Below are 57671 nucleotides of genomic sequence, written 5' to 3'. Positions count from 1 at the left end.
TGAATGATATACCCATGCTGCAACCGGTGATTTAACTGCTTTATCAACGTTCACTAAACCTGCACCAATCAAACTAATCGGTGCCAATGGTGAATCAGGGTTAACCGATGTTGCTTCAACTGTTACGTTCAGATCAGCGGTGTTCATGATGGTTGCTTTAATTTCTGAAGCATTACGCTCTGGTAACGCTTCACGAACAAGTGCCACAGCACCTGCTGTCATTGGACCTGAGAACGAAGTACCCGTTGCGCCTGCCACTTTATCTTGCGTACCCGTTGCTGCAACTTGAATGTTCACACCTGGCGCTGTGATTTCTGGCTTTAATAGACCATTCACTGAAGGACCACGTGAAGAGAAGTCTGCCACTGCATCAGCAACATTCTTCATCACTACTTGGATTGCATACTCAGCCGTTTCACCCGCTGCTAGTTTATCCTTTATTACTTTACCCGCTTGGAAGTTCACACCTACAGAGAAGATAGTGACTTCTGTAGAGCTGCCACCCATTGGTGCTGGAGTACCATTGTCGGTGTTATTAGCAATCAGTACAAATGCCGCGCCTTTAGCTTGTGCATTTAATACTTTAGTGTCGAATGCACATGCACCACGGTCAATCAATACCGCCTTACCTGTGAAGTCCACATCGTCAGCAAATGCATCACAACCATTTTGGTTTGCATCAGGATATACAAGCTCTGTATTCGTGTTGCTGAACGTGAACGCGCCTTGTGGACCAAAGCTTGCAGCTTGAATAACCGTCTCAGCACCTGCAACAGTACCGGATGCAATACCTTCTTCTAACGTTGGGTGTGTCATTGCACCCACAGATAGTGCATTTGGTGTTGTACTTGGACCACCAATACGAAATGGGTGGTCACCATCGTTACCAGCTGAAACGACCACATTCACGCCTAAGCCAACCGCACGTTGAATAAGGTATTGTACACCGCTACCTGTGTATGTATTACCGAATTCACCACCGAGAGACATGTTGATCACATCGACTCGGTCTGAAATATCGCCATCCCAATTAGGATCCATTGCTGACTCAAGTGCCGCAGCTTGTGCTGCACTAGGACAACCACCGCCACAGACAGAATAAACATACAATTCAACGTCTGGTGCAATGCCTGTCACCGAGTGAGATACCGATGTACCGTGACTTGTTGGTTCATCCTCTTCAGAAGGTACCGCTGGATCATGCTCAATTGGATCGGCATCGTTACGCATATAATCGTAACCGCCTTTGACTTGACCTTGAGGCCATGCAACCGTTGTTGGATCGGCTTGAGCAGCGTCATACGCTTCAACAGTACCGGCAGCTTCATTGAAGATTTTGTGAGTATAATCAATACCCGTATCTAGTACAGCGACCTTTTGGCCCATACCTGTAGCCAAACCTTCAGTACGTACTGGCGTTGCTTTAATGTAGTCAGATGATTCTGCAATGTGCAATTCAGAATCAAACATAGGTAACACACGTTCTACGCGTGCGTCTTTTTCAATCGCTGCTAGCGCTTCTTTTGACGCTTCAACAATGAGTGTAGGGGCTAAAACACGTGTTTGACCAATAACTTTTGCATTGAAGTCTAAACTGTTTAGTTCAAGCGTTAACGCTTCTTGAAGTTGTGAAATTTGCGCCATTGTTGCACGTGTATCACCTGACTGGTATGTACCCTGAGCATATAAATTTGCTGCGGACGTTGCTTTTAGCACAATTAAATAGGATGTTGGCGCATTCTTTTTCGTATCTTGAGCTGCAAATTTTACAGCCTCGAAATTGGTAAAATTACTGACCATATTGGCAGTATTAGCAGAGACACCCGCTGTGAGTAATACACTACCTACTGCAGCTGCAATTGTTGATTTTTTTATAAGCTTAGACATACATTCCCTAGGAGTCATTGGTAACTGATTCTAACGATCGTTACTTTTATTGTTAACAAATATGCAGGTATTTGTTTTTTTTGTTCCTAGTGTTATACATGCGAAAATGGACATAAATATAGTGTAAAAATATCAATAAAGTTATTTTATATTTAATTCATACTTAACTAGTTTGAGTTTTAACCAATGTTGCCTCCTCACCCGTTTTATTATAACGGAATATTAAAGCAACTCTTAAACTAAAAAGTCAAAGCTTGCATAGCTATGCGAAATAATATGGCATGATTAATTTGTCCAATATAGCCAACAATAACAATAAGGAAAGTTCATGGAATTTGAAGTAGCAAGAGATACATCAAAAGCGTTGTGTGATATGCCACAGAAAACATTTTTACCCAGTGGAACCATTATTAGCTTGATTGCTGAGCAGGCGAAGCTTACACCAGAAAAAGTGGCGATCATAGAAGGTGATTTGTCGGTAAGTTATGAGCAGCTGCTAGCACGCTCAGATGCTTTTGCAGCGGCGCTAGCTCAACGAGGCGTGAAGTCGGGTTCCTTGGTCGGGGTATGTATGAGTCGCTCATGGGAGCTAATTGCTACTTTATTGGGGGTTTTAAGGGCGGGGTGTGCTTATGTGCCCCTTGACCCAACATACCCACAAGAACGAGTCCATTATATGTTGTCACATTCCAAAGCATCAGCAGCCATTGTTGAAAATGAGTATATGGCGCACCTATGCCAGATAGCACGGGAAGTCATTCATGTTGATACGATTAAAAATCAAGCCATTGATAATGTTCTGGGTCCAGAACCTACTGATTTAGCGTATGTGATCTATACCTCGGGGTCTACGGGGAAACCAAAAGGGGTTGCGGTTGAGCATCGCAATGTGGTGGCGATGAGTCATGCCATGGCAGAGCTGTTTAGCACTGAGGAGTTATCTGGGGTATTGGCTGCCGCTTCGGTGTGCTTTGATACATCGGTGATGGAGACTTTCGGTACGTTGTCACTTGGTGGCACTATTCTGATGGCAGATAACGCATTGGCTCTACCTAAACTTCCTTATGCAGATAAAGTAAAAATGTGCGTTATGGTACCTTCATCGATGCAAACCTTATTGGGCACCGATACGCTTCCCGATAGTATTCGGTGTGTGGTGTTTGGAGGTGAAGCTTTGAAAGCGCCGCTAGTAAATCAAATTCATAACTTGGCATTTAAACCAAGGGTTATGAATGCGTATGGTCCGACCGAGGACACTGTTTTTTCTACAATTAATGAAATTCCTGAAGACACTACTCGTATTACAATTGGTCGCTCTGTCGTAAATTCAAGGGCATATATTCTAAATGATGCAATGCAGTGCACAGCGATTGGTGAACCCGGTGAATTATATTTAGCTGGCAGTAAACTCACTCGGGGTTATCTCAACGATGAGAATATGACAACGTCACGCTTTGTCACTCTGACGCCGACTGACCAGATACCTGAAACTCGCTTATATAAAACGGGAGATCTATGTCAGTGGAGTGAAAATGCAGAGATAGAGTTTTTAGGCCGTATTGATCAACAGGTTAAAATACGAGGTTTCAGGATAGAGCTAGGGGAAGTAGAGTCAGTACTTGAATCGATGAGTGAGATAGGTGTAGCAGCGGCGGCTGCGCTTGATAGTGGGACTGGTCAGCAAATTTTAGTAGCTTATGTGGTAAACCAAAAAGGTAGCGTAACGAGTCAGGCTGTGAAGGCGTTTTTGTCAGAGCGATTGCCAAAATATATGGTGCCTCAGTTTATTATGCAGATGAGAGCGTTACCTTTTTTACCAAATGATAAGTTGGATCGTAAAAGCCTCCCAGATCTTAATACTGTGCGTTTAGCTGCTCAGCATGAAGCAAGCGGTCAAGTGAGTAATAAACCGCAAGCGGGCTATGAGTACAGTTCAGTGTTACTAACGATTCAAACGGAAGTGGCGAGCTTGCTTAATATAGCAGAACCAGAGCAAGTGCTTTGCGACCTACCATTTGATAGTTTTGGTATTGACTCACTAAGCTCGCTAGAGTTACTCAGTAGATTACGAGCGGCATTAGAGTATAAGTTACCACAGAACAGCCTTGTTCTATACTCGACCCCTCGTGCTTTAACACACTTTTTTCTAGACCGAATGAATCAAAGTGTAAGTCAAGCATCCTCTGAATCTAGTTTAATGATAGATCATAACAATCCTAAACTTGAAACACTCTCCGGATTTCAGACGCTATTGCAATCTAGTCACCCGACTTTTCAATCAGCGAGCGCCCCATCTTGGAGTATCGCCGATAAAAGTGTATTGGTAGAGCAAGTCACTGACATGGTCAATAATAATCAACGCAACCCATATGGAAAAGTGCTCCGTACGGGGAGCTCTGCAACGGGGGTTATTGGTGATTCATATAATAAAGAACAAGATAGGAACGCTATTATATGGTCAACGAATTTATACTTCGGTTTAAACCGCGATCCAAAAGTAATCAATGAAGCCGTTCTTGCATTAGAACGCTTCGGTACTGGCATGGGAATTTCAGCCGCCGCGACTGGCATGACAGACCAACATGTTGAGTTTGAAAATGAGTTTGCAGAGCTTGTGGGTAAGCCTAGTGCATGCCTATTTCCGACAGGGTATACCGCTAACTTAGGGGCCATTTCGGGTATATTAGGAAAAAATGATACGGTCGTTATTGACCAGCTTTGTCATGCCTCTATTGTGGATGGTGCGCGCTTAAGTGGCGCTAAAATTAGAACATTTCAGCACAATAGTGCGAGTGACTTGGCGTCGGTGCTCGCCTCTGAAACATCACCTTATCATACAACTTTAGTGGTGTTAGAAAGTGTCTATAGTATGGGTGAAGGGACTGCGCCAGTTGCAGAGATAGTTCGAATCGCAAAACAATATGGTGCGTTGACTTTAGTGGATGAAGCGCACTCTTTTGGCTTCTATGGTCACTCTGGAGCAGGTGTTTGCTCACAGCAAGGTGCAACGGATGATGTTGATTTTATTATGACAACGCTGAGTAAAGCACTGGGAAGTATTGGTGGGGTAATAGCTGCGAGTAAAAAGCACATTGCACTGCTGAAGTCATCTTCACGGGCGTATATTTTTCAAGCGTCAATTAGCCCCGCTGATATTGCAGCTGCTCTGGCTTCTTTAAGATACTTACGTACTGATGATAGTTTGCGTGAACAATTATGGAACCGAACGCGTTATATGCGTAAGCGCTTTACAGAGGCTGGGTATGATTTAGGCACTGGCGATGGTCCAATAGTGACCCCTCACTTTGGTGATAAAGATAAGCTCTATGCGATCGTGCAAGGGCTATATGAGCGCGGTATTCAAACGCTGGCGGTCACGTATCCGATTGTTGAAATGGGGCGAGGACGATTAAGGTTTATTTGTTCAGCAGCACACACACATGCCGATATTGACCGCACACTTGAGGCACTTATTGAGACAGAGCAAGAGGTAAATCGAGCTTTTGCGGCATCAGAAGATACATTAATAGCAGCGTGTGAAAGTAATTTAGACCCTCTATCTATGAGTACAAATATTCAAAACTGGGTAAATGATTTTTCAGCTTATTTGAAGCTTGTTTGTAAAGCACCAATAGAAACTGCACCTGAGTTGGTGTTATCGATAGTTGCTCATGAAAGTCAGGCTCCAATCTCGATTATGCTTAGGGGCGGTAAAATAACCTTAGAAACAGAGTATTCTGTTGATTTGCCGTATTGTACTGTGTCTATTGCAGATCCTCAGATGATAAAAGGTTTATGTGAAACTAATGTGCAAGCCTTGCTAAATAGCATTTGTAATGGTGTATGCGTTGTAAAGGGGCAAACGGAAGTCTTTATTTGGTTTATAGCGCGTTTGTGTGAGTATCAGGAATATAAGTATGAAAAGCAAGATGTAAATTGCATTGAGTGATATTTATCAGCGAAATTTTTACTGTATGGTATCGGCTAAAGTTATATTCAAAAATCTAACATTAATGCGGGGCAGCTCGCATTACTTACAATAACTCATTTGGCTAATAGTTTAGTTGAATGACTAGTATCATAAATTGTCATATATCGGAGCTGTACTTTGCAGGACTATAATCTTAGTGTGCTTTATATTATTGATGGGCTCTGAATGTGCAACTTGAAGAAGAAATTAAAGCGTTATATAAAACCTTTAGATTTTGTATAACGTTTTATTAGACGAAGTATTGACGTAATTTCTTATCTACGAGACGATAGAAGATATAAAAAGTAACGATAACTAGGAATTATTTGACATGTTATTTTCAGCCAAAGATCTAAGGCTTGATTTTGAAGGTAGGGATACAGAGCTTGAAGATTACAATGAGGCTTTAACTAAATCACCAAGTAACAAGTCAGTAGTTCATTTTTTATGTGGGGAGTCCGGAGTAGGTAAAACTAGGCTCCTCAATGAAGCAGCTAAGTCTTTATCTAAAGAAAACCTTGATCATTCCGTGACGTATCATGATATATCTGATGACACTAGAACAAAGGGAAAGCTATTTTCCAATTTGTTGCTAACCTTATGGGTATCATCTACAAAAACAACAAGGACTAATAAGAAAAGCTTTTCGGCTTTTTTAAAACGGCGGAAAATAACAGAACCTGCAAAAAAGGCTTTATACAAAGGCATTTATAACGCTCTTCAATCGTTACCCTCTTTCGGCAAAGCGGCCGCCGCATTATTTGAAAAGGATTTTAAATACGAAGAAAAAACTAAACCCATCGAAATTGATATTTTTCAGTTGCTAAAGGACTTTTTTGAGTTTGCAGTAGCTCCTAGTAAACACACACTGCAGATTGATAACTTTCAGCGTTCAACTGATAGTGAAAAAAGGGAATTATCTGCTTTGATAGATAGCTTACCTAACGAATTTTCTGTTTCACTTGTTATCCGACAGGATAGTAAAAATACGTTATTTGACCCATATTATTTGGAACACTTTCACCAATTTCATGCCGTTATTCAAATTCTTCCAAATTTGGACCATACCTCAATCCAAAACATTCTCAATAATTCTTTTCCAAACATGAATGGTTACCAAAGAGATCAGTTGTTTTTAGAGTGCTTAGAGTCGACGAAAGAAAATACTCGAGAAATTGAGCAGTTTATTATTAATTTTAAGTTGGCTAACCGGCTAAAAGAACAAAATAAAGCTTCAAATAAAAACAATCCTATTGCAGAAACAATCAATCAATTAGGTGAAATAGAGAGAGCATTGTTAATCATTACATCTTTATTTCCAGAGGGAATAGATTTTGATTACATTCGGCTGTTTGTCGAAGAGGATGTTAATGCAACTAGAACTCTCAATTTGATGGAGGTTGTTCGATTTCTAGTCGAGTGTAAGCTTCTTTCTATTTTGCCTGAGCAAATACTTCGAAAAGCAGGGTTTTCTAGTATCGAAATTGAATCGATTAAAGCTAGCCACGACAAAGTTATTAGTGCGGCACGAGTTACCATGAGCGATGAGGAAATAACAGAAGTGCGCGCTCGACTAGTAGATGTTATTAGCAGGTTTGCGTTCACATGTATGGACGACAACAAGCATATAGAGGCCATGCTTCTTATAATGCAAATAGCTACATCTCAGGAGTTGGCTAAGCATGTTGAATCCATGGAGCGAACAGTATCTATTTTACATGAACGAAATGGTTACTTTGATTTGAGTTTACTTACTGAGCAAGTTCTAGAGATATTAGATTCATCTAATAATTCAGCAAGTATTTTTAGTTTAATTACCATTACAAGATTACTAGATGCTTGTGTTAAAGAGTCCAATTTTAACACCGCTAATAGATTACTCGATAAGCTGGGGGAAGCTAGAAGTCCAGAGGTGTATAACTTATATTCGGCAAAAGTTTCTGCTCAGTTATATTTCTATGATATCGCATTAAGCCATACAGCTAACTTGTTACACTCTTCAGAGGCATTGTCAGTTCACTTAAATATTTTACAGCATCAAAGACAAGAAAGTGAAGCAAAATCAATTATTCAAGATAGAATTTTAGCTAAATTGAATTACCCTCGAAATGACTTTGAAGCAATTATATTGAGAAATAGTGCTCACTTATTTCCCTATGAGAAATCAGTTGGTTTCCTCAACAAAGCTCTTGATTGGTTTGAAAACAAGGAAGATATTTTCACGATTGCAACATTGCATAATAATATTGGCTTGAATGAGCTATATAATAAAGAGCCAAATATTCAAGTAGCCCGAGAACATCTGCATAAAGCCAGAAATACCTTGTTGGATATCAACTCCATAGAAGCTTACCAAGCAACTTTTAATTTAGGTGTATGTGATGTTTTAGAAGGTAAATATGATACCTCACTAAAACGATTGATCACCGCATACAACATGGTTCCTAAACCATTAGAGTATGACCGTTTGAAGTTTTTAGCGACAATTTTAATTGTAAAAGCAATGCAAAACAGTGAAGAATTAAAAACGACCATATCTAAACTAGAAACTATGAGAATAGATGCAAATGAGATTAGCGATCCTTGGTTATCTTTTATGTTAAAGAAAAACCTATTGATTTTGAAACGTTCTAAATTGAAGGATTGTGAAACTAACCAAATAGACAAAGAAATAATGGAGTGCGACAACTTATACCCGGGAGATTCCTCACAATACTCTGTTTTTACTAGAGGTGAGGGGGCAATACCTTTATTACTGGCTCCATCCCCTCATTGGCGATTTTAATATTTTATGAATAGCTTTCCAATATTTTTTTAGTATCATTTGCTAGGTTATTATATCCCTTTAAGGAGCGTAATATAATTGATGCTAAGTCCCGCACATGATTTTCAGAGAAGCCTAAGGTTACCATCATTAAAACACCAATTCTCAGTCCAGATGTAACTGAAGCAGGTCTAGGGTCATTTGGAATCAAATTTCTATTAGCTAAAATACCATTAATTTGAAGGTTCTCTTCAGCTTCTTTCCCTGAGATCCCTGATTTCGATAAATCTATTACAACTAAATGTGTATCTGTACCATCAGTATATAGCTTGAATCCAGCATCCTTTAGCTCAGTGGCAATGATTTTTGCAAAATGAATCGCTTTATTAGCATATTCTTTTACATCCATATTATTTAACTCTTCCAACATTATTGCTTTACCAATGATTTCAACAAACATCGGAGCACCTTGGGAAATAGGAAAAATGGAGCGTTTAGTTTGTTTTTCAAAATCTTGAGCCACGAACATCATTCCCCCTCTTACGCCCCTAGTTGTTTTGTGAGTTGTCATGGTAACGAAGTGAGCGTGGGAAAATGGCGATATGTGCAGGCCGGAAATTACGTAAGAAGCCGTATGAGATAAGTCCGCTAATAATAAAGAATTTACCTGTTTCGCTATATTTCCTAGTATTGCATAATCTATTTCTCTAGGGTAGGAACTCGCACCAGCAATTATTAAGTTAGGTTTCACTTCCTCTGCTAGGACTTTCAGTTCTTGGTAGTCGATTCTTCCATTTTTCACATTGTAATGCTCCACATTAAAATAACGATTAGTGAAACTCCAATGTGAAACATGTCCCCCAGAAGCTAAATCCAAACAAAGAATTGTATCCCCAGGTTTTAAAACTGCGTTGTAAACTATTTGATTGGCTTGTGTTCCAGAGTATGGTTGAGTAGTAAACCAGTATTTTTCACTGCCTTTAAAAAGAGCCTTTGCTAATTCTTCAGCATAGTTTTCGATTTCATCGAGGTTATCACAACCTGGAAAATATCGGCTGCCAGGGAATCCTTCGCCAGGGTTTGCATGAAAGGGTAACGTCCTAGAGTCGAGTACTGATTGAAAGGGCCTATTTGCACTCCCTATTAGGTTCAACACTTCAATTTGACTATTCTCTTCTGACTCAATTATTTTTTTAATTCTAGGGAATCTATCTCCCAAAAAGTTGGCTAATGCTTTCATTGATAATTCCTAGTTATCGTTACTTTTTATGTAATTGAACTCCTAGTGTTGGCTTTGGCTATTTTACGTTGTAGGACATTGTCATTTACGTGGGTATAAAGTTGAGTTGTTAGTATACTCTGATGCCCTAAAAGTCTCTGAACATACCTTATGTCTACTCCTGACTCTAAAAGCTGACAAGCGGCAGAGTGTCTGTACATATGAGGGGTGACTTTATCAACTTTTGCGGCATCAGACTCTTGCCTAAGTAATTTCCGTATGAAATGTGATGACGCAGGCTTTCCTCTGCTATTCACTAGTAAATAATCATGGTTTGGGTTGGTTATACTTCTAACTATAATATAGGCATTGACTAAGTCTGCTATTTCTTTGTTGGTTAAAAAGACAAACCTTTCACGCTGGCCTTTTCCGAGGATTAGGATCTTTTTTTCGACAATAGATATGTGAAGTAAGTTAATATTAACTAATTCACTCACTCTGATCCCAGTAGAAAATAAGAGCTCAACGACCAGTAAGCTTGTTAATTTGTTTAGCTGCTTAGGCTTAACTATTAGCTCTTTAAGTTTAGAAGCTGTGTAGCTATCTTCTTTTTCTAGGTTTAAAGCTGCTCTGGCTGATTTTAATATTTTACGTAGATTACTCTTGGGAATATTTCTTGGTAGTTGCTTTGGTATTTTGAGTGATATGTCAGCTTTGTGGAACGGGTTAACTATAATGATATCTTCTAGCTCCAACCACTTAAACATTGATTTTAAGCAAGCAACTCTTCGTTTGACTGTTCTAGCACCTAGTCCCATTTGGTGTAACTGAGAGACGTAATATTTTAGCTGGTTCTTGTCAAAGTTTTGAACCTCTTGAACTTTTGTTAATTTATTGAAGCACGCCAAATCTTGCTTATATGCTCTTATGGTATGTATAGAGAGTTGCTTATTGTATTGGCAGTGAGATAAAAATAGGTTACAAACTTCGTGAACTAACATGTGTTTTCCTGAATATAATAGCGACAAAAGGTTAAATAGCACCTTTTAGTGTGTAAGCGCAGAAATTTCGAAATGTTTAAGTCAATTGGCTTATTTAAAGAGAGAAATAACTCAATGTAACGAGCAGTGATTCTTGCTCAATGGCATTCTTATATGAGGTAAATCGGCCATTGTTAACCTGTATCAAACGGCTTTAACTGCGGGAAATCAGTATCACCAGTACATTCATCTAGTAACTTCTGTGCATTCTTAATACTTTATTGTTGTAATGTTCTGTAATTTAATAAATTTTTCATCCATGTAATAATCCCCCTATTATAAACATAATAAAATTTCACTATGGAACGTCGCACTTTCTTAAGAACAACCTCAGCACTATGCTCAGCTGGTTTATTTGGCCTTTCTATGCATACTAATGCTAATGAAAAGACTATTTCAGGGGATGATAAAACGGAACGTATGTCTATCGCGAAGTTAAGAGACCTTAATATCGCTTTTCCTACAATGATTGCTGTAACCCCAACTGGTGAAACCATAGAAGTGCAGCGCAAACCGCGGATTATTCGTCGGTATGCACAACATATTTATGTTTACTTTGAGCAATCGAAAGAAATAAGTGTATTTTCTTTGGCGGGTGAACGTACAGGCAAACTTCCTTTAACTGACAATCTGCAGGCAATAAAAGATTTTGCAATTGATACACAGCTGCAATCACTGTACGTTATTGAATATGGCCACCACCAAATTACAGTACTCGACTTTGATGGGCAAAAGGTGGGAGATATTGGTGAGTTCGGTATTGAGTTATTACAGGATTTAAATGGGCCAAAAAGTATCACCGTCGATGAGCGTGGTAAGGTGCATGTTTTAACGAGTAACGACAATATTATTAGAGTGTATTCAGCCAATGGCGCATATGTTTCGTCATACAATCATATTCGTCGTAGCAGCAGTAAGCTCAGGCAGTTAGATGGATGTAAGGTGATCACTGGAGTGGGCGGCAAGTTCAATGATAGTGTGACCGTGTTATCCGGTTATTAACCTGTAAAATGTATAAGCACCGCCTTTTTATTTTAAGCGGTGCATGATTGATGGGGTCTAGGAGTTTACTTAGGTCAGTCATCAGTCAGCAGTTTTCTCCAACCAACCACATTTGCAGGCCCTTTACGGCGCAAGATAAAGTTTCTGACTAAACGGCCTATAAAGCTTTCCCCAAGCCCTGCAAGTTTAATTATCTTATTTGATTCATTGACTGTCCAAGCTATTCTGGCACCGCGTGCTTTTTCGTAATTAGACAGAGCTTGTGGCAAATTATCTAAGTGATTGATCACTTGGTCAGCCAAGCAATTAACATCTTCCAGTGACATACCCGCACCTTGTTGTAAACTAGGCGGGCAGCCATGTAATGCATCCCCTATTAAAACGACACTTTGAAACACCGAGTCAGTTTTCATGACACTTTTTAGCTCCCCACGAATAATGTGTTCACTAGATGGCATGGTATTCAAGCAGTGCAAGACCGGCGCGGTATAGTTTGCAAAAAGGCTGTATAACGCTTCTTTCGTTGGCATGTCGTAATAGGTTTTTGCTGTGTCAGTTACATGCGCATAGCAGTACACCTCATCCTTACTGATTGGGTAAATCATGAATAGCGTGGTATTACCGACATAATACACGGGCTGAAAGTTGTCGGATGGTGCCGGTGCAATAAAGCGCCAATTAGTGACCTTATGCTTTAATAAAGACGTGTCAGGCTGCACCATTTGCCTAACCTGAGAGTTTATGCCGTCGGCAGCTACTACAAGGTCGTAGGTTTTTGAGGGCCCGTGATTCAATGTGACGAATACACCATTTTCAGTTTGTTGAATATCTGTTGGCCAAGTATGAAGTTGAATCTTATCAGCGATACCGGCCCTTAATATACGCATTAACTCATCACGTTTTAATGCGACAAAAGGGCCCTTGCTTAATGGCGCTTCCATGAGCGATGCTTTGGTCAATGTCTCGCCATTCGCTAAGGCATACTCAATGGAATTTACTTGATGGGCGCATTTGATAACTGTGTCTGACATACCTAATTTATCGAGCTCTATCATAGCGTTAGCAGGTAAACAAATTGCGGCGCCTTCATTGGTTAATACGGTCGATTTTTCGATAATATCAACATCAATAGTATGTGACTTTAAGCGGTGGAATAATGCGCATCCAGCAATTCCAGCGCCAACGATGAGTACCCGCATAGTGTTTGACCTTAATTTAGAGTGTTCTTTGCATTATATTATTTATTTTACAACGACATACTAACAGGAGTGTAGTGAAAAATATGATTTCTTATACTTGATGATAAGTTGGGGTTGTCGTAATGGGTTGTGATAGCACCATAACCAGGAAGCAATGGCACGTGTGCTAGCAACAACGTTTTTGTTACGTGCCATATATGCAAAATACAGAGAAAAAAGTGCGAATGGTGCTCAGTGATGTTCAATTATTTTAAGTACTGTGTTTTTGATTGGCGTTTTGTAATCACATTTTTTATATCTAACTGTGTGTTCTCTCGCGAGTCTTTAACATTTATGCCTTCATGTTTTAACAGCCATAACTTTCGTTCGATACCACCGGCATAACCAGTAAGCGCACCATTACTAGCAACAACACGATGGCAAGGCACGATGATACTGATCGGGTTTCTGCCATTAGCACCACCGACAGCTTGTGCGCCTTTTGGGCGATCCACTTGTTTGGCAATATCTAAATAGGAGCGAGTTTCACCAAATGGAATTACGCCAAGAGAGGCCCATACCTGCTGTTGAAATGCCGTGCCGATGGGGTCAAGTGGTACGGTAAAGGCATTGCGCATACCGCTAAAGTACTCTGTGAGCTGCTGTATACTTGTTTGTGTTATATGGTTTTTATTCTTAGGTTTAATTTCATCCCCACAAAATATGACATGTCTTAGCCCAAGGTTTGATGATGCACATTCAATCATACCTAGGGGGGAATTAACGTAATCGATGAACATAAATGTATCTCCTAACAGATATAATATATGCGTTGCTTAAAGTGCTTTTGTTGGCTTATGTATATCGTGGTTAACATCATACTGGTTTTTGGAAGAAATACTGGCTGGAACTAGAACTAATTAGGAAAAATTGAAAGTGGGTGTGTGCAAGTGGGGAAATAATCACAGGGAGTATGTATATGGGTAAAGCCTATTGAAGTTTTGTCTGATTTTCACTCTAAATGTAAATGAATGTGAAAATTAAACCGTTCCATGGTGTGTGTAATTTGTTTCTAGTGTTTATTTTTTGTATTAATTTTGTTTTTTTAATTGTTATTGATTTGTCTTTAATAGGTACTTAATCTTAGTTTTTCGTACTGTGTTAATTTTTGTATTTTAAATCAATTATTTGTGGTGGTTTGGTCGTAAGTTTTTTAACTCAACGTTCTGTGTTTTGTTAACAGGCTTGGGTTGTTTTTGTTGCTAAAAATAACTGAGTAATTAATTTAATTTTAATAATAATTTCATAATAGATTATTATATTCCCAGCCCATTTGTCAGATGGGCTTTTTTGTACAAAAAGTAGGCTAAAAGTCTCGGTTTAAATAATTTTAACAAAACCAAAGAGATAACACACACGGGAATATTATGTTTAACTACACACGGGCTCGCGGGCGACTGCGACATTTAAGGCGCTATATTATAGCGGGAGTTTGTTCCAGCATGACGGCAGGTCACGCTGCTGCCAATGTTATTTTCACTGAATATGTGGAGGGAGGCGGTAGTAATAAAGCGATAGAAATTACTAACGTTGGTACATCTAGTATTGATTTGAGTAAAGTGTCAATTGCGTTAACAACCAACGGTAAAGCGTTTGCTGATGTAACGCCAATTACCCTAACTGGTACTTTGGCAGCAGGAAGCAGTCATGTATTAACCAATGGGGGTGCCGTCGATGCTTTAAAAGCACTAAGTAATGCGACGAGCAATGCAACCAGCTTCAATGGTGATGATGCCTTAACTTTATTGTTAGATGGCAAAATTGTAGATAGTTTTGGTCAAGTTGGTACCGATCCGGGTAAAAACTGGGGGAGTGGTGACACAAGTACCAAGGATAGAACCTTGCGCCGTAAGGGCAGTATACTCGTTGGTGATTTGATATCTGATGATGCGTTTAACCCAGCCAATGAGTGGGTTGGCTTTGCCAAAGACACCTTTGATGGGCTCGGTTGTTCTGGCGTTGCTGCATGTGGTGGTGATGGCAATATACCATCGAAAATCAGCGGTATAGCAAAAACAATCATCAATGCAGATAGTCGTTATGATTTTACGCCAAATGTCACTAATCTCGATAATGATACGCTGACATTTAGTATTGAAAACAAGCCAAAATGGGCTGATTTTGATACGAGTACAGGCAGGCTGTCAGGAGAGGTTAAGGCGGGCGATATTGGCAATTATAACAATATTGTCATCACCGTGAACGACGGCACTGCATCTGATGCACTTGCATCTTTTTCTATACTTGTTAGGCCAGCAGGGACAAATGATGTACCAAAAATTACAGGTACACCGTTGTCGTCTATTCAAGCGACTCGGTCATATAGCTTTACACCGAATGCCACGGATATTGAAAATGATACACTGGTATTTGCGATTGAGAACAAGCCTATTTGGGCCTCGTTCGATACGCAATCAGGTAAACTAACCGGTGCACCGAATGAGTCGCACGTGGGCGTGTACGCTGATATTGTCATCTCGGTTGCTGATGGTCACAATACAGCGCAAAGTCTTCCCGCATTTTCTATTTCAGTAACTGATAAGCCGGGCAGTAACTATGATTACAATCAATATTATGCGACTGCAATAGGTAAATCGGGCCCTGATCTTGAAGCGGCGCTCGCTTTGATTGCACGTCAAGGGCAAAAACAAATGACCTATACACAAGTATGGGATGCGCTTAAGTATACTGATGAAGACCCTGCAAATATCAATAATGTGATTTTGTTTTATACCGGTCGCAGTCAAGCCAAAAACACCAATGGTGGTGGCACAACTGACTGGAACCGAGAGCATAGTTGGCCAAAGTCACATGGTTTTCCAGAACAAAACCAATTTGGGTATACTGATATTCATCATTTACGCCCGACCAATGTGAAAGTCAACTCAGCCCGCAGTAATAAAGACTACGATGATGGCGGCGCGCCTGTCAGTAATGCACCAGGTAACTTTACTGATGATGACTCTTTTGAGCCACGGGATGCCGTAAAGGGGGATGCTGCCAGAATGATGTTTTATATGGCGGTAAGGTATGATGGTACCGATGGCAATATGCCAGATCTAACGCTTGTAAATACCATTAGTGGCAGTAAATCTGCAACATTGGGGGTACTATGTAATTTAATGCAATGGCACCGTCAAGACCCTATTGATACGTTTGAGCGTGAACGCCATCAGCGTATTGTGGAACAACAAGGTAATCGTAACCCATTTGTAGATAATGCTGAATTTGCCGAAACATTGTTTGCGAAAACGTGCCCAACTTTAGGGAAAACGGCCCCGGTTATCAGTGGGTCCCCGACACTTGAGATTGGTGCGGGTAGTGCGTATCAATTTACGCCATCAGCATCAGATGCAAACCGAGATACATTAATATTTTCAGTCACTAACAAACCAAAGTGGGCCAACTTTAATAGTGTAACAGGTACGTTGACAGGCACACCTGGAATAGCTGATATTGCGACATACCAAAATATTCAAATCTCAGTGAGTGATGGTGCGTTAAGTGCAAACTTAGCTGCGTTTACCATTAATGTTGTTGATCCAAAGACCATTAAGCACCCTCCAACTATTTCGGGCATACCGAATACCGGCGTATTAATTAATCAAGTCTATCGCTTTCTTCCTACAGCAAATGACGTAGATGACGATACGTTAACGTTTAGTATTGTTAATAAACCAAGCTGGGCAACCTTCAATACAACGACAGGTGAGCTGACAGGCACACCGACAAAAAGTGATGAAGGCAACTATGGCGGGATTGTGATAAGTGTTACAGATGGCAATACAGCCGCGGTTGAACTTGGCGCTTTTGCAATTCTGGTGAGTAATGATACGCCAGCGACGAATGTAATTTTTACTGAATATATTGAAGGCAGTAGCAATAATAAAGCGATTGAAATCACAAACTTCACTGGTAGCACGCTTGATTTAAGCCGAGTTAAAATTGTACTAGCCGATAATGGTAAGCCTTTGTCAACAAGTAGCTTACGTACACAGAGCCTGTCAGGCTTGTTAGTTGATAAAGCAAGTCATGTGATTGCTAATAGTGGTGCGAATGAGGAAATAAAAAGCCGCCAAAATAGCACGAGCACAGTGACTTATTTCAATGGTGATGACACTTTAGTCCTTATGGTGGATGATAAAATAACGGATGTGTTTGGTCAGTTGGGCACAGATCCTGGCAGCAGCTGGGGAACTGGTGATACCTCGACAAAAGATAAAACACTGCGGCGTAAAGTGGGTATTGTTGCAGGTGACGTTAACGGATCTGATGCGTTTGATCCGAGTGTCCAATGGCAAGGTTTTGAAAAAAATGTGGCTGATGGCTTAGGGTGTAGTGGGGTAGCTGCATGTAGTGGCAGTGGTACATCACCAATTGAACTTGGTCAATGTGGCGATAGAGCGACGCTGATAAGTGAAATTCAAGGTGCTAAGAGTACCAGTCCACTAGTCAATAAAGGTGTGATTGTTGAAGGCATCGTGGTGGCAAGTTACCAAGGTGCAGGTCAACATGGTGGCTTCTTTTTACAAGAAGAAGATAAGCAAAAAGACAAAAGTGACGCAACATCTGAAGGTATATTTGTTGCGCATACCGCCACGCAAGTGACTCCTGGGCAGCAGATCAGGTTTACCGCTAAAGTGGCGGAAAAATATGATCTTACTCAATTAGCCGAGGTAGGAAATATTACGACTTGTGCTACCAATGCGCTAGCGATGGTAACGCCTACGGCCGTAAATTTACCGTTTGCAGAAAATTTTGATCAAGAGTCTCTAGAAGGCATGTGGGTGACGTTACCCCAGAAGCTCCATGTTACTTTGAGCCATAATTTCACCAGATATGGAGAGGTATTATTATCTAAAGGCCTGCGGATACAACCGACGAATAAGTTCCCAAAAAATGACCCTAAGCGTCAAGCGCTTGCCGATTTAAACGCCCGAAATGTACTCTTAGTTGATGATGATTCTACACAACAAAACCCGGAAAGTATCAGTTATTATCCAGAGTTTAGTGCAGATAAACCGCTTCGTTCAGGGGCAAATGTAGCCGGTATCAGCGGTGTTATCCATTATGGGTTCGGAAAATATAAACTATTGCCGAACAGCGTACCAAAATTTGACAATGTGAATGCACGACGGAGTAAACCGTTTGACCGTAAATCATCAGAGCATATTCGTGTCGCAAGTTTTAATGTTTTGAATTATTTCCTTGACTTTAAAGGTCGAGGTGCAAGTAATGAGAAAGAGTTTAAGCGCCAGCGAAGTAAGATTATTCGTGCTATTACAGCAATGGATGCCGATGTTGTCGGGTTAATGGAAATTGAAAACAGTGGGTATGGCAGCAGCAGTGCAATTCAAAATCTGATTGACGGATTAAATGAGCGAGATAAACAACACACATGGCGTTTCATTAACCCTAAATTAGAAAAGGTTGGCTCTGATGCGGTAACCGTTGGGCTTATTTACAGAAGTGATAGAGTCCTTCCTGTTGGTATACCAGAGGTCGTAACAGATGCCCCTTTTGATGAACAAACCAAAGCACATCGCCCACCTATGATGCAAAGTTTCAAACCGCTTAACGGTGGCAAAGAAATCAAAGTAATTGTGAATCATTTCCGCTCTAAAGGAGGATCTTGTGGTGCTGACATGGACGATGATGTGCAAGGGGCGTGCAATGGGCAACGAGTGTTGGCATCAAAAACACTATTGAAACGGCTTGGAAAAGAGGTAAAACCTAGTACACCAGACGCTTCTATCGCTATGGCGCAACGATTGGCAATACAGACTGTTGATGAGCCAATATACGCAATCTTAGGGGATTTTAATGCATACGCATATGAAGACCCAATGATGGCATTTTATGATGCAGGTTTTGCTAATTTAAGCGTTGAGAAAGAAACAGGCAATAATTATTCATATTATTATGGTGGTATTGCAGGCAGTTTAGATCACTTATTAACTGCAAATACAACACTTAATAGTGTGGCACAAGTGATGCACTGGCATATCAATGCTGATGAAGCGACCGCTCTTGATTATAACACTGAAAATAAAACGGATGCCCAGCAAACAAAGTGGTTTGCAGAAACACCTTATCGCTCATCGGATCATGATCCTGTTATTGCAGACTTTGATTTAGCCGCGGTTGTGTTACCGGTAAATCAAGCCCCGACAGCAAACGATGATAAAACATCTATAAAGCAAGGGGAAACAGCAAGTGTTAACGTACTCGAAAATGATATAGACCCGGATTCGGATGTATTAAGAGTGACTTCGGCAACGCTTGTATCGGGTTCTGGCAGTGTGAGTTTCTCTGGGTCGGTTGTTTCATTTATCCCGATTGATAACTTTCTAGGTGAAGCCGTTATTAACTATATTATTGATGATAGTAATGGCGCAATTTCAACGGCGACTCTAACAGTAACTGTTTTAGCAAAAAATGCACCGCCAGTTGCCAATGATGACAATGCAAGTACCTTAGAAGATCAGCATGTTATATTATCTGTTTTGGATAATGATCAGGACGAAGCGAAGGCGTTATTGCAAATTACCGGTGTCAATGTATTGTCAGGAAAAGGAGTCGCAACTCATTCAAAAACAGCAATTACCTTTACACCAGAAAATAATTTTAATGGTGAAGTACGACTTAGCTATGATGTACAGGATGTTGAAGGAGCCTCTGCGACGGGGAATGTGACGATAAATGTTGCGGCGGTGAATGATGCGCCGATTGCCAAAGATGATATCGCTAGCACGTTTGAAGATCAAAACCTGATACTCGCGGTATTAAGTAATGATATTGATGAAGTTAAATCGTCACTAAAAATTACAGGAGCAAAGGTGTTATCAGGTCGAGGCGTTGTGACCTACTCTCAAGCAACGATTACCTTTACACCATACAACAACTTCCATGGTGAAGTGCGACTTAGCTATGATGTACAGGATGTTGAAGGAGCCTCTGCGACGGGGAATGTGACGATAAATGTTGTGGCTGTGAATGATGCACCAACTGCAAATGATGATATTGCAACAGCATCAGCACGTAAGGAAACTGAAATTGATGTATTGGCAAATGATGTTGATGTGGATGGAGATGCGCTAACGATTACTTCAGTAATCGCTGATACCGGTACTGTGCGTATTGATGGCAGCAAGCTAATTTATCAAGCGAGCGCATTGAATACGGGATCCGCGACTATTCGTTATGATATTTCGGATGGGACCGAGTCAGCGTCTGCAAATGTTAAAGTGACTATTAGCACGGTCAATATAGCGCCGGTTGCTCACAACGACGTGGCGACGCTTAATTTGGGCGAACAGTCAATTTCTGTTTCTGTACTTGCTAATGATACCGATGCGGATGGTGATACGCTGACAATTGCAGAAGTGCGCACAGATGTGGGTACGGCTGTGATAGAGAATAACCACATCTTGTTTACTAAAACCGACTCGTTTAATGGTACCGCACAGGTAAGTTATGTTGTGTCTGATGGGTTTGGTGGTCAAGATAACGCCATTTTGGAAATCACGCTAGTTCAGGACTTAACGCCAACAATTATAGTCCCTGCCCCCATGACAGTGAATGCTGTAGGGCAATTTACAGAAGTTGACACTGGGGTTGCAACTGCAGTTAACTCAAGCGGTGAGGCAATAGGAGTGCAGCGCCTCGATAGTCACTTTTTACGTTCAGGTGCAAATCAAATAAAATGGCAAGCATGTGACGCTGACAATGTCTGTTCTGAGGCGGTACAACATGTGAATGTGAGGCCATTGTTGAGCTTTGCGTCACCAAGTCAGGTAACACTTGAGGGGACAAAGGCTGTGATCCCTGTGTTATTGAGTGGTACACATTTTGAGTATCCAGTCACGGTTAGCTACACATTGACAGGTACCGCTAACGAGGATGATTTTAATACAGTTGCGACTGAGGTCATTATTACTCAGGGCACGCAAGTTGATATTGAAATAGATGTATTACCAGACGAATTGGTTGATACTGATGAAACCATTGTTATTACACTCGATGCCGAAAATGCGAATCTAGGTGCGCAAATAGCACATACAATTTCAATTTCAGAGTCAAACCTTTCGCCTGTTGTGACTTTGAGTATGGTGCAAGCAACGCAATCGCGTACAGTGATGTCTCAGCAGGATGGTATTATTCGCGTTCAAGCACTTGTAAAAGATCAAAACCCTGACGATACCCATACTATTACTTGGAGTCTATCGGGCGGATTAGCGGGCGATACCTCTGTCCTTAATGAAGTCAGCATTGATCCAACATCAGTTCAGCCTGGTACCTATCAAGTAGATGCGATTGTAACGGATAATGGTGGATTGTCTGATACACAAAGTGTGTATTTTAAAGTTGTTGCTGCAGCGCCTACACTTGATGCGTCGAAAGACTCTGATGGTGATATGATCAATGATGCGCTGGAAGGGTTTGCAGATGATGACCGAGATGGCATTCCTAATTATCTAGATCCGATTAATGCTCCGTGTAATGTTTTACCAACGAACACAAGTGACTGGCAAGCGGGTTTAATTGAAGTGGAAGCTGGAGTATGTATCTCTTTGGGAAGCGCCAGTCTTGGTAGCGCCAGTGCCGCGTTAACGGATGAGCAAATTCAAAATAGTCCACAAATATCCATTGATGAAACGATGGTTAATCATGGCGGAATTTTCGACTTTGTTGCAAATATTGCTTCTGGCATGCAGCAAGTTAAAATCGTGCTACCTTTACAGTCGGCTATTCCGGCCAATGCGCTATATCGGAAATTCTTACCTGAACAAGAGTGGATTACCTTTGTATCTGAAGGGGGGAACGAGCTGCACTCGGCACAAGGTCAGCAAGGGTATTGTCCTGCAGTTAACGATGGCAGTTGGCAGCCTGGGTTAGTTGAAGGCGCTTGGTGTGTGCGTTTAACTTTGGTTGATGGCGGTCAATATGATGCTGATGGTGTTGTTAATGGTAAAGTTGTCGACCCAGGAGGTGTTGGGGTTGTATTGAACAACAACGTAGCTCCTGTCGCTATAGATGACAAGGCTGACGTAAAGGTTAACCAGCATACAAATATTATGGTACTGAGCAATGACACAGATATCGACAATGATGTATTAACTGTCATTAGTGCCAGTGCAAAACTTGGCACTGTTCATATTAATAGTGATTCAAGTCTTCAGTATCAAAGCGCGCCTGATTTTATCGGCAATGATACAATTTCTTATACGGTGAGTGATGGGCAAGGTGCGATTGCAAGTGCACAGGTGCTGGTAACCGTGATCGCTGAGACGCTTTCGCAGAATCATGCCCCAACGGCTGTGAACGATAGTATAACAGTGTTTAATGATGAAATTTCAACCATTGACGTACTGTTGAATGATACTGATGTGGATGGAGATCGGTTAGTGCTGCGCAGTGCTACGACGGGTACGGGCTATGTCTCTATTGTGGCCAATAAACTGCGCTATCAGCCCATTGCTGGTGGTGCGGGGCAAGTACTTATTAGTTACACTATTGCGGACTCCCATGGTGCGCAAAGTACAGGTAGTGTTGCTGTTTTGGTAAAAAGTAGACCAATTGAGTTACCTGTAACGGGACAAGTAAAATCAACAGCCAGCAGCGGATCTACACCACTGTTAATTTTGATATTACTGTTTCCTGCATTATTACGACGAAGAACCAAGTAACATCGTAATATAGGCAACTGCATAAATTAAAAAACCCTTGCTAGGTAACCCTAGCAAGGGTTTTTTTATCGCTAATTTATGATTGCAATTGGTTGTTGCATAGAGTAACGATGGAGATAACAAAATAAGGTTTCAGAATTAAATACTTAACCTCAGGTTTGGATAAGGGTTTTGGCATAGGAAATATTTTGTAAACAAACTTACGTTTAATCCAATGATGATATTTTGTTCAATATCAAGGCGCTTTTATGCAGTAATAGCGGGCTATTACAATGAAAGCAACGGCGAGCGTGAGAAAAATAGCTTTATTGGGCAAATTCGCTTATCCAGAGCTGAGGTTACTTAACACGGGTGTACCGTGCATTGATGGGATAAAGCAAAAAACTTGAAATGTTATAATGTAGCAATTAGTATGTCGCGATAATATAACATAGCAGTAATTATACAATGAAAAAACGGTTACCCTCTCTTATCGTAAGCATGCTTTTTTCTGGCGTGGCGTTTGCAGAAAATGAGACCCAGTCAATGGAGTTGATTGAAGTCATAAGTAAGAAACAAGCGTACCGTGGCAACGTGGCTATTGCGCAGTTACCTCAATCAGTGTCAGTGGTCACCTCTGAGCAATTAGACTCTCTCGGCATTAATAACTTTCAACATGCGCTTAATCAGGTGAGTGCTATTTCGACACAAAATAACTTTGGTGGCTTATGGGAAAGTTTCGCAATACGAGGCTTTGCTGGCGATGAAAATTTACCATCGGCTTATTTAATTAATGGTTTCAGTGCGGGTCGCGGCTATAGTGGTTTGCGTGATGTGTCAAACATACAAGCGATTGAGGTGTTAAAAGGCCCTGGCTCTGCGTTATACGGCAGAAGTGAGCCTGGAGGCACAATTAACGTGATCACAAAGAAGCCATTATTTGATCAAAGTGGCTATGTACAGTTGTCACTGGGTGAGCATGATTATCAACGTCTCGAAGGTGATTATACAAATGGGGTTAATGATAAAACGGCATTCAGAGTAAATGGTGCATTTGAAAAATCAGATAGCTACCGAGATACGATTACCACTGAGAAGGTGGCACTAACACCGTCTTTTTTAATTAAGGTCAGTGAAGGTACACAACTGACTTATGAACTGGAGTATGCAAATCAAGCCATTCCTTTTGACCGTGGTATACCTGTTCTACCCGATTTAGACCTCCCGTCGAGTCGGTTTTTGGGTGAGCCACATGATGGGGCAATGAATGTTGATGCCATTGGTCATCAATTAGAAATATCACACCAGGTTAATGCAGTTTGGGCAGCCAATGCCGGTGTAGGTATCAGAGAGTCGTCTTTAGAGGGGTACTCATCAGACACTGAGCTCTCGCCAGGAAGACAACTACTTTATATTGATGGCCAAACTGTGAACCGACAGCGCAGATATCGAGATTATGATGCGACTGACCTTTCAGCCCGTGCGGAGCTAAGCGGTGCGTTTTCTATGCTTGGATATACCCATAACCTAATGTTTGGTGCTGATATATATGACTATGAGCTCGAGACACACCAACAACGCTTTAGAGTAGCATGGGGTGCTGGGGAGACGACATATAGTGTGAATGTGTTTAATCCAGTCTATGGTCAAGTGGCGCCGGAGCTAGCTGCAACGGTCAATTATTTAGAGCAGCAAGATGCATGGGGGATATACTTTCAAGATCAAGTGAATATGACGGACAAACTTCAGGTATTACTGGGTGCTCGATTTGACCGATTTAAACAAACCGTTGAAAACCACTTAGCGAGTACGCACAGTGAACACACTGAATCTGAGTTTAGTCCAAGAGTTGGGGCCGTCTATAGCGCATTCAATAACCTCGATGTATATGCGAGTTACTCGTCAGGGTTTAGGCCTAACTCAGGCGCTGACTATTTAGGCAATACATTTGCACCAGAAAAAAGTCGATCTTTTGAAACAGGCATTAAGTGGCTAAAAAACGATAAAGATGTTGAGCTGACGCTGGCACTTTTTCGGGCGACAAAATCGAATATTCTAACGGCCGATCCGGTAAATTCGGGTTTTAGTGCCGCCTTAGGTGAAGCGCAAAGTCGTGGTGTCGAGTTAGATTTTATTTGGAAATTGACGAATAATACAGAACTCACGAGTAGTTACGCTTATGTTGATGCGCATACGGTAAACGATATGGTGAATACTGATTGGGGAGTGAGTATTCCAGCCGACAGTCAACTTATTAATGTGCCTCAGCATAGCTACAACATGATATTGCGTCACTACACGCAGTTTGCAGGTTATGGTGTTGATTTTGGTGTGAATGTACAGCATGTAGGAAAAAGGTTAGGAGAAACAATTAACCCAGACTATGAATTACCAGCTTACACATTAACCAATCTATTTGCGAATATAACGTTATCAAGTGCGTTTATGTTGCAGCTGAACATCGATAACGCACTGAATAAACACCATTATACCAATTCATATTCAGCGTTGTGGACTATGCCAGGTCAGCCTTCGCAGTTTCGGGCGAGTATAACCTACCAATTCTAAATTATTACAGGATCAGGGCGTACTAATACTGCGCCTTTACAGTTATGACAAACAATACATTAAATAAACGGTTAGTATCGATTGATATACTGCGTGGCTTAGTGATAGTAATTATGTTAATTGATCATGCTCGGGAGCGGTTCTTTTTGCATCACCAAGTGGCTGATCCGATGGATATTCAAAGCACGGATCCAACGTTATTTTTTACTCGATTACTCGCACACTTTTGTGCGCCCATTTTTATCTTTCTGACTGGTTTATCAGCATTTTTGTACCAAAACCCCTTAAATCAACCACAGCGAGCCGTGCAGAGCTTTTTGTTAAAGCGCGGTGCGCTATTGATACTACTTGAAATGACAATCATTAACTTTTCGTGGTTTGCTGCCTATAACACATTATATTTGCAGGTTATGTGGGCGATTGGCGTCAGTATGATATCTCTGGCCGTATTGAGTTACCTACCTAGAATATGGTTAATAGGGCTGGGAATCGCAATTGTGTTTGGGCATAACGCGCTCTCACCAGTGACATTTTTACCTGATGAAATGGGCTATACACTTTGGACCATACTCCATGATAGAGGTTATTTGCTAACTGATGGGTTTATAAAAATCAAAGCATCGTATCCAGTGTTGCCTTGGATTGGTGTGATTGTGCTTGGTTATGTGTCAGGCCCGTTATTTACTAAATCTGTTGATGTTGCAACGAGGCAAAAAACTTTAATTGCTGGAGGTATTGCGTGTTTGATTTGCCTATGTATTTTAAGGTCACTTAATGTGTATGGGGAAGCAATAGACTGGCAAATACAAGATACCTTGGTGATGTCGGTTATGTCATTTTTAAATTACACTAAGTACCCACCCTCATTACCTTTTTTACTCTTTACTCTGGGGGTGGGCGCGCTGTTACTTGCATACCTAGAAAATGCACAAAGTAAAGTAAGTGAGGTATTACGTACATTTGGATCTGTGCCATTATTCTTCTATATAGTGCATTTATATGTATTGTTATTGAGCTATTTTGTGCTGTTTCAAATTTTTGGTCCGACGTTACATTTTGGTGCCAATAATACCCCGTACTTGGCGTTTCCTAATATCGAACTGATATGGTTAACTGCCGCGGTCCTTACAGGGTTACTTTACAAGCCATGCAAAGCGTTTGCTAAATTCAAGCATCGCAGTGAATTGCGGTGGGTGAAGTATTTATAGACATATTTAAAGTAGAGAGGGCTTTATTGGTATGGTCCTCTTTTCCTTTAAGTTGGCAGATGAAGTTCAAACAAATACGTCTCATGCTCATAAGTTTTATTACACCACTGGTGCTTTTCGGTTATCGCTTTTGGGATCTGTTGGTTGGTGGTTAAATGGAAACCGAAACGTTGATAAAAGTCTGCCAAGTGAGAGAATGGCAAACAATAAATATGTTCGTACTGCTTCGTATGTTTCAATAGAAAACGCACTATACCCTCTGCGAGTTTACGCCCTCTGAAATGTTCATTCACATACATCCCACCAAGTTCGGCATTGCTACTATCGATACGCTGTAGCCGACCTAACGCTACTTTTTTTCCATCTAAGAGTGCAATCGCAATCACCTCATCATTAAATTGAGAGGGCCGAAACCCGATCCTCTCATATTGTTTATTGACCCACTCTAATTCATCTAGTTTGGCTCGTCGCACAGTAATATTCATAATGGTGTGCCTTTATATTGGGTTAGTAATGCATAAAAATCGTTTAAAATAAGCGGTGTTATCTGTTGTTGCGCATTGATGCCGCGACGCTGATTATTACATTGATAATTCAATGTGCTACGGTATGGTTTAGATTATCATTGACTCAGATGTAAAGCTAATATGGCCAGCGATAGTATGCAAGCGTATATTTTGTACGTGAAAAGTGCATTAATGCGACGCGCTACAGCGGAAAAAGCGCGCGCGAGTGAACGCTACTTTCCAAATGGCGCTGTATGCTTAGGCGTAAATGCTGCAGACATAAAGTATACGATTAATGAGTTTCATCAAGCTTATGTCGATCTTACTGCGAATGACATGTTAGCCATAGTTGAAGCGCTTTTAGCGGATGCAAAGTACAATGAAGAAGTGCTTTGCGCGTTCGGATTGCTCAATAAATTTGTAAAGCGTCACTATGATGACCGTCTGTTAGATAGGTTTAAATATTGGTTAGAGCATTACGCGAGTAACTGGGCTATGGTCGATGATTTATGCATTAAAACCATTTATTTATTTTTGTTGTCTCGGCCTCATTTGATAGAACAAACACAGCATTGGGCGCGTTCAGAGGTCTGTTGGTGTCGTCGCGCGAGTAATGTGGTTTGGGTAAAGTTCATCGAAAGAAAAATTGGTAAAGAGGTATATCGATTAGACAAAGGGCTAGTGTTTAAAAATTGCGATATCTTGTTAAGTGATCCGGATGAATTCGTGCAAAAAAGTATTGGGTGGTTACTGAAAGTAACGGCAAAATATCACCAAAATGAGGTAGTTGGTTATATACAGCGTAATATTACCCAATTCCCTCGTGCAACACTGCGTTATGCAATCGAAAAAATGGACATCAATGTTCGTCAACGACTTTTGTCATGTTAGCGGAGGGCTCACTTTGTACAGAGACTATGAAAGAGTCGAATTGTGTAAAGTGAGACATTTAATCAGGCGTAATTATAGGTCTAAATAGAGCATCAGCATGTCTTTATGTTGGATCCCATTTTCAAAAATGGCTTCTTGATAATGTGTGAGAAAATGGTTTTTTACGACACTGTCGACACGAAACCCCAGTTGCTGGTAGTAACTTAATTGATAACCGAAACTACCAGTACCTAACTCAATGCGCGTCACGTTTTTCGTACGTATCTGTTGCAATGCAAAAGAAAGTAACTCAGAGCCAATCCCTTGTTTTTGATAGTCGGGCTCGACAGATATATTGAACACTTGAGCGGTGCTTTGTGATGTCAGCTTTGCTAAGCAAGCTGCTACCACTTGGCCGCGTTCCTCATAAACAAAGCACCATGAATCATCGCGGTATTTGCGAATGCTTTGTTCACATGGATCAGCTTCTAATAAAAGTGATATAGGTACATCATAGCCAGAAACTTCGCTAAATTTCATGGGATATTTCCTTTGATCAAATCTCACTAAAAATAGTATTGTTAAATTCAGCACTTAAAGCGATGAGTGCTGTGTGTCGTTTTACGCCGTACGTAAATTACATTACCTCAAGCTATGACACATGTACAATAATAGATACCTCATAATGAACTATCATTCCAGCTAGTTAGTAGGTAACCTCAGCCCTGGATAAGCGAATTTGCCCAATAAAGCTATTTTTTTCACTCTCGGCGTTGCTTTCATTTGTAATAGCCCGCTATTACTGCATAAAAGTGCCTTGATATTGAACAAAATATCATCCTTGGATTGTACGTAAGTTTGTTTTCAAAATATTTTCTATTCCAAAACCCTTATCCAAACCTGAGGTTAGATAGTTATAATTTATCCGTTTTGTTTATTGTATCGATCCTTATTGCGACCGTCACTTATGGCAAATGGTGAGTACTCATCATTGATATTCTGGGGACTCGGTTAACTGGAAGAGAAATAACTCATAAAAATGACAACGGCTTTTTGACATACTGGAGCGTTTTATCTAGCTTACCACGGAGTTAAATTTATGTTTAATTGGACTTGCTTAAACGCCTGCGAATGAAGATTACCAACAATACTCATTACTCAAGAAAATGTCAGCATTAAAGCGGCTTCACTCTTTAAATAAGGCTGCCGTTTAACATGAAATAAATGTTTAGAGAAATTGGGCACAATTGGTCATGGATATTCAAGTTCTACGTTAATAATATCTCGGTAGTGTGTGAAGCATACTACTATGCGTATTTATTGGGTCAGTGCGGAAAATTAAAATGTTATCTGCTGTTACAAATACAGCTGATTTGTAATATCAGGTAGTGCATCGCGTTGATGCACTACCTATAAATCGTGAGTGGTTAATATACAGTAAAGTAGCCTACTGTGACGTCACCTTCATGGTACAGCGCGTTACCTTGATGGTAGTAGACTTTCATGGACAGCTTGGCATAGTCGGTTTGCAAAGACATGCCGCCAGTATCTCTAGGTATAGAATACATGCAGTGGGTTTCACTATAAAAATAGTATGGATCACTTGGTTGAACAAAATAGTTGACTTGATTTTCGGAGCAATTTTGCAATACGTAGCCAGCATTGGCCAGCTGTTGTTGGACTGCCCGTACTTGCCGACCATATTCAAGTACCTCGGAGGTACTATTATAGCCTGATGCTAAATCTACATTTGTTGCCATAGACGATAAACTAAACACACAAGCTAAGCTTGTCAACGCTGCAGTAACTAAGTTTTTCACAAAAATATCCTTCTAATTTTCATTGCGTGAAGGCCAGTTAACATTGAAATAATGTTAACTATGGCGCTAAGTATTAGACGATTTAAATATTAAAGTTTTCTTAAATCAGTGCCTAAAGTTAAAACTCTAAAATTTGACTTTTGTAATTTTAATTTTGCAAGTGTAAATATTATGATGCTTTTTCACTGTGAACGACTTATGAGCATAAGCTTGTATTTGTCATTATTTATCTGTAGATTCCTTCGCTTTTTTTGGTAATTGGCTACCATAATTTATCTAATAAGGAGTATATGTGCTGGATGTTTCGGTGTTGCCTATGTTTTTAGGGGCTTGTCTGTTATTGGCAGTATCGCCAGGACCTGATTTGTTATTATTAATGAGTTATTCATCAATTAAGGGGTTTAAAGCGGGCACTGCCATTGCCGGTGGTATATTTTTTAGCAGGGTTGCTGCAAAGTGTTTTAGTTGCGGTCGGGTTAGCTAAGCTGTTGCAGTTTGTTCCTGTTTTAGCTGTTATGATTAAGCTTGTTGGCGCGTTGTATTTATTATGGTTAGGGATAAAACTCATTAAAAATTGGCATAATGCTGGAATATCGTGCACAAACGTATCAAAGCATGCTGATAAAAGTATGAGGCAGCTATTTTTATTGGGCATGTTAAATAATCTATTGAACCCTAAAGCTCTGTTATTTTTTGCCTTATTTTTACCTCAATTCATCAATACTCAAGCACCGATATTGACGCAAATTATGTTATTAGGTGTATTACTTAGTATGGTTACGTTAATGATTAACGTAATGGTGAGCTGGATGGTGAGTATAGCCACTAGTCAATTTACAGCGAAGATAAAGCCAGGGCGTTATGTCGATGGTATTTTGGGTATATTGTTTGTTGGTTTGGCTGCTCGACTTGCTTTGAGTAAATAAATAATGGCAGTGTGCTACAACTGGCAAGGGGCTTTACAGTATGGTTACTAGTTTGGGGAATCAAAATCTCATTGATAACCAACTATGGCAGGTTTATTGTGATATTTACTTTTCTGGCTATTTGAGAAAGCAGCCTTTATTACATTCACTCAATAATAAAAAAGGGGCTGTTATCAGTATTTGGAATCCATTGGGTGGGTATTTTGGCCAACTAAAAAACAATCAATTAGGACGGGCTAAACGAGCGTTATTGAGACATGTTAATCACACACATTTTTTGCTGTGGGGTTGCTCTAAAGATTTCACTTATAGAGAGTTAAGTGTGTTTATAGAGGTTAATCAAAACGAAGCTCAACGGTTTGCAAAGTTAGCGCAACAATTGGCGTACTATTATATTGAAGATGGTATGCTGGTACTAAAAAGTACTTATCAAGTAAATACCCAGCAGGAGTTGGGGAGATTATTGAAACACATAATAACAAGACCGAATTCATTAGGTTTATCTAATTTAACCTCAGGTTTGGATAAGGGGTTTGGAATAGAAAATGAGGCTTAAAGGGAATAGTTGATGATAAGAATCATGACCAAGTCAGATTTTGTTGAGTTTTGGCCTACGTTTGAGGCCATCATTTTAGCGCAAGAAACTTACGCATTTTCACCGAACATGAATTGCGATGAGGCATTTTCGTTGTGGTGTGAAAGCGCATTAGTGGCCTTTGTTTTTGAAGAAAAAGGGAAAATATTAGGGACGTATTATTTGAAAGCCAATGGGATGGGCCCAAGCAGTCATATCAGTAATTGTGGTTATATGGTTAGTGCAGATGCTAGAGGTAAAGGGATCGCTAGACAAATGTGTATACACTCACAAGAGGTTGCGGTTGAAAAAGGCTTTAGTGCAATGCAATACAACTCAGTAGTGTCGTCAAATCAAGTGGCAATTACACTGTGGCAAAAGCTGGGGTATAACATTATTGGCACAATTCCAAATGGATATTGTCATGGTCAATTGGGGTATATCGACAGTTATATTATGTACAAACAATTATCAGCTGTATAAAGCGCAGTTCTTTATATAGATGACATAAAGGCCCCTAAGAGGCCTTTATGTCATTGCGTAAAGTATAGACCATTCTAGCGCTAACCGACTTATGTAAAGTAACGACATAGCGAGTTTTTTGCCTTGTTATTACACCACTTACTTTAAAATCGAGCTAAGAATTTATTCACTGACTCTAATTCCCTACGTTTCAGGGCGATACAGGTATGCACACTTTCACTCACTTTCTCTAAGCTACGTTGGTAACCAGGTACAGCAGACACTTTCTCTTTAAAAAATGCTTGGGTTGTTTTCAAATCATGTATTTCACACCCATTTCCGGTATAGCTAGGCAGTGTTGGTAACATGAAAGGTGGCATTTTTTTACTAAGGGCCGCATAGTTTTCATATATCCAAGTTCTGAAGTGCTTTTTCCGAGATTCAGTATAACCTTGGCCTGAAAATATAATCCTTAAATCTGACGGAGTGACTTTGTCAGTTAATGCATAATCAAGTACTTTGCTTTGCAGTGTTTTACTACCAAAATAACTGAGTGCAGCCAATAAGTGTGTGCGTGTTTGTGGCTCTTTAGTTGTCTCAAAAGCATTTTGGTATGCTTTGAGTAAATCGACATCGCCATGATAGGCCGCCAATTTTAAGAATGTACCCGCAAGATATGGATCCACTTTTGTCGAGTCTGTTAAATACAGCGCGGTTTGTTGTTGAGCTGTTGTGATTATGCTTTGATCTTTTCCATCAAATCCTTGTAGAGCGATAACAATGGCACGCAAACTTGAAATGGCGGGTATTTCTTGCGGTTTCGAGGTCAAGCCATATTGCGCAATGGCAGGCTGAATACTCCGGCGAATGAAACCAGGCCAAAACTCTTCATTTTGTTTCGTTTTAAAGGTACTTTTTTGCGCACGAAGTAGTCGAATCGCATTGCTTGCAACACGGGGGTGTTGGTCACTGGCAAATTGTTCTAATGCAGCCATAAGCTGCCCTGCATTAATTTTACCTGCATCAAGCAGCGCATCAGCTGCAGAAAGCAAGGCGAGCCTTTCTCTGTCCGATAAGGCACTTTTAGCATGTTTCAATAAAGTATTAAATTGTTGCTCTTCTAACATCCAGCGATAATAGCCTAATGCACCTTTATCTGGATAAATCCATTGTGGTTCGAAGTCTAATTGTACTCTTTGTGATTCTTTATTGAGCAATATTTGTGTAGAAGCCACTTTATCACCTTTACCATATTTGATGGTGACAGGGACATTCCATAGCTGCTTGGGCGCCTCTACGCCAGCATTGGCGAATCGTTGTTGTGATAATGTGAGCATTTTCCCGCTTTTAGTCACAGAAATGAGTGGGAATGACGACTGTTCTACAAATGAACTTAAAACACTTGCAACATCTTTGTTAGATGCGAGGCTTAGCTCTCGCCATAAGTCAGCAGCTTCAGCATTTTTGAAGGCATACTTTTTCATATAAGCACGCATTCCTTTTTGGAAAGCGTCGGCGCCAATCCAGTTTTCGATCATAGATAAGACGGCGCTCCCTTTACTGTACGCAAGGCCAAGCCCATCCATAATATCTGCTTCGGTTTTAATGGGTTTCCTGATCGGTTTAGTTGATAATTGTGCATCGAGTGCCATAACGTAATTTTGTGGCAAGTCTAAATGGCTGTTAAACTCAGGGTTGAGCTGTTGGGTCACTTTAGCAGCCATCCAACTCGCAAAAGCCTCATTAAGCCACAAGTCATTCCACCATTTCATGGTGACGAGATTGCCATACCATTGGTGTGCCAATTCATGCGCAATTACAGATACATTGGTTTGCTTTTGGCGACTCGTTGCGTTGTTAGGATCAACCAGCAGTATATCTTCACGGTATGTGACTAAACCTGAGTTTTCCATAGCACCAAAGGGGAATTCAGGTACCGCCACCGAATCTAATTTCTTATAAACGTAGGGAATACCAAAATAGTCTTCTAGTACCTTTAAGACTTTGGGCATATTGTCGATGGCGTAATCTGCGAGCGCGAGTTTACCTTGTGGCGTGATCACTTTCCCTGGAATTGGCATACCTGTGATGGCTTTTTCTTCAAAGGGTCCCACCGCCATAGCGACTAGGTAGCTAGGGATAGGGGGGGTTACGTCGAAAAAGTGTGTGGTATTGGTTTTGTTTTTCTGTGCTTCTATCAGCGGTGTATTGGCGTATACCTTTTGATCATTCGGCGCTGTGATGGTTAATTGAAACGGAATCTTATATTGCGGTTCATCAAACACAGGGAATGCACGGCGCGCATCACTCATTTCAAATTGTGTAAATAGATAGGCTTTACCTTGATCTATGGTTTTATATAAGCCAACGCTTTGCTGATTATATGGGGCATCAAAATTGATAGTGAGCGTGTATTTACCCGGTTGTAACTGTTGGTCACAGTGCAGTCTTACCTTGCCTGTTTTCAGCATGGTATTGGATAAATCACACTCTGTATTACCAATCATTTTTGCAAGTTTAATAGCATAATCTAGCCCATTAATTTCAATATAATGAGTTGCTTCTAGCACGCTTAGCTCTATGCGGCTGATACCACTAAAGGTATCTTTATTTGGGTCTAATGTGAGGTGTACTGATTGTGAGCTTGGCTTAGCGAGTGGTTCAATAATGTAATCATTGTCTTCACTGGCGTGTGCAGTCTGCATTGCTAAGCTAATAGCGAGGGCTAACAAGCGTTTATAAAACATGGTTGGGGGTCCTCAATTATTCATGTTATTCGGTTACCTGAATACAGGTCTAAATATAAAATTGTTATTACTACAGACTATCAGTTCACTCATAGACATGGAAGCGTATGGGTAATAGTCAGAGAGCTGTTTTTACTGACAGGCATGAAGTTAAGTAACCTCAGGCTTGGATAAGGGTTTTGGAATAGAAAATGTTTTGTAAGTAAACTTACGTCCAATTCAATGATGATATTTTGTTCAATATCAAGGCGCTTTTATGCAGTAATAGCGGGCTATTACAAATGAAAGCAACGCCGAGAGTGAGAAAAATAGCTTTATTGGGCAAATTCGCTTATTCAGAGCTGAGGTTAAGTAGTTGAAAGAACCATAGGTTAGTGATATTCGATAAGCTCGTCTAAATTAATGACATATCTCTTTAACAGGGTGGGTTAGTATGCGCTTGAAAGTGCGTTTGATTGCGGTGTTACTGTTTACTTCTTTACTGCCGTTATTAGTTGTATTTGTATTGAGCATTACGCAGAGCTCCGAACAAGCGCGTCGCTTAAGCATCCAAGGGGCGTTGGCGCAAGTAGGAAATGCCGCGGCGCTGTTTGAGCGATACTTTATTCAGCGTAAGTCAGAAATTGCGCTAATGGCGCGAGACCCTCGTATACAAAGCATGGATTTTGTCGCCATGCGACCTTTTTTGATTGAAGAAAAAAGTTTGCAAAACAATGTATATGAGAAGTTTATCGTCGGTACCAAAGACGGTAGTTTTCATAATACGGAGGGAGGAAACCCTCATCAAAATATGAAACGGACGTTTGATGATAGTCAACCCTATTCGATGCAAAAAACCATTAAGAAACGGGATTATTGGAAAACAACGGTAGGTGAGAACGTTGATAACAAAGCAATAACGTTCGTTTCAGATCCGATGATTTCTTACACCACCGGCGTTCGGCAAATTGTGGTGAGTGCGAGTATTTTAAATAAAGAGCAAAAGGTAGTTGGATTGCTAGGTGGCAGTATCCCATGGCGAGAAGTTGACCGATTGGTTTCATTGGTCCAATCACAAGTAATGACGCAGTTCGATAAAGAAGCACGTTTCATGTTGGTCTCGAATTATGGGTACTATATGTACCATTGGGATCCAAGTAAGGTGATACAACTTAAGCGTCATAATGATACTTGGGTATTAAATGAAATTGGAGAAAAAGTATCGGTAAGATTAAAAATAAATGAGGAGTCGAATGAAGCGATTAGGGCTTTGGGCCTAAAAATGCTCGCAGGTCACACTGGGGTTATTGAGCTTAATGATCCGGATAGTCATGAGCCACAACATGCATTTTTTGCCCAGATCCCAGCCGCTGGTTATAGCATAGCCGTGGCTGTACCCAATTCGGTTTTTTTCGGGCCTGTTCAAGAGTTGAAAGAGCTTCTATGTGGCACCTTCATTGTGGTGCTTGTCATAATAATAGGCTTGGCGATAAAGTTATCAGCACAGATTTATGCACCAATACATAACTTGATTATGGCGTCTAAAGCACTTTCTGGAGGAGACTTTACTTACAAGTTGTCGAACTATAGAGAGGATGAATTAGGAGAGCTGAGTCGTGCATTTATGAAAATGCGTGATCAAGTGCACATGCGCGAAAATGAGTTAGAAAAGCATGTGAAAGAACGTACCCTTGCATTTGAGCAGGCAACAGAAGAAGCACAGCATGCGGTACTGATTAAAAGTCGTTTTTTAGCCAATATGAGCCATGAAATTCGAACACCATTGAATGGCCTACTGGGTATGCTTGAGTTATTACAAATGCAATCGACGCTGAGTGCAGAACAAATAAAATTATTAAATATGGGGACTACCTCGGGGCAGCATTTGTTATCTTTAGTGAATGATATATTGGATATTTCTAAGTTAGAAGAGGGCCAAGTAGAACTCGTCATTGAAGATTTTTTTTTTTCAGACATGTTAGATGAAATTTTAGTCATGTTAGCACCTTCTGCAGATCAGAAGTCACTTGAATTGGTCGTTAATTGTGATGCAAGCGTACCAAGCGAGATAAAAACAGACAAAGTTCGATTAAAGCAAGTCTTGGTAAACGTGATCAACAATGGGATTAAATTTACATCACAGGGGAGCGTGGAAGTACAGATATCTGCCAGCCAAGAAGCGACTCAGTGGCGCTTGCAATTCCGTGTGATAGATACAGGGATAGGGATTAAACCAGAGCAATTAGAACGGATCTTCCAACCATTTCAACAAGCTGATGACAGCACAACTCGAAAGTTTGGTGGCACAGGACTTGGGCTGAGTATTTGTCGAGAATTGGTCACATTGTTGGGGGGCGAAATCGCTATTCAGTCACAATATAACAGTGGCACGCAAGTGACGTTTGACATTTCAGTGTTAGAAGGTGAAACGCGCATTAATAATGGCGTTTTATCCATTGCAGAGCAGCCTTTAGTAGGCAAAGTATTGGTTGCTGAGGACAACCCAATCAATCAGATGGTCATTAATGCAATGTTAAGTAAATTAGGGTTGGAGGTGTGTCTTGTTGAAGATGGAGGATTAGCGGTTGAACAACTGGAATTGGAAGCTTTTGATTTGATTTTGATGGATATGCATATGCCTAATTTAGATGGTATTGAGGCAACAAAACAGATCCGTCGAAGTCAAAAATGGCGAGGTCTCCCGATAATAGCCACCACAGCAAACGTTTTACCGCAAGATATAGCACTATGCTATAGCGCAGGAATGGATGATCATTTAGGTAAGCCATTACAAATCAATGAACTACGGAAGACGCTGGTCCGTTGGCTTCCTAAGTAGTAAAAACCTTTATATATTAATTGCTTTTAACCTAGAACAGCGTATGTGGGTTGAGTGGTTGTAATTAACCTCAGCTCTGGATAAGCGCATTTGCCCAATAAAGCTATTTTTCTCACTCTCGGCGTTGCTTTCATTTGTAATAGCCCGCTATTACTGCATAAAAGCGCCTTGATATTGAACAAAATATTATCATTGGATTGTACGTAAGTTTGTTTTCAAAATGTTTCCTATTCCAAAACAGTTATCCAAACCTGAGGTTAATTAGGTTGCTTTAGGGGTGATCCCTTTTTCTTCATTATGCATAATTTTTGCACATTTACTTTCTAAATTCCCCATTATGGTTGTGGCAATTGCGGTACTTTTTGCCAACACTTACTTGATAGATATGACAGAGAGCACATTATGACAAAGCAAACCCTTCTAAGTTTGATATTTTTCTGTGCGAGCGTATTAGGTGGCTGTGGTGGGGGAAGTGACGGCTCCGGATCAACGCCAGTTCCAGGTGATACGGGAAGTGTGGTTAATAATACGGCCCCTGCTGCGGGGGCGGACCAGTTTGTGTCCGTAGGTGAGCAAGTAACACTTAATGGTTCACAGAGTTCTGATGTTGATGGTGATACTTTGTCATTTAACTGGAGAATTATGAGCCAGCCTAGTACTAGCCAAGCGAGTTTGGACAGTTCGGCACAAAGCTTGGTTACTTTTTCCCCCGATGTTGCGGGTACTTACATACTGGGTCTTATTGTGAATGATGGCTCGGTTGACTCTGCGCAAGACACGGTGACTGTGAGTGCGGAACTGGTAAACCAAGCCCCAGTGGCGAATGCGGGGAGTGATCAAGAAGTCACATTGGGCCAGTTGGTGATGTTGTCGGGTTCTGCAAGTGTAGACCCTGACGGGACAGAGCTACGCTATCAATGGACATTTTTATCTAGGCCAACAGGAAGTTCTGTCACCTTGGTTAATGCTGAAACAATTCGCAGCGAGTTTACAGCCGATGTTGCTGGTAGCTATTTAGTTGGGCTGATTGTTAATGATGGCCTTATTGATTCGGCGCAAGATAGTGTCTCGATTACAGTGATGCCTGCGGTCATAAATCAACCACCAATTGCGAATGCGGGCGTTGACCAACAAGTTCCGTTGGGTCAGTTAGTTTCTTTATCAGACATTGCGAGTCAAGACCCTGATGGGGATCAATTAACGTATAACTGGGTGTTTGTGACTAAACCCGATGGCAGTAATGCCGTGCTTTCTGACGCTCAGACGGTCAATGCACAATTTAATACAGATGTAGCGGGGAGTTATCAAGTTGGCTTAATTGTGAATGACGGTCAAGTTGACTCGATGCAAGATATTGCGGTTATTACGGTGTCGGCAGGAGATACCAATCAAGCTCCGGTAGCAAACGCGGGTAATGATCAATCAATTACGGTTTCAGAGGTTGTCATGCTTTCAGGGTCACTGAGTAGCGATCCTGACAACGATACGCTGAGTTATCTGTGGAACATTGTTAGTAAACCAGCACAAAGTAGCACGGTGCTCTCTAATACGACTTCTCAATCAGTCCAAATTACGCCAGATTTGGCGGGCACATAGCAAGTTTCTCTCGTTGTGAATGATGGAAAGTTAAACTCTATCGCGGATATAGTCGTTATTACTGCACAGGCTCAACTCCCAGTTGCTCATGCCGGTGCAGATCAGGACGTCACTGTGGGGGATTTTGTAACGTTGGATGGCGCTCAGAGTACGGGAACTGATTTGACGTACCAGTGGCAGATTGTGAATAAGCCGGATAATAGTATGGTTGAGTTAAATAGCGCGGATCAGGTCAGTATCGAGTTCAATGCTGATATTAGTGGGACCTTTGAACTGAGCTTAACGGTCGTTGCAGGGGGGAGCGTATCAACGGCGGATATTGTGAAAGTAACGGCCAGCAATACGAACGTTAATATTACGGACAAAATTTTTACCAATGAAGCGGTAAGTTGCCGGAACTATGAGGGCAGTTACTTTTCGAATGTGACGGATATAAAAAGGTCGGCAGATTTCACTGGTGATGTGGTAATGAGTGTGGGTAATACAACATGCACCATCACAATGAATGCCATTCCTAATCATGACTTTAATGATAATACTGCGTCTTTTGCGACAGACACATCCGCACAAAATCTAGTGTACACTTTACCAATTACGGCGAGTCCAGCTGCGACGATTACACCGCAAGGGATTGGGATCACGGAGGGCATATTACTTAATGGTGTGACCTTGGATTTGTTGCCGGCTGCTTGTTATGGCGTAGGCAATGAGCCAATTGGTAGAGAAAAAATAGGTTGTGGTGCAGATCAAAATGATAATCCATGGCGTTATGACCCAATGTCACCCTTAAGTACCTTTGGGACTGATGTCCACAATGCGCATACTCAACCATCAGGAAAATATCACTATCATGGCAACCCTGTTGCGATGTTCATTCAAACATGTGGCAGCAGAGCATCAGCAGTAATTGGGTTTGCAGCCGATGGTTATCCGATATATGGTAGCTGTTTCAAAGACCCGGCTACCGGCAATATTCGAAAAGCAATGTCTAGTTATGTTTTAAAAAATAGTGGCGGGGTACGTCAAGCCGTGACTGGCTATACGACTCCTGTCGGTGGCACAGGTGCCGTCGCGAGTAATAATTACGATGGGCAATTTAGAGGTGATTGGGAGTATCAAGTAAATGCGGGTGATCTTGATGAGTGTAACGGTATGAGTATTGATGGGCAGTATGGTTACTATGTGACCAATGCATTCCCATGGGTGCTGGGTTGCTTCAAGGGCAGTTTAGACAGCAGTTTTACAAGGCCTCAAAATTTAGAGAGGCGCAGTCATAGCCATGATGACAGTGCTGAACATCACCATTAGATAATTGCGCTAAACAATGGAGCTGGTGCAACAGATATGCGCAGTTGCACCAGTCTATTTTCGTACCGTTTTTTATATATTGCACAAAATAGTGCCATGACTAGATCAATGACGCAATCACGTGGGTCATAGCACACTTTTCTCGCTACTTTCGCTTCGCTATGAATGTGTTACTGTAATGTAATTCAAATATTGTGCATATCATAGAGCACTATAATTTGTCATAAATCTGGCACCAATTTGCCACGATTTATTAGCCTAATTGTCTTTTTTTCCTTCTATAGTGGTGTCTCTAAAACCGATAAAAGAGAAGGGATTATGAAAACAAAACTACTGCAATTGGCTGTTTTATGCGGTACTTCTGTATTATTTACAGGGTGTTCAGGCTCAGATAATAACCATGAAATAAATGCACCAGTGCCAACCCCAGTACAAGGCACGCAAATAGAGCTGCGTTTATTAGAAACCACGGACTTACACGCGAATTTACTTAACTATAATTACTTTGCAGACAAGCAAGATGATAAAGTAGGTTTGGTAAAAACGGCTGCTTTAATTCATCAAGCCCGAGAGCAGGCGACCAACTCGGTATTGGTTGATAACGGCGATTTAATTCAGGGTAGTCCGCTTGGCGATTATATGGCGAAGGTTAAAAGCTTGCAGGCAGGTGATGTGCACCCTGTCTATAAAGCGATGAACACGTTAAATTATGACGTAGCTAATATTGGTAATCATGAATTCAATTTTGGCATCGACTTTTTAAAAGAAGCAATCAATGATGCTAATTTTCCCTATATTTCCGCCAATGTTTTCATCGATGACGGTGATGCTGACGAGCACAATGACGAGCCACTTTTCTCCCCTTATTTAATTCAAGAAAAAACATTTAAAGATACTGAGGGTAATAGTCACACTGTCAATGTTGGTTTTATTGGGTTTGTACCGCCACAGATCATGCAGTGGGATAAAGCAAATCTAGAAGGTAAAGTGATTGCCAAAGATATTGTTGCGATGGCCAATAAGTATGTACCTCAAATGAAGTTAGAGGGGGCAGATATTGTGATTGCCATTCCACATTCAGGTTTGGATATCGCCGAGCATAAAACCATGGAAGAAAATGCGAGTTATCACTTATCTAAGGTGGCAGGTATTGACGCGATATTATTTGGTCATGCACATGCCAATTTCCCAGGTAGCCGTTATGAGGGGATGAGTGACAAAGGCATAGATATAGAAAAAGGGACTGTAAATGGTGTTGCAGCGGTTATGCCTGGGTTTTGGGGTAATCACCTTGGCGTAATAGATTTGACGTTGCAATATGATGATGGTCAATGGCAAGTGAGTGATTCACAGTCATCACTTAAAGCGATTTATGAGACAGATGATAATCGTCAAACTATCGCATTGGTTGAGAATGATCCTGAAGTTGAAGCCGCAGTGACTCACGAACACGCCGAAACTCGAAGCTGGGTTAATGAACCATTTGCCAAAGTAACGGGACCTGTAAATAGTTTTTTTGCATTAGTAAACGATGATCCATCAATACAAATTGTAACGGATGCGCAGACTTGGTACACACAAAAAATAGTTCAGGGCACAGAGCTTGCCGAATTACCTATTTTATCCGCAGGAGCGCCGTTTCGAGCTGGGCGTGGTGGCGCAGATGACTATACATCCATTGCCCAAGGGGACATTGCATATCGCAATGTTGCAGACCTATATATTTATCCAAATGTGCTTAAGGTACTGAAGCTTAGTGGCCAAGAAGTTAAAGAATGGCTGGAAATGTCGGCCGGACAATTTAATCAAATTGATGTGCACAGTACCACGACACAAGTATTGATTAACCCAGCGTTTCCCTCGTATAACTTTGATGTGATCGATGGGGTAACTTATAAAATTGATGTTGCACAACCCGCTAGGTATAACAGCAAAGGAGTGAAAGTATCCGATGGTGAGCGTATTGTGTCGTTACAATATCAAGGCAAACCAGTAACCGCTACGCAGCAGTTTTTGGTCGCAACTAATAACTACAGAGCCTCTGGTGGCGGTAATTTCCCTAATATTGCGGCTGATAAAATTGTCATTGATTCACCCAATGAAAACCGTCAGGTTGTTGCTGATTATATTGCTTACCAGAGTCAGAAGAATGCTGGAAAAGGACTTGATCCATCGGCGGATATGAACTGGGAGTTTGCCCCAAACAGCCACAGTGACATTCAGTTTTTTAGTTCAAACAGTTTAGATGCAAAAGCTTATAGTAATCAATTTGGGCATATTCAAGCTTTGAATGAGACCAATGAAGACGGTTTTGCACTTTATAAACTTGATTTAACCCAACCTAATAATTAGCCCTTATTTTAAGAGCAGATTCAGTATCTGCTCTTATTTTAATCGTACCGGATGAAGTCGGTATGACAGGTATTTTCATTACATAACACACTCAACGGGAATTGAAGAATGATTAGTATGAATAAAACGACGTTGGCGATGATGTTGACTGTAGGTTTGTTTTCATCAATGAGCAGCGTACAGGCAGCAGCATATGACTGGAACAAAACAGCACCAGTAAAAACACCATCCGCGCATACCAATAATGGTAAAACCATATATTTCGATGTATCTCATGGCGGCGTTGAAGGCAACGCAGACTGGGTGATTGATGGGGCTTTTTCTGACTTTGCAGACGCATTAGTGCAACAAGGCTATACCGTTAAAGAGTATCGTGGCATCGATTTAAATAATGATGGTGTGATCCGCTTTCATGATGATAGAAGTAACAATAATACGCAAAATGAGGCGGTTATTACTTTTGACGCAATAAAAAATTCTGATGTGTTCGTTTTAGCAGAAACCAATAGACCATTTACTATGGCTGAGCAAGCAGCACTAGAGCAATATGTTGCTGCGGGTAAAGGTGTGTTTTTTGTTGCGGATCATTACGATGCAGATCGTAACCTTAATACATGGGATGCAACAGAGGTTTTCAATGGTTACAACCGCTCTGATTTAAGCAAATATAACTTGGGTGGAGAATATGGTGATTGGCGTAATCCTAAATCAGCAAATGCGGGTTGGTTAGTTGAAAACTTTGGGATCCGGTTTCGGTTTAATGGCGTCGACTACAAGCAAGGTGTCAGTGGTGTTGAGCCAAGTACACAAACAGAGGGGATCACACAAGGAGTGCAACCTATTCTAATGGCGGCTGGGGCTACATTGGCGGTTGTTGATCCACAAAAAGCGAAGGGGTTGGTGTATTTCTCAGAATCAGATAATCCAGTTAAATGGAGACATGCAAAGGATCAAGGGTTGTACTTTGGTGGTAAAGCGGAAGGTCCTTACGTCGCCATTGCGAAATCGGGGGCGGGTAAAGCAGCGTTCATTGGAGATTCGTCTCCTATCGAAGATGCAAGCCCGAAATACCGTCGCCAGGATACTGGCAATAGTAAAAAGACCTACCCAGGTTGGACGGATGCAGGTAATGCAGCAACACTTGCTGTGAATATTATTAATTGGTTAGCAACACCTGAAAGTTACCAATATTTTGATAATAATAATGGCCATAAAAGTGGCTTTGTAACACCAACCCCAATGGCACCGCAAGAAATGGCAGATCCAAATAATGGCCAGCCATGGGGGACGCCTGCTAGTGGGTTTAATCCTTGGAATACTGATACCTATAAATATAATTCGTTTAATGCGCCTAATGGTGATTCACAAACGAACCCAGACCCTGATCCAGACCCGACACCAACCCCAGGTGGCACCCTATCGGTAGTTGAAGCATTAGCCGCAACGCAAGGTGAAGCGTTGGTTGTGATGGGTAAAGTAACGGCAGCTGTAAACGGTATTTATGGGTTAGAGCTTAGTGATGTAAATTCACCTTCAAAACATATTTTTGTGAAGCTTGAAAGTAGCCAACGCGCTGATTTCAATCCTCAATTAAATCCTGCGATTTTGAATAAGAATATTATCGTTACGGGCAAACGCAATAGTTATATGGGTGAAGCGGGAGTTCGCTATGTCAGTGATATTCAAATTGCACCTACAGCTTTATCAATCGAACAAGCATTGAATACCGCGCAGGGGGAGTCTTTTGAAATAATAGGTCGTGTTAAGTCTGGCCTAAATGGTATTTATGCATTGGTGTTAGAGGACATTAATGATGCCAGCTTTACCATTAATGTGAAGTTAGAAAGTGATCAGCGAAACCAGTTTAGTCCACAATTAAATCCGGAATTGCTTAATGCAATTATGGTTGTTAACGGTGTGCGCGACAGTTATATGAGTCAAGCGGGTGTACGTCAAGTTTCTAAATTACGTATCACCGATGATGCGGGTAGTGACCCTGTAAGCGGTTCTGGTATGTCTGTGAGTGAGGTTTTAGCGTTGGCCAATGGTGAGCCTGTCACTGTGGAAGGTAAAATAACACGTGGCGTCAATGGCAAGTATGCACTTGAGCTGACAGATGACACTAACAATAGTGAATCGTTGTACATCAAACTAGAATCATCCCAACGCACTATGTATAGCCCATTACTCAATGTGGCTTTAATCGGAAAACGGTTACGTGTTGAGGGGATTAAGAACAACTACATGAGTCACCCTGGTGTTCGTAACGTAAGTCAGTTGATGCTCATTGACTAACGTTGCCTGTATTTAAAGGGTTTATTGTAAATCTTATTGTGAAACAAAAGACAGAACTGTAATTGGTTCTGTCTTTTTATTTAGCTAACGTATTGAAATGACCTATTTACGGCGACGTAATAGTCCCGCCCCGGCAAATAACAATGCAAACCAACCCATTGAACCTGAGGAGTTACTATTGCTATCAGGTAATTTAGGGGGAGTGACAACTGGTGGGGTGACAACTGGTGGGGTGACAACTGGTGGGGTGACAACCGGCGGTGTTTCATTTGTTACATTGACCGTAGTTGCTGTTTTCACGTGCTCCGAACCGTCACTGACCGTTAATTCAAACTTCAGTGCTGTGTCTTCAGTAATACTAGGTGGTGTAACTGTCAGTGTTGCAGAGTCGTTACCTGCAAGCGTTGCACTTGGGCCTTCAATTTGCGTCCATGTGTAGGTAAGCGAATCGTTATTTCGATCTGTTGCGCTTGCGGTAATCGTGGCAGTTGCAGATTCATTGACATCGATTGAGTCAGGCGCTGACAACATTGGTGCAACATTGTCACACGTATTCACATCACCGGCCACAGTTGAATGAAATTGCGATGACGCAACATTTTCAAATTTTACTTGGTCAATGAACCAACCAGTTTCGGCTGTGCCACCATCTGCGGAAATGCGGAATCTAAATTTTACCGTTTGGCCATTTAAGTGATCACCAAAACTCACTTTTTCCATATTCCCTGTGCTTTGTGATGTGAAATTTGAGCCTGTAAATGCAGGACGGTTTTGGAGTGCTTGTTGCGGATTTTCAATTAATGCGGTGGTGTTATAGCCTGTATCGAAAGTCCCACCTGCAATAGTTGAAGTCACATCCACCCAATTACCATTGTTAATACTGATTTCAAGTACACCACCATCCCAATTATCTTCTAATAGATATAAATGCCAGAAGCTGATGGAGAAATCATTACCAAAACCGACTTCAAAGTTTTTACTTTCAACGGTAACGTCCGATTCGAACCCATTGTTGCGTAAGAACATCGTTTGTTCGCCAAATTCAACGTCTGGGTTACCGGATGAGAAGAAAGCAGTATTGCTGGTGTTAAAGTTTTGTGTGCCTTTGGCTAAGTCGCCACCAGTCATCACATTCTCTTTAAAGTCAGCAAAGAGGTTATATCCTTCCATATCGACTAATGCTGAAGTGCCTTGGTGCGCTTTTACTTTGAAGTCATAGTTGACCGTTGATGACACTGCCATCTTAGTCTCGCCAACCACTTCTTCACCTTCAAAAGTGACTTCAAATGTTAGGTTCTCAGCGGTGCCAGCCTCATTGAGTGTCACCATCAATGGCACACTTGTGGCTGAGGTAAATGGTGCTAAAGCATCAAACGTGATCATACCGTCATTCTCAAGTGTCACGTTGTGACCACTGGTCACGACCACTTTAGCTGAAATACTATTTAATGTTGCATCACCTGCATTCTTAACTGACACGGATAGAGTCCCAGTTTCACCTTTATCCAGGATCTCGTCATTTGAACAGTAACCTAGTTCGACGCCATTATAGTTTGTATTCAAGGATACAGAGGTTGCTTGGAAAGCTGATAATGTTGTTTTGTTCGATTCAATAACACCTGAATTATCATCGCTATTACGCGGGGGCGCAATGGATCCTAAGCCAAGCCCTCGGTCTGCGAACGCTTTTAAGGCAATGGTGAAATCTTCCATATCTGTGGCATACACCGATGCTAAGATTGCATCACGTGCTTCAACATAAGTTGGAGAAATTGGGGTTGCCTTATAACCTGATATTAAATATGTCGCCATTCTGTCTTGTGCTTCTTGGAAGCCATGCTTGTTTATCAAGCCAACATATACGTTCCATAGCATGTTTGCCCATACTTCACCTGCTGCGTGAGGTGAGCCGCCATTCGTTGGTGGGAGGCCATCTACTTCAGCCCCACTGGTAATGTGCTTAAATGTAAGTGGGTTAACCGACATATCTGTAGAATACGGTGCACGACGAATACCGGTTGTGAAGTTCTCAACAAACGTGCCTGTCGCATAAGGTAATTGGAACTGATCGTTGCCTGCAATGGTTAAATCAGACTCTAGAGCAATGAACATTAAGGAATGGAAGTCCCCCCAGCCTTCACCCATCGCACGGCCTTGAAAGTTATTTAAACCAGCACCATTACCTACAAGACGATTCGAAATATAGTGACCCCATTCATGCGCAATAATACCATTATCAAACGTGGAGTCTTTTAACGGGAAGGTGCTCATTAAGTTTACGGTGACCATTTCACCGCTGTCCATTAGGTCGTAAATTTTCTTTCCGTCTTGGAAGCTTAAGCCCATAGATACAACGGTTACGCTGTCATCGGTGCCACCCATAGGTGCCGGTGTGCCGTCATCCACATTATTGATGATGATAACGCCTATTGCTCCAGCTTCTTGTGCGTGTTTAGCTTTCGCTGTAAATGCACATCCTCCTCGGTCTATTAAAGCGATTTTTCCAGCGAGTTCAGCACCATTGGTTGCAGGTTCACAGCCATCTGTTGCGGTATCAGTACTATCATTCAGTCTTACTGTCATACCTGACAAGTCATATTGTACAGGTCCAAATGAAGCAACTTTTGAAGATTGCAGTAGTCCTACTTGCGAGTGAGATGTGACAGTCACCGCAAAATCAGTACCGACAATAGCATCTTTGCTATTCCATAAATATTGTTGCATACGTGGGCTTCTGCCGTCAGCAGGGGTAGACATATTCGCGTTGTTTAAGCCGGAATAATCTTGTGCCTGTACATGCAAAGGGTCATTTTCTTCCCCGCCTCGTCCATAATTAGATAATTGCGCATTACCGGAAGCTTCATCAAACCCATAATCATAGAAAAAGTCGTGTAAGAAGTTATTCATGTAAAACAAATTGACGATCGCTGACTTGCGATTATTCAAGCTTGTTGGAGATTGGCTAACTTCATATGGGTAATCGAAGGTATTTGCAGATGTAAGCTCTGCACTGAAATCACCTTCGGTAAAACCATCCGGTGCAACAACATCAGCATAAGCAAATACATTGTTTCCTGATGTCATGGTTGCATCTTCAGCAAGCCATGGGTCTTGTGTGCTGATTTTTGAATAATGCGAAAGGGTAACGAGCGGCGCAGCTTCAATTTCAGTTTTGTCAGGGCCTGTATCTAGTTTTGGGAGCACATCGCCATGTGGACCTTCCATGGGATAGCCGTTTTGGTTTGCATACACGCGATATGTATAATCATTACTATGCGCGATTAAGTTGTTTTTGAATAATACCTTGCCGGAGTTTGATGCGATCACATACCCATAGGCCTCGGACTCAACACTATTTTTTGGCGCGACTTCTACCTCAACATAGTATGCAGCGACTAATTGTGTTCCATCGTCAAAGAATACTTTTTTAGCACGAGGCGAAAATGCATTGACAGTACCCGAGGCATCTTGCGCTGTAAATGACGTGAATTGACCTTCGAGCTTCTCGTTACTTAGTTGCAGGTCGTTGGTCTCTGCGCCAATATTTTTAGCGGCAATACCAATTGCTTTTGCAGCACTACCAAAATGAGTGAAAGCGGGGTTGGTTGAATTGGCAGCTTTAGCATGTGATACAAAACCTGATGAAGCGACAAGATTGTACTCTTTGTCTATCATCACGTTGTACTCACGGTTGAAGACTTCTATGCCCCCAACAAGCTGTTTATACTTTGCTATGGCAGGGCCGCGCTTTGATTCGTGTAAGTTTGTTAATTGCGCCCCATCTAAAATAGCTGACTTACTGGTTTTTAATCCTGTCAGCTGTTGTAAGTAATGATCAGCTACAAATTCATTTCGCTGTTCAACGGCAATGTTTGATAGGTTAGGCGTTGTATGTGCTTTGCTAGCCCACACAAAGGTGGCTTTACCGAGTTCTTTGTCATAGTGGCTAGTCATACCTGAAACAGTGGCCTGTGCTGCAAGAGCTTGTTGTTGCGCTTTTACCTGGTCAGCTTGACTGCTGGTATTGATTTGCGCTTGATCTATTAGCCCTGACTGTGCATTGTAAGTTAATGCTGAAGCCGTATTGGTACCTAAAATTGTAACCATCGAGGCTGCAATTAAAGTTATTTTTGGTATGTTATTCATTATTTACCCTGTTTTATTGTTATAAAGACGTTTATTAAAATGAATTCTTTTTAACGTTATTTCAAAGTTTTTTTTACTTTCAAGGTGGTTTTTTAGCTTATGAGCATTTATTCCAATACTTTATTACTTACTTTAATGTTTATGTTGATGCTTGTGTCGGGATGTTCAACGTTTGTTTATGATCAACCTGCGGAGGTAAAAGTCAGGCAAGAAAAGTCCAATGATTTGGCGAAGCAATCGCACATTGAAGGCGATGCTTACAGTGCAAAAATTAAAAATAGTGAGAGCACTTTGGTACGTCATGTCCAAGTTACGCCGTCAGATAGAATCAAGCTTAAAGGGCATACAATTAAAAAGGGCGATCGAGTTTACAATGTTACAACGGGTCAAATCGGTACTGTCACGGGGGAATTTTTGGTTGAGCTATACGGTTCACAACAAGCACCAGACATAAAGCAATTCGTTAAGCAGCCAGTGACAGGTGCTATCGTACGTTATAAAGTGATATCAACAGACGTTGATTTATTAAGTCGGCTTGAATCACTTCGAGGTTCTGAGGCGGTCAAAAGTGTTGAATTACAAATCTTTTACAATGGCAAAGTTAATAATGAGTATTAGTCTATAAACGTGGCGAGTTAGCGGAATAGCCATGTGTGGCGGGGTTATAGATATCACTGTTTTGGTATAACAGTTAAAGAGCGCCGTTGATGCTTTGTGGTGCTCTTTAATGATGTTTTTTAACGACTTTATTTAAGGTAGGTGGCGAACGCGATTATGGTATTTGCTGTAAGAAATTTAACTTATGAGTCGTTTTCGAAGGGATGAATTCAGTGACCTCGTAGGTCGCCAATTTGTGCTGCTGGAATGGATCGTCTTTTAACGCTTCTTCTATCTCTATCGTTTGGGTTGTATTAGCAATAATAATGCCCCCCGTTCTTGGTTGTTTTCTACCAGAGATGAGAAATAGGCCGCTTTCATAGTATTTATCTAAAAATAGTAAGTGTGCCGCTAAGTGTTTTTCAACTTCATGCAATGGGACTAAATAAGTCATCGAAATAATAAACATCGTGATCCTTATGAATAGTTAAAACATTATATTAACTATAAATATGCGATTTTTAACAGCGCTTTTGTACATTACGATTGCGTATTAAAGTAATCGTAAACCGTGTATAAGTTATACCCACGCAGTGAGTCCTGTTATTAACATACTAAGCAGTCCAACTAACCCTAATCCGAATGCACAACTGCGCGCAAGTTGCAGGTTCATATAATAGAAACTCATATGCGCAAGCCGAGCAATGCCATAAAGTCCAGATGAAAAAGCCAACCAATCGGGGGGGCTTTGTGATAGGAGCCCGAAAAGTAACAGTAGTATATAAATGGCGATACTTTCATTGGTATTTGCATGTGCTCTGGTTGCACGAAATACAAAGTTTTGATGATCTGATTTAATCGGGTGACCCGCTTGGTGCTTGTTAAAAAACAACACTATGTCGGCAATGATCAACTGCAGTAAAAAAAGTGTTGCTATCAATCCGCAAATTAAAATTGAAGTGTGATAGGTGATAAATATATCTGCCATAATACAAAAAACTCCTGTTATCTTGGTCTATGTCGAGTGCTATTTATCCTACCAATACGGCAATAGATTGCTATCTATTTATCTTTATTCATCAATAAATTGCCATGTATTCGCACCATCGAAGTGACGTACTCTAATTTGCTTTAAAAGCTCAGGTTTTATCATTTTGAAATTCATGGCCATGCGTTGTGTATTTCCCATATCGGTTGGTGTGTAATGGGTTGTGCACCCACACAAAGCACAGTGATGAAATTCAATACACTGATCCCCGTGGCAATAGCTGATAGGCGCTGAGCGGTGAAAACTGACAGACACATTGTTGGGGTGGGTGTATCCCCACAGAGCACCAAGTCTATGACAAATACTGCAATTGCAGCTCGTAAGCGAATCAATTGAAGCATCAAATGTAACGTTAATATTACCGCAATGACAGCTTGCTGAAAAAGTCATGGTGTTCCTTACTTTGAGAAATTAATGACGGGCAACACTTCGGGTAGCTCGTTATCGAGCATGGTCAACACGCTTTGGTAACCATGCATTGGTTGCCACTGTAACACAGTTTGCGCCAATGCTGAATCATAGACCCTGTCGAGTGAACAAGGCATAGACCACTGACGTCGTCTAAACTCTGTTGCTAAGTCGGGCATTTTTTCATGAATAAGAGTGCCTGGATCCGTATAGAGCATTACACAATCTTTCGGCGTAAAGGGAGTTGAACCCGATATAATGTATGTTTTAAAACCCGGTAGGCGCAATTCAACGGCACAGGCATGCGCTTGTGCAACATCCCGTACGTCTATGCCACGAGTTGATCTGTATATACTCATTAAGTCTGCTGTCTCGGGGAAGCATCGAGATATTCTCAGCACAGTAACCGGTAGGTTAAATAAATGAGAGAGTTGCGCTAATTTTTTTTCAGCGGCTATTTTTGAAGTATGGTAGATGCTTTTCGGTTGCGCAGTAATGGTTTCGTCAATCCAACTCGCTTGATTCTCTTGGGTTGAAGCAAAGCCATATAATGCGGTGGTGCTGGTAAAGATAAAGTGCCGTAGGCCTTGTTTTATACCTTCCAAAGCTAATTGCTCAGTTGCCATAATATTAATAGAATTAAAATCTTCATCAGCAGCAATATTCACATGTGGAGCATGTAAGGCCGCACAATGTATCACCACATCAATATTGATTAATGCATGGCGAATCCGTGCCAAATCACGGATATCAGCAACTATATCAACCGTCGAACACGGTGTGATATCTACTCCAATAACATGGTGCAGCTGCATCAGTTTAATGTAAATAGCACGCCCAACGCGTCCAGCAGAACCCGTGATGAGTATTTTCAAGTTATCTCCTAAATATGAGTGCAAAGCATAATATGAATGAAGCAAGGTTTTTTACCTGTACAGCATATTGAAGCTTACACCGTGAAATTTGAAGGCATTATATGCTGTCAGTCAGCATCGTACTATGTATTCCATCAACTCCCCTTCGACGAAAAAGTAAATTTCGGTGTATTTCCTTGTGCTTTGTCTCTTTACTCAAAACGGCGTCTTAGAAGTTTTTAGTGTTACGGAGAATGTATTTCTCACTGTTTTAAAATCATAATTATTATTCGTAATATGTACTGTGGCGACTATTCTTTAATGAAAAAAGGAGCAAAGTTATGAATTGGTATGTGATTGCTTTTAGTTTTTTTATGAGTGCGCAAGTATATGCAAAGTGTGTCAGCGAAGCGTATCGACATTTTGATTTTTGGGTCGGTGATTGGCAAGTAAAGACGCCGGATGGGAAAATTGCAGGACGTAATGTAATCACGATTGACTATGAGGGATGTGTGATTAAAGAGCGCTATAAGGGGTTGTCGGGATATCGTGGGGAAAGTGTGAGTTTGTATGATGTTACGCGCAATTTTTGGCACCAGACTTGGGTTGATAACACGGGACTATTGCTTCAACTAGGAGGAGGCTTGCAAGGCAATAAAATGGTACTTACAGGAACTTCTTTTGATAGAGAAGGTAACTTGCTAGATGAAAGGATAACATGGACCCCTAATGCAGACGGAACAGTACGTCAGGTATGGCGTACCAGATCGCAAGATCAAAAATGGCAAACCATATTTGATGGTTTATATATTAAGAAAAAATAGCACTTTGCCACTAATCTTTTGTTTTATATTTGCTTTTAATACGAGATAGTTGACGAAAACCAATACTGTATATTGGTGATGATGCAATTAGATATCGTAAACCCCCTTTACAATAATTCAGTGGTGAATGTGTGGGTAATCGCGACAAAAAAGAGTAAGGCTGGTTGTGTCTGTGGCATTTTTTAGCGTTTATTGATATGAGCCCTAACCTAGCCTCTAATTTACGTGTTTTATTAAATTCAATATCTTTAATTAACGGTGAAACACTCAATAATTTAAAGACTTATATATTTTGGGATACTGTGAAATACTGATAGTCTGCAGTGTTTTTAAATGTGTATCGGATATGATAAAAAACGTATTTAACCTCAGGTTTGGAGAAGGGTTTTGGAATAGAAAATGTTTTGCAAACAAACTTACGTACAATCCAATGATGCTATTTTGTTCAATATCAAGGCGCTTATATACAGTAATAGCGGGCTATTACAAATGAAAGCAACGCCGAGAGTGAGAAAAATAGCTTTATTGGGCAAATTCGCTTATCCAGAGCTGAGGTTATTTAGATTATGGACTCGATGTATCGGTGTAAGCTGTGTGTTGTGTACCGTGCTTGTTGAAGCCAGAACCGTGGATATGAGCGCTTCATTTCCTTCATTACATATCTCTCAACAAGCTACTAATAATCAGCATGGCGTATCGGGCTTAGATAATCCTCGGAAAATTGCAACCTCTCGCGATAAGAAATCCATCTTTGTAGTGAGTGGAGATGATGATGCATTATCTGTATTCCAGTTAGACAGTGATGAACAGCTGTATTTCAAACAAACATTTAAAAATATTGATAATAATAGATATAAATTGGCAGGGGCATCTGACGTTATTGCACTTGATAATGGCAAGTGGTTAATCACTGCTAGTTTTTACGATGGCGCACTGTCACTTTTTAGCAAAGTTGAGCAAGGTGGTTATCAATTTGTTCATTCATTAAGTGATGATTTATCAGCAAAACGCATATTCAAAGACCCGACGCCCGTTGGTGAACTGGATAACTTAAAGCTACTTGCACCATGGAGTATACTTAAGCTTGATGAGCAGCATTTTGTGGTAGCCAGTTACAAAAGTGACGCAGTCCGTTTCTTTAAGTTATCCAATGGATGAATTGTAACGAATGAACCCGCCAATAAAGGGGTCAGTAAGCAACAGTTCGGTTCACCCGTCGCTGTGCAACCAATAATGAACAAAGAGACAGGACAGAATAAGCTCATTGTGGCTGGTTTTAACGACTCTACACTGACCTTATTAGATAAAGGTGATACATAATATTATGCTGTGAGCCAGCGTATAAGTTTAAAAGAGTATGGATGTTTAAATCCTCAAGCAATGCAAGCTGTAGAGATAATAAATAAATTATATGTAGCCTGTTCAGGTAGCGATAAAATTTTAGTGTTGCAAGAATCACAACCCAATCAATTTAAAGTGATTCAGGTTGTGGCCCATCCGCATTTGCAAGGCGTTAATAGCTTAGCTATGGCGCGCGATGGAAGATGGGGCTATGCGGCTTCCGAAAAAAGCACTGGTGTGATTGTTTTACAAAATAAACCATTAACGGGTTTATCAGTATCAACTGTGCTATTGGATAACACGCCAGCCGTTTCATCTATTTCATCACTGACATTAATACGTCCAGATTTATTAGTTGTGACTTCAGCGAAACAAGATACGCTATATTTATTGAATGTCACTACACCACATTAGCTATAGCTTACTCTGATGTATGGATAAGCTCAGTTCCTCACGTATCATAAGGGCATATGTTACCGTGACTTTGTAGCGAGGGCGCGTGCTATTTCGCAGATTTAACCCAGCCGATACTCAACACATAGCGTGTACCTTGCTCTACTTTTGACACCGCATGCTCACATAAATCGGGTCGAAATAACTTAATTCTAGATGTGTTAACTAAAGGGTGTTTGCAAATAAACTGACCACCTTTTATCGACTTTTTGAGTATGATATTTAGGGGCTGTTGATCTTTTAGGTTCATTTTTGCAGCAGTTTGATTGGCTTTTATACAAGGCAGAGGCTGCGTAGCATGGTTATTCCATGTGAGTCAGCCGATAACATAGTAGAAAAGCCAATCAAGCGCTGCCTACCGGTTCTTTTGAGCATCCCTTTCTCTTTGTTGCTTAATATTCGCTTAGATTACTAGGCCACATATTAAGCGCCGCGATAAAAGCATGCTCAAAGAGAACAAAAATAGAATAGCAAAGTTCAACAGCCCCGAGTCTGTAATGCTTGCCTTTTTCAACTTTATCCGTGTGTGGTGGTATGACACTGCCTTTGGGGAATTTGAGTAAGTACACATCAAACTTTATTGGCCAATACGCACCACATAGTAGCATTTTATGGTAACCAGACTGCTGACGACCTTGCTGCCAACGAAAAATATGAGAGGTTATGTTCATCTTATCCTCAACGGTATAGAGCTGATAGAATATTAGAGACACAGAACACCACAAAATGCATGCCGATGTGCTTTATTCAAAGGTGTTTAAGAGATAGAAATGATCATATCTCATAATGTGGTGTTGAACCACATTGATAGTAAATAATGTTACTTTTTGTGCCTAAATACATTACTCTACTCCGTAACTTTTTTGAACTGTGACTTTTTATGGTAATTACACACCAGACTCACGATATTAAAACGGCTACGGGTGTCATGCGCACGTATCATTATCAGCCCGCCGAGCAAGGCAGTTATCCGTGCATTATTTTTTATTCAGAAATCTTCCAACAAACAGCGCCGATTGCGCGCTCAGCCGCCATTTTAGCTAGCCATGGCTTTCACGTGTTGGTACCTGAAGTGTTTCATGAGTTGAATCCGATTGGTACGGTACTCGCTTATGACGATGAAGGTAAAGATAAAGGCAATGAAGATAAATGGACTAAGCAATTAGAACATCATGATAGTGATACACAGGCCCTCGTCGATTTTGCCGAACAATTAACTGGATGCAATGGACATGTTGGTGCGATGGGCGTGTGTATTGGTGGCCATCTAGCATATCGAGCGGCATTAAACCCCGCTATTAAAGCTGCATTTTGTTTATATGCAACAGACATACACAGTGACTCTCTCCCCAGTGAGATTGGTAACGGATCATTGGAAAGAATGAAAGATATTCAAGGTGAAGTGCACTTCGTATGGGGGAAACAAGATCCGCATGTGCCAATGGAAGGTCGGTTACGGATATACACGTCATGTCAGCGTACGGGCATTAATTTCCAATGGCAAGAAGTCAATGCACAACATGCATTTATGCGAGATGAGGGCGATAGATATGATGCGGCATTGGCTATGTCTATGTATCAAGACGCTGTAGCACTCTTTTCACGATGCTTAACACTGTAAAACGTATTTTCGAGCGTCTGTGGGGGTGATTAAGAAATGGATCGGATTGTAGTGCCAGCTAAACATATCGGGCTTAAGCCAATACGCCAAGAGTGTCCTACCAAGACGCGTGTTATTGCGATATCAGGGGCATCTGGTGCAGGTAAAACATCGGTCATAAAAAAGCTTGCGCAACAATTTGACGCGCCCTACCTGCTCTTTGACAGCTATGTGGATAATGACACGTATCCAGCAAATATGAAGCGTTGGTTTGCTGACGGTGCGAATGTATCTTTAATACATACACCGAAATTTACGCTAGCACTGAAGCACCTTGCTGAAACGGGGCGCCACCGTTATATTTTTATTGAAGAACCTTTTGGTAGGCAACGATGTGTTATGGATGAGCTAATCGAATCGGTGGTATTGCTCGATACACCATTAGAGTTGTGTTTATCTCGGGTTGTTCGACGCCATACGTCTGCTCAAAGTGTAGATTCACTGGCGGCCTATTTAGATAAATATGAAGACTATTTTAGAGATATTTACTGTGCGGTCGTTGAACAGGTTAGGAGCAATAGTGATTTGGTAATGAATGACGTGCTATCGCTTGATATAACAGTTAATTGGGTGCGTGATTGGCTGTTAAGTGTTGACACTAAAATTAGTATCTAATGGGGATTTTCTTGTCGTTTATTGGTTGCTAAAGATCCAGAATGAGGAAGGCAGTACACTTGTACCGCCTTCTCACGTATTTACAGTGCCGTAGGAACTGGGGTAGTGGTTAGTGCGTGCTCAGACTCCACTTCACCACGATGGTCTTTTGCTATGAGTTGATATAATAGCGGCAAGATAATCAAGGTAAAGAAAGTACCAATTAGCATACCTGCAACGAGAATGATGCCGATACTGTTCCGTGCCTCAGCGCCAGCACCAGTTACCAGCACCAAAGGAAAATGACCTAACACAGTTGCGCCTGTTGTCATCAATATTGGACGTAAACGGGTACTTGCTGCACCTTTTACAGCATCAAGCTTTGATTTACCTTCTAATTGTAGGTGATTGGCGAATTCGACGATTAAAATTCCATTTTTAGCAATTAATCCAATCAATGTGATTAACCCGATTTGGCTGTAAATATTGATGGTTGTTAATGACAAAAATGGCAACATTAATGCGCCCGATAACGCCAGAGGGGCACAGCCCAACAACACGACTAGCGGGTCTCTAAAGCTATTAAATTGAATGGCGAGTACAAAATATACAATGATCATGGAGACAAACAGCACCCCAACCATGGTATTACCTTCTTTCCGCAACTGTCGAGATTCACCTGCATAATCAATTGAATAGTTGGTCGGTAATAAGTCATTCGCAATGGCTTCAATATTGGCAAGACCCTGCTCCTTGGTGATATGGGGTAGAACACCCGCAAAAATTCTAAATGACGCTTGCTGGTTGAAAGACCCGAGGACTCTCGGACTCGTGAACGTATCAAGACTTGCAAATGACGAAACGGGTATGAGTTCACCATCTGCTGTGCGAATTTTCATATTTAAGAT

At 41.0% G+C, this 57671-nt stretch carries 38 protein-coding genes (2 of these 38 cut by a window edge); 21 read left to right on the top strand and 17 right to left on the bottom strand.

What is annotated here, in order from left to right; translation table 11 throughout:
* Nucleotides 1-1887: the 5' end (the start) of a S8 family serine peptidase gene (locus tag J8L97_RS04205; protein WP_211047996.1), read on the bottom strand. Its footprint begins 2571 nt before the window's first position; only the first 1887 of its 4458 coding nucleotides appear in the window; the start codon lies at nucleotides 1885-1887; its stop codon lies off the left edge, out of view.
* 328 nt (nucleotides 1888-2215) lie between these two features.
* On the opposite strand from J8L97_RS04205, the gene J8L97_RS04200 reads away from it, so the two are divergent.
* Nucleotides 2216-5836 carry an amino acid adenylation domain-containing protein gene (locus J8L97_RS04200; RefSeq protein ID WP_211047995.1) on the top strand — a complete coding sequence of 1207 codons (3621 nt, stop codon included), beginning with the start codon at nucleotides 2216-2218 and terminating at the stop codon, nucleotides 5834-5836.
* A 352-nt stretch (nucleotides 5837-6188) separates the two neighbouring features.
* Entirely contained in the window at nucleotides 6189-8642 is a 2454-nt protein-coding gene (locus J8L97_RS04195; protein WP_211047994.1) for an AAA family ATPase, read from the top strand.
* A 4-nt stretch (nucleotides 8643-8646) separates the two neighbouring features.
* Here the strand turns inward: J8L97_RS04195 and glyA are convergent, their stop codons facing one another.
* Nucleotides 8647-9861, bottom strand: a complete 1215-nt coding sequence (glyA, locus tag J8L97_RS04190; protein ID WP_210998016.1) for a serine hydroxymethyltransferase — start codon at nucleotides 9859-9861, stop codon at nucleotides 8647-8649.
* 26 nt (nucleotides 9862-9887) lie between these two features.
* The gene (locus J8L97_RS04185) at nucleotides 9888-10841 is read right to left on the bottom strand and encodes a tyrosine-type recombinase/integrase (RefSeq protein WP_211047993.1); all 954 of its coding nucleotides are present in this window, start codon (nucleotides 10839-10841) and stop codon (nucleotides 9888-9890) included.
* A 405-nt stretch (nucleotides 10842-11246) separates the two neighbouring features.
* Here J8L97_RS04185 and J8L97_RS04180 point away from each other — a divergent pair, with 405 nt between their 5' ends.
* Nucleotides 11247-11882 (top strand): hypothetical protein, encoded by a 636-nt coding sequence (locus J8L97_RS04180; RefSeq protein WP_211047992.1) that lies wholly within the window; start codon nucleotides 11247-11249, stop codon nucleotides 11880-11882.
* 74 nt (nucleotides 11883-11956) lie between these two features.
* Here the strand turns inward: J8L97_RS04180 and J8L97_RS04175 are convergent, their stop codons facing one another.
* Both J8L97_RS04175 and J8L97_RS04170 read right to left on the bottom strand, forming a co-directional pair.
* Nucleotides 11957-13081, bottom strand: a complete 1125-nt coding sequence (locus J8L97_RS04175) for an FAD-dependent monooxygenase (protein WP_211047991.1) — start codon at nucleotides 13079-13081, stop codon at nucleotides 11957-11959.
* 245 nt (nucleotides 13082-13326) lie between these two features.
* Nucleotides 13327-13860, bottom strand: a complete 534-nt coding sequence (locus tag J8L97_RS04170) for a methylated-DNA--[protein]-cysteine S-methyltransferase (RefSeq protein WP_211047990.1) — start codon at nucleotides 13858-13860, stop codon at nucleotides 13327-13329.
* A gap of 702 nt (nucleotides 13861-14562) precedes the next feature.
* Between J8L97_RS04170 and J8L97_RS04165 the strand changes: the two genes are divergently transcribed.
* The 3 genes from J8L97_RS04165 to J8L97_RS04155 all read left to right on the top strand — a co-directional run bounded on the left by J8L97_RS04165 (nucleotide 14563) and on the right by J8L97_RS04155 (nucleotide 26564).
* Nucleotides 14563-22809: an ExeM/NucH family extracellular endonuclease gene (locus J8L97_RS04165; RefSeq protein WP_211047989.1), complete on the top strand. Its 8247-nt coding sequence runs from the start codon at nucleotides 14563-14565 to the stop codon at nucleotides 22807-22809.
* A 447-nt stretch (nucleotides 22810-23256) separates the two neighbouring features.
* A complete protein-coding gene (locus tag J8L97_RS04160) occupies nucleotides 23257-25356 on the top strand; it encodes a TonB-dependent siderophore receptor (protein ID WP_211047988.1) in 2100 nt (699 codons plus the stop codon).
* Nucleotides 25357-25400: 44 nt separating this feature from the next.
* Entirely contained in the window at nucleotides 25401-26564 is a 1164-nt protein-coding gene (locus J8L97_RS04155; RefSeq protein ID WP_211047987.1) for a DUF1624 domain-containing protein, read from the top strand.
* 47 nt (nucleotides 26565-26611) lie between these two features.
* Here the strand turns inward: J8L97_RS04155 and J8L97_RS04150 are convergent, their stop codons facing one another.
* On the bottom strand, nucleotides 26612-27049 hold the full coding sequence (locus J8L97_RS04150) for a GNAT family N-acetyltransferase (RefSeq protein ID WP_211047986.1): 438 nt from the start codon (nucleotides 27047-27049) through the stop codon (nucleotides 26612-26614).
* Between the two features lie 162 nt (nucleotides 27050-27211).
* Here J8L97_RS04150 and J8L97_RS04145 point away from each other — a divergent pair, with 162 nt between their 5' ends.
* Nucleotides 27212-27961: a DNA alkylation repair protein gene (locus tag J8L97_RS04145; RefSeq protein ID WP_247688523.1), complete on the top strand. Its 750-nt coding sequence runs from the start codon at nucleotides 27212-27214 to the stop codon at nucleotides 27959-27961.
* Nucleotides 27962-28033: 72 nt separating this feature from the next.
* On the opposite strand, the gene J8L97_RS04140 is transcribed toward J8L97_RS04145, so the two are convergent.
* Together J8L97_RS04140 and J8L97_RS04135 are read right to left on the bottom strand one after the other, a co-directional pair.
* Nucleotides 28034-28480 (bottom strand): GNAT family N-acetyltransferase, encoded by a 447-nt coding sequence (locus J8L97_RS04140; RefSeq protein ID WP_211047985.1) that lies wholly within the window; start codon nucleotides 28478-28480, stop codon nucleotides 28034-28036.
* 887 nt (nucleotides 28481-29367) lie between these two features.
* On the bottom strand, nucleotides 29368-29760 hold the full coding sequence (locus J8L97_RS04135) for a hypothetical protein (RefSeq protein ID WP_210998026.1): 393 nt from the start codon (nucleotides 29758-29760) through the stop codon (nucleotides 29368-29370).
* A 425-nt stretch (nucleotides 29761-30185) separates the two neighbouring features.
* Here J8L97_RS04135 and J8L97_RS04130 point away from each other — a divergent pair, with 425 nt between their 5' ends.
* The 3 genes from J8L97_RS04130 to J8L97_RS04120 are packed head-to-tail and all read left to right on the top strand — an operon-like array spanning nucleotide 30186 to nucleotide 31743.
* Complete coding sequence (locus J8L97_RS04130; protein ID WP_312037122.1) at nucleotides 30186-30686, top strand: LysE family transporter; 501 nt, start codon at nucleotides 30186-30188, stop codon at nucleotides 30684-30686.
* Between the two features lie 40 nt (nucleotides 30687-30726).
* The gene (locus J8L97_RS04125; RefSeq protein ID WP_211047983.1) at nucleotides 30727-31242 is read left to right on the top strand and encodes a hypothetical protein; all 516 of its coding nucleotides are present in this window, start codon (nucleotides 30727-30729) and stop codon (nucleotides 31240-31242) included.
* A gap of 12 nt (nucleotides 31243-31254) precedes the next feature.
* Nucleotides 31255-31743 carry a GNAT family N-acetyltransferase gene (locus tag J8L97_RS04120; protein ID WP_211047982.1) on the top strand — a complete coding sequence of 163 codons (489 nt, stop codon included), beginning with the start codon at nucleotides 31255-31257 and terminating at the stop codon, nucleotides 31741-31743.
* Nucleotides 31744-31886: 143 nt separating this feature from the next.
* Here the strand turns inward: J8L97_RS04120 and J8L97_RS04115 are convergent, their stop codons facing one another.
* Nucleotides 31887-34469 carry a M1 family metallopeptidase gene (locus J8L97_RS04115; protein ID WP_211047981.1) on the bottom strand — a complete coding sequence of 861 codons (2583 nt, stop codon included), beginning with the start codon at nucleotides 34467-34469 and terminating at the stop codon, nucleotides 31887-31889.
* Between the two features lie 433 nt (nucleotides 34470-34902).
* Here J8L97_RS04115 and J8L97_RS04110 point away from each other — a divergent pair, with 433 nt between their 5' ends.
* The 5 genes from J8L97_RS04110 to J8L97_RS04090 all read left to right on the top strand — a co-directional run bounded on the left by J8L97_RS04110 (nucleotide 34903) and on the right by J8L97_RS04090 (nucleotide 44838).
* Nucleotides 34903-37287, top strand: a complete 2385-nt coding sequence (locus J8L97_RS04110; protein WP_211047980.1) for an ATP-binding protein — start codon at nucleotides 34903-34905, stop codon at nucleotides 37285-37287.
* Between the two features lie 402 nt (nucleotides 37288-37689).
* Nucleotides 37690-38883: a PKD domain-containing protein gene (locus J8L97_RS04105; RefSeq protein ID WP_211047979.1), complete on the top strand. Its 1194-nt coding sequence runs from the start codon at nucleotides 37690-37692 to the stop codon at nucleotides 38881-38883.
* A gap of 15 nt (nucleotides 38884-38898) precedes the next feature.
* Nucleotides 38899-40191: a YHYH protein gene (locus tag J8L97_RS23920; protein ID WP_211047978.1), complete on the top strand. Its 1293-nt coding sequence runs from the start codon at nucleotides 38899-38901 to the stop codon at nucleotides 40189-40191.
* A 318-nt stretch (nucleotides 40192-40509) separates the two neighbouring features.
* Nucleotides 40510-42543, top strand: a complete 2034-nt coding sequence (locus tag J8L97_RS04095; RefSeq protein WP_211047977.1) for a bifunctional 2',3'-cyclic-nucleotide 2'-phosphodiesterase/3'-nucleotidase — start codon at nucleotides 40510-40512, stop codon at nucleotides 42541-42543.
* A gap of 117 nt (nucleotides 42544-42660) precedes the next feature.
* Nucleotides 42661-44838, top strand: a complete 2178-nt coding sequence (locus J8L97_RS04090) for a DUF6359 domain-containing protein (protein WP_247688522.1) — start codon at nucleotides 42661-42663, stop codon at nucleotides 44836-44838.
* Nucleotides 44839-44940: 102 nt separating this feature from the next.
* Here the strand turns inward: J8L97_RS04090 and J8L97_RS04085 are convergent, their stop codons facing one another.
* Nucleotides 44941-48984: a rhombosortase-dependent M36 family metallopeptidase gene (locus J8L97_RS04085; RefSeq protein ID WP_211047975.1), complete on the bottom strand. Its 4044-nt coding sequence runs from the start codon at nucleotides 48982-48984 to the stop codon at nucleotides 44941-44943.
* A 99-nt stretch (nucleotides 48985-49083) separates the two neighbouring features.
* Here J8L97_RS04085 and J8L97_RS04080 point away from each other — a divergent pair, with 99 nt between their 5' ends.
* Entirely contained in the window at nucleotides 49084-49602 is a 519-nt protein-coding gene (locus J8L97_RS04080; protein WP_211047974.1) for a hypothetical protein, read from the top strand.
* 154 nt (nucleotides 49603-49756) lie between these two features.
* Here the strand turns inward: J8L97_RS04080 and J8L97_RS04075 are convergent, their stop codons facing one another.
* From J8L97_RS04075 to J8L97_RS04060, 4 genes are all read right to left on the bottom strand, one after another.
* Nucleotides 49757-50050, bottom strand: a complete 294-nt coding sequence (locus tag J8L97_RS04075) for a YciI family protein (protein ID WP_210997910.1) — start codon at nucleotides 50048-50050, stop codon at nucleotides 49757-49759.
* Nucleotides 50051-50161: 111 nt separating this feature from the next.
* A complete protein-coding gene (locus J8L97_RS04070) occupies nucleotides 50162-50569 on the bottom strand; it encodes an MAPEG family protein (RefSeq protein ID WP_211047973.1) in 408 nt (135 codons plus the stop codon).
* A gap of 84 nt (nucleotides 50570-50653) precedes the next feature.
* Nucleotides 50654-51019 (bottom strand): GFA family protein, encoded by a 366-nt coding sequence (locus J8L97_RS04065; RefSeq protein ID WP_247688521.1) that lies wholly within the window; start codon nucleotides 51017-51019, stop codon nucleotides 50654-50656.
* A gap of 8 nt (nucleotides 51020-51027) precedes the next feature.
* The gene (locus J8L97_RS04060; RefSeq protein WP_211047972.1) at nucleotides 51028-51912 is read right to left on the bottom strand and encodes an NAD(P)-dependent oxidoreductase; all 885 of its coding nucleotides are present in this window, start codon (nucleotides 51910-51912) and stop codon (nucleotides 51028-51030) included.
* 320 nt (nucleotides 51913-52232) lie between these two features.
* On the opposite strand from J8L97_RS04060, the gene J8L97_RS04055 reads away from it, so the two are divergent.
* The 3 genes from J8L97_RS04055 (at nucleotide 52233) to J8L97_RS04045 (ending at nucleotide 54470) form a co-directional block, all read left to right on the top strand.
* Nucleotides 52233-52715 carry a hypothetical protein gene (locus tag J8L97_RS04055; RefSeq protein WP_210997907.1) on the top strand — a complete coding sequence of 161 codons (483 nt, stop codon included), beginning with the start codon at nucleotides 52233-52235 and terminating at the stop codon, nucleotides 52713-52715.
* A 399-nt stretch (nucleotides 52716-53114) separates the two neighbouring features.
* Nucleotides 53115-53873, top strand: coding sequence for a hypothetical protein (locus J8L97_RS04050; protein ID WP_211047971.1), 759 nt, complete (start codon nucleotides 53115-53117; stop codon nucleotides 53871-53873).
* Between the two features lie 171 nt (nucleotides 53874-54044).
* Entirely contained in the window at nucleotides 54045-54470 is a 426-nt protein-coding gene (locus J8L97_RS04045) for a hypothetical protein (RefSeq protein ID WP_211047970.1), read from the top strand.
* A gap of 88 nt (nucleotides 54471-54558) precedes the next feature.
* Here the strand turns inward: J8L97_RS04045 and J8L97_RS04040 are convergent, their stop codons facing one another.
* Nucleotides 54559-54759 carry a hypothetical protein gene (locus J8L97_RS04040; RefSeq protein ID WP_211047969.1) on the bottom strand — a complete coding sequence of 67 codons (201 nt, stop codon included), beginning with the start codon at nucleotides 54757-54759 and terminating at the stop codon, nucleotides 54559-54561.
* Nucleotides 54760-54901: 142 nt separating this feature from the next.
* Nucleotides 54902-55180, bottom strand: a complete 279-nt coding sequence (locus tag J8L97_RS04035; protein ID WP_247688520.1) for a hypothetical protein — start codon at nucleotides 55178-55180, stop codon at nucleotides 54902-54904.
* A gap of 209 nt (nucleotides 55181-55389) precedes the next feature.
* On the opposite strand from J8L97_RS04035, the gene J8L97_RS04030 reads away from it, so the two are divergent.
* Both J8L97_RS04030 and J8L97_RS04025 read left to right on the top strand, forming a co-directional pair.
* On the top strand, nucleotides 55390-56130 hold the full coding sequence (locus tag J8L97_RS04030) for a dienelactone hydrolase family protein (RefSeq protein ID WP_211047968.1): 741 nt from the start codon (nucleotides 55390-55392) through the stop codon (nucleotides 56128-56130).
* 36 nt (nucleotides 56131-56166) lie between these two features.
* Nucleotides 56167-56784, top strand: coding sequence for a hypothetical protein (locus tag J8L97_RS04025; RefSeq protein ID WP_211047967.1), 618 nt, complete (start codon nucleotides 56167-56169; stop codon nucleotides 56782-56784).
* A gap of 80 nt (nucleotides 56785-56864) precedes the next feature.
* Here the strand turns inward: J8L97_RS04025 and J8L97_RS04020 are convergent, their stop codons facing one another.
* Nucleotides 56865-57671, bottom strand: the final stretch of a protein-coding gene (locus tag J8L97_RS04020; RefSeq protein ID WP_211047966.1) for an efflux RND transporter permease subunit. The gene runs 2292 nt beyond the window's last position; the window shows 807 of its 3099 coding nt (coding positions 2293-3099); its start codon lies off the right edge, out of view; the stop codon is at nucleotides 56865-56867.

Origin of the sequence: Pseudoalteromonas sp. MMG012, assembly GCF_018100875.1 — a bacterium.
In the GTDB taxonomy this organism is placed as follows: domain Bacteria; phylum Pseudomonadota; class Gammaproteobacteria; order Enterobacterales; family Alteromonadaceae; genus Pseudoalteromonas; species Pseudoalteromonas aurantia.
The sequence above is the reverse complement of the archived record's forward strand: the minus strand, read 5'-3'. Positions and strand labels throughout refer to the sequence as shown.

Excerpts from the sequence above, each read along its gene's own strand:
- J8L97_RS04070 (WP_211047973.1), bottom strand. The coding sequence starts at position 50,569 with ATGGCAGATATATTTATCACCTATCACACTTCAATTTTAATTTGCGGA.
- J8L97_RS04105 (WP_211047979.1), top strand. The coding sequence starts at position 37,690 with ATGACAAAGCAAACCCTTCTAAGTTTGATATTTTTCTGTGCGAGCGTA.
- J8L97_RS04180 (WP_211047992.1), top strand. The coding sequence starts at position 11,247 with ATGCATACTAATGCTAATGAAAAGACTATTTCAGGGGATGATAAAACG.
- J8L97_RS04145 (WP_247688523.1), top strand. The coding sequence starts at position 27,212 with ATGGCCAGCGATAGTATGCAAGCGTATATTTTGTACGTGAAAAGTGCA.
- J8L97_RS04030 (WP_211047968.1), top strand. The coding sequence starts at position 55,390 with ATGGTAATTACACACCAGACTCACGATATTAAAACGGCTACGGGTGTC.
- J8L97_RS04040 (WP_211047969.1), bottom strand. The coding sequence starts at position 54,759 with ATGAACCTAAAAGATCAACAGCCCCTAAATATCATACTCAAAAAGTCG.
- J8L97_RS04160 (WP_211047988.1), top strand. The coding sequence starts at position 23,257 with ATGAAAAAACGGTTACCCTCTCTTATCGTAAGCATGCTTTTTTCTGGC.
- J8L97_RS04165 (WP_211047989.1), top strand. The coding sequence starts at position 14,563 with ATGACGGCAGGTCACGCTGCTGCCAATGTTATTTTCACTGAATATGTG.
- J8L97_RS04185 (WP_211047993.1), bottom strand. The coding sequence starts at position 10,841 with ATGTTAGTTCACGAAGTTTGTAACCTATTTTTATCTCACTGCCAATAC.
- J8L97_RS04115 (WP_211047981.1), bottom strand. The coding sequence starts at position 34,469 with ATGTTTTATAAACGCTTGTTAGCCCTCGCTATTAGCTTAGCAATGCAG.
- J8L97_RS04090 (WP_247688522.1), top strand. The coding sequence starts at position 42,661 with ATGAATAAAACGACGTTGGCGATGATGTTGACTGTAGGTTTGTTTTCA.
- J8L97_RS04055 (WP_210997907.1), top strand. The coding sequence starts at position 52,233 with ATGAATTGGTATGTGATTGCTTTTAGTTTTTTTATGAGTGCGCAAGTA.
- glyA (WP_210998016.1), bottom strand. The coding sequence starts at position 9,861 with ATGAAAGCATTAGCCAACTTTTTGGGAGATAGATTCCCTAGAATTAAA.
- J8L97_RS04170 (WP_211047990.1), bottom strand. The coding sequence starts at position 13,860 with ATGTTCATCGATTACGTTAATTCCCCCCTAGGTATGATTGAATGTGCA.
- J8L97_RS04085 (WP_211047975.1), bottom strand. The coding sequence starts at position 48,984 with ATGAATAACATACCAAAAATAACTTTAATTGCAGCCTCGATGGTTACA.
- J8L97_RS04125 (WP_211047983.1), top strand. The coding sequence starts at position 30,727 with ATGGTTACTAGTTTGGGGAATCAAAATCTCATTGATAACCAACTATGG.
- J8L97_RS04075 (WP_210997910.1), bottom strand. The coding sequence starts at position 50,050 with ATGTTTATTATTTCGATGACTTATTTAGTCCCATTGCATGAAGTTGAA.
- J8L97_RS04050 (WP_211047971.1), top strand. The coding sequence starts at position 53,115 with ATGTTTTGCAAACAAACTTACGTACAATCCAATGATGCTATTTTGTTC.
- J8L97_RS04195 (WP_211047994.1), top strand. The coding sequence starts at position 6,189 with ATGTTATTTTCAGCCAAAGATCTAAGGCTTGATTTTGAAGGTAGGGAT.
- J8L97_RS04095 (WP_211047977.1), top strand. The coding sequence starts at position 40,510 with ATGAAAACAAAACTACTGCAATTGGCTGTTTTATGCGGTACTTCTGTA.
- J8L97_RS04065 (WP_247688521.1), bottom strand. The coding sequence starts at position 51,019 with ATGACTTTTTCAGCAAGCTGTCATTGCGGTAATATTAACGTTACATTT.
- J8L97_RS04175 (WP_211047991.1), bottom strand. The coding sequence starts at position 13,081 with ATGCGGGTACTCATCGTTGGCGCTGGAATTGCTGGATGCGCATTATTC.
- J8L97_RS04025 (WP_211047967.1), top strand. The coding sequence starts at position 56,167 with ATGGATCGGATTGTAGTGCCAGCTAAACATATCGGGCTTAAGCCAATA.
- J8L97_RS04035 (WP_247688520.1), bottom strand. The coding sequence starts at position 55,180 with ATGAACATAACCTCTCATATTTTTCGTTGGCAGCAAGGTCGTCAGCAG.
- J8L97_RS04150 (WP_211047986.1), bottom strand. The coding sequence starts at position 27,049 with ATGAATATTACTGTGCGACGAGCCAAACTAGATGAATTAGAGTGGGTC.
- J8L97_RS04140 (WP_211047985.1), bottom strand. The coding sequence starts at position 28,480 with ATGAAATTTAGCGAAGTTTCTGGCTATGATGTACCTATATCACTTTTA.
- J8L97_RS04110 (WP_211047980.1), top strand. The coding sequence starts at position 34,903 with ATGCGCTTGAAAGTGCGTTTGATTGCGGTGTTACTGTTTACTTCTTTA.
- J8L97_RS04080 (WP_211047974.1), top strand. The coding sequence starts at position 49,084 with ATGAGCATTTATTCCAATACTTTATTACTTACTTTAATGTTTATGTTG.
- J8L97_RS04155 (WP_211047987.1), top strand. The coding sequence starts at position 25,401 with ATGACAAACAATACATTAAATAAACGGTTAGTATCGATTGATATACTG.
- J8L97_RS04200 (WP_211047995.1), top strand. The coding sequence starts at position 2,216 with ATGGAATTTGAAGTAGCAAGAGATACATCAAAAGCGTTGTGTGATATG.
- J8L97_RS04120 (WP_211047982.1), top strand. The coding sequence starts at position 31,255 with ATGATAAGAATCATGACCAAGTCAGATTTTGTTGAGTTTTGGCCTACG.